Below are 43,363 nucleotides of genomic sequence, written 5' to 3'. Positions count from 1 at the left end.
GGATGGTGCGGATCGTCATTCAACAGGGTCAGGTTATGCGGATCAGGTACTGTTTTCCCAAGGAAATCATCTTCGTCTATAGCCGCAGGTAAATAGGTGTATAAAGAAGAAGCCCAGGTACCCCCGGAAACTGATGAAATAAAAAAGACGTCCTTGAGGACATCCAGGTACTTCAATCCACGTAATTGACCCATCGCGGCCGACAGGGCACGCGAGCCGCCGCCCGAAAAACATACGCCGACAAAATTTGCACTGGAGGATGCGCGAAAAGACCGTTCCTGCGATGCCAGATCCGTCATTGGCATCGGATAAAGTTCAGCAATAAAATTAGCTTTTACCCGGTCGGTCATACGCTGTTCTTACACTTAATTAAACCGGAGCGAATTGATATAATTCTTTATAAGTGGTGAATTATTATCTTCCAGTGCGTATTTATGCAATTTGCCCAATTGTTAGACACGCTGCTCCATTGTTAAGATAGGTTGGTCTAAAGTTAGTTATAGATGAGTCATAGTAAGTTATTAATGCGGCATAATACATTAGATGTGTGGTAAAGTCAGGAAGTTACCCAATTATTTGAAGTATCAAAATGTTTTTGGGGAGCAAAGAACCTGGAATTGTAGAAATGAATTATTTTTTGACAACTCCTGCTTATTGCGTGACAACATTAGCACATTGAATGACACAATTGGCTTATTATGTCACGTCTTTGCATCATTGGATGACACAATGAGCACCTGGCCAGGTCAAAATGGATCAGGCGATACCCAAATCGTATCCTGTCTTAACGAAAATGAGCCCGGTCCGGATCAAAATTAGTTATGTCTTATCGAAAATTGATTGGTCAGACCTCGAAAGTAATTTATGGAAGCTGTCATTTGATTTATGGAAGCCTTCATACAACTTATTGTAGCCTTCAACTAACTTATGGAGGCTAACAACTGATTTATTGAAGCTATCAACTGATTTATTGCATGAAATAATGAGCACCTTGCCTCTTGAATATGAAGTGTCCGCCGCTAAACTTGTTTATTGGGGCTGCCATCTGAATTATTGACACTTAAAAATAGAATATGGCGCCGGCCATATTGATTATTGAAGGTGGAAAATGAATTATGGAACCTTAAAACTGAAAAATGATCGCTTTCGCAAAATTGGAGAAGGTTCTTATCCGATAGATGGAGATTGCCAGTCTATCGGGTGAGGTCAATACATGCATCAGAGAACCATCATATTGATTTGACGCCCTACCTCTTTGCGGTGTAAAGCCAGCAAATTGAAATGGGAGACGTGCATTGTGCAACATCGCCCCATAAAAATGAATAGCAGCTTAATCAACTTGAATAGTGGACCTCTCCAAATTGAATGATGAAGTCACAAATTGATTGTAGACTCCAGGTTAGGGTCCAGGCATCTCAGGCAATCAAAAGCAGAGAAAATATCTTTTCGGCACCCCCTACTTTTCAAGCTGATCCAGTATACTGCCTGAAACATAATTTCATCTTAAAAGTGTCTGCTAAAAAATTATTTCTGACTCTCTAAACCTTTAAAGTCCGTAAAGCCAATTCCATTATAACTTTACTCAGCAACCGCCTTTGCGAGGGGCACGTTTATAAATTATTTTACTATCTCGTTCTACATAGTCGCCAGATATCATTGGACATGAACCCTTGGGAGCGTACAATACATTAAATACACTTCGGCTGCTTATCATTATTTTGTCGTTCACTTTCAGGTTATGCAATTGCTGAAATTCATTAGATTTTTCCGTCCCAAAACCAAGAATATAATCGTAACCATTAATCCTGACCTTTACTCCGAAACCTGATCGTGAGCCTGGCGGATAAAGAGAGGTTACAACAGCCTCCATTGTCATTTCACCAGCAGACAGTGCCATTTGGGTTGATTTTTTAGAAGTTTCATTTTTGATTTCGTGATTAGCAAATACTAGTCCGCTTACCACAACCAGCGGTAAGATGAGCGCATAAATAACTTTTTTCATATATTTTGTAGGTTTAATTAACATAGATATATCTCCTGATGATGCAGCAATCAAAATGTTTCCGTTTCTATCTTGCTTCATTTATCTTTTACTATCGGGCAGGTTTAACAATGATTCTCCATCTGTATGGCATAAATCACGTTGCCGGAAACAGATAATTTAAACATCTTCCCTTTTACAGAAGGAAGTACCAGCTTCCATGTTTTTCCCTTGTCTGATGTCCTGTAAATACCGTCAGAATGACCACAAAAGAAGTTTTCACCCACCTGGATAATTGAAGTTTTGTACTCTGGCGCCGGAAGGGCAGCTTCTTTAGGATGCCAAACTGAGTCAGCGCCTTGTGCCGGATTGCCGGCATTAATGGGCCGCCAGGGTGAGTCAATAATAATTTGCGCCTGAAGGCCGGCATCAATGGGCTGCCAGGTTTTTCCGCCGTCGTAGGATGTTCGTACTCTCCTGGTCCTGGCCGCTGTACTGTAATTAATGGCAGCGAATCCACCTTTGATGCATGCTACATCGATGCCCACGCCGCCCTCACTGACCACCAACTCCCAGTTTTCACCTTTATCGGTCGATCTAATTATCCCTCTATTGGAAGTGGCCACCATAACACCATCCGACTCTGCCAATTTCCCTAACAGGCCCCATGCATTGACCCGTTTCCATGTTTTTCCATTGTTTGTGGATCTAAAAAGGCCCTCGTCGGTGCCGATGAAAAGGATGCCTCCGGCAGTTTCTAAAACAGTGCGTACTTTCTTCTCCTGCAAATCTGTGAATATCGGCGACCATGCATTTGTTCCGTTTAGTTTTTGTAAAATGGGGCTATAGTAATTGTATGCAAATATCCCGGACTTACCAGGGGCAATGTTGCTATGTTTGTCAGGAAAAATATCTTTGGTCCAAAAAGGAGCCGTGGAATTTGTGTTGCTGTGATATATCCAGTTTCCATCGGTTAAATAGAGCCCATTATCATCTGCGTAAAAAACATTTCTGCCCATACCGTAGTCATCCTGCACAGGTTCGGGCAGCCCATTGCTTATGTCCTGCCATGTTTGTCCGCCATCAGCAGATCTAAACACGATATTTGCACTTCTGGTGGTATCTCTTTTTTGATTTTGCTGACTATCAACTTGTATCGGCTGATTACAAGCTAAGAGGTATTGAAAAAGAAGCAAAAAAGCAAGGTTATGCATATTCATGGCAATAAATGATTCGTTGAAACAATAAAGTAAAGATATCCGGCATCAATTACCGGGAAGGTTTTTAGCAGTAAAAAGTTGTAAAAGATGCGTAAAACGTTTGTAAAACCAACTAAAACCGGGGGCTAATGGTGTATTTTGCAGGCATGAAGCCATATATTCTATTCGGGTCTTCCATCATAATAATTTTTATTTTAATTTCTGCTGTAGCTTCTATCAATAAAAAAGATGAAATTCCTGAGAAGCATTTAGAAGTTGTATTACGTGAAGTAGGACATCAGCTTTTACTTACAGCTAAAGATTCTACATCCAGAGTGCTGCCGGTTAAGCAATTAAATGAAAATACATACCAGATCTCCTTTCAAAATGACTTTGGGTTTATTTCGGATACACTCATCAATTTAGTTCAACGAACATTTCAAAAAAACGGCCTGGCAAACAATTATATAGTGAGTTTAAAGAATTGTAAACCAAAGCAAACTGTCTTTGCATTCGAAATAAATCGCCAGGCAGGCAATTTAACACCTTGCGGGAGGCGTAAGCTGGAGGTTGGTTGTTATGCTATTGAAATTGAATTCTTGAAGAAAACTACATTTAATTACTTTTTGTTGTTGCTATTAATTATTCCTTTGAGTGTTGTTGGATTTTATGTAAAAAATAAATTCCGGAAAGAAGATGAGAAAGCATCAATCCCCGATAATAATGATTACCTGCAATTAGGAAGCTTTAGATTCTACGCAGATAATAATATGCTGAAAACTGAGGATAAAAGTATTACGCTTTCGGAAAAAGAAACAAAAGCACTAAAAATATTTGCAGAAAATATAAATCAGGTCGTAGAAAGGGAAAAACTGATGAAAGAGATTTGGGAAGATAAAGGCTTAGTAGTCATCAGTAGAAATGTGGATGTATTGGTATCTAAATTACGTAAGAAATTAATCGACGATAACTCCATTAAATTTATTAACGTACATGGCAGGGGTTACAAATTTATTATTGAGTAGATCCCAGTTAAAAATCAAGTAAAGTGTAAATTAATACACAATTGATCTGTTAACTTGGATAATTCCTGGAGAAAAACGCATCAACCACATGCTGGTCCTGCGGAAAATTGTGTACCTCCACGATGCGGTCGCCATCGAACCTCCACAGCAGGCACGACATATTGTGCAGGTTATCTTCGCCTGGCAGGTTGCTCCAGTTCGTATGGCAATCGATCACATAAGTATCATTCAGGCCCATTACGATGGGCGCTGCTTTGAAGGCGCACTTTTCCAATTGACGAAAATAAGCCAGCACTTCATCGATGCCTTTTTTGGTGCCGCTCAACGGATGTTTGCCGGGAATATGCCATTCTATATTTTCATCGAGGATCGAACGAAGCTTGTCCATATCATTATTGGCATAAGCTTCAAAAAAACGGTGGATCAGAATAAGATTTGGATGCGTTGCTTCCATAACGTAAGGTGGATGTTGGTTATATAATTTCAAACTGCATTTTATTAAGAACCACAGAACAGGCAGCAAGGTCCTGAACGCCCAGCCCCACCAGTTTTACCAGGGTAATGGTACCTGGCCCGGATAGCCGCTCATTGTTCCGGAAGGCCACGCCAAGTTCGGTTGTCTTCTGCTGAAGATATGGATTTTTTGCCAGTGCGCCTGCATACTCTCCACAGTTTGTATTCAACTCCAAAGAATCTACATAAATATGATCTGCCATAGTAAAGCAATCTTCGTCGATCTCTTTTTTAAATGCATCGTCGGCTCCAATGGCAGTAACATGCTGTCCTTTTCTTAACCATGATCCTTTTATAATAGGTTCTTTGGCCGATGTGGTGGTTATGATCATATCCGATGCCCGTACGGCAGATTCTGCCTGTTCGCCACAAAAGATCTGTATACCTGGCATATCCCTTTCCATCTTTTCTTTCAATTGCGCGGCATGACCGTTATTTCTACCATATATAATTATTTTCGACAACTTTCTCAGCTTACTTAGCGCCATGCATTGAAAATAAGCCTGCTTACCCGTACCTATTACCGTTAACGTATCGGCGGCCGGATGGCTAAAGAAATCTGTTGCAACAGCTCCTGCAGCGGCAGTACGCAAATCGGTCAATAGTCTTTTATCTCTAAGAATAGCCGTTGGTTCCCCCGTAAGCGCATTGAATAAAAAGATCGCTCCATTGGTAGCAGGTATACCGTTTTGCAGGTTTCCGGGGAACATGGTAGCAACTTTCACAGAAAAATAGTCATAACCGTTTATGGCTGCCATTTTTATATGCGCATCACCACCATTGGAAAAATGGAAAAGTTCTATAGGCGCCGCAATCAGCTTTTCGGAGGAATAATCAATGAATGACTGTTTAACAGGCTCAAATAGATCTTCTACCGAAATAACCTGATTGATTTCATCAAAACCCAGATTGATCATACAAATTAGTTATGTCTTTACAATAATAAAATTCCGTTTTAGTTTACCCGGCTCTTCTCATCTTCGGCTCCTGTCCCGCGGTTCCTTCTCTCTTTCACTTTTTGATTGCCAAAAGGCAGCGAATAGGTAAGCCTGATTGCCCGATATAGCAAATCGGCATTGATGGTATTATATAAATTCTTTTGCACGTCTTCAGCCACAAAATGAAATTGCATGGTATTGAAAATGTTCGACACCGATAATCCAACCGTACCTTTTGCACCCCATTGTTTTCGCACGCCTGCATCCATGCTGCCATATGGCTTCTGAACCAATATGCCGACGATGTCGCCCGTTCTAAGAAATCCCGACACCTCTACCGCCCAGTTGTTTCCCAAAACGGCACGCTGTACACCATTAAAGCTCCAGATGGATTTATTTCTTTTTACGGCACTGCCTTCATACACCAGGTCGGCCTGCTGCCTTATGAAACTGACAGTATAATTACCCGAGAGCCAGTTGAGGTAGTTTACAGGAATAGTCAGCAACGCATTGAATGTTTTAAGCCGGGGAATATTTTCAGATGAATAAAACAGTTTATTGGTAGCTGAATCGATACGCGGCTGGTACATCTGGATGGAATTTTTTTCGGTAGTGTAGGAAACCGACAGAAAATATTTCCTGAACTGCACGTCTGTTTTTACAGTACCGGAAAAAGTGGGTTGCAGGGCTGGGTTCCCCGTCAAAAATGTGTTGGGGTCCTGGTAATACGTAAAAGGCGCCAGATCATTAAAGGTCGGGCGGGTAATTCGCCTGTTATATGAGGCACTCCAAGTCATATCATTGCTGAGCTTATAAGAAACCAGTGCATTGGGAAACAGATTGCCATAATGCCTGCTTACAATATCTTTTTGCCAGGGGCTTGAAAGATTTGAGTTTGTATATTCATACCGCATTCCCAACCGCACGTTCATGCGATTGATGGGGTTTGCATTCAATGATACATAGAAGGCGGAATAATCTTCGCGCAGGGCATGGACTGTCGAAAGGGCGCTGTCTTTTTCCCTTAGATTCTGCCCCAGGCGGTAAAATCCTACATTATTATCGAAACGCAAAACGGTTGTTTTTGCTCCTACGCTCAATTCTGTAACGGAATCGAGATGTCTTGAAACATCCACCGCTGCCACTTTAAAATTTATAGGTGTTTCCTTGGTGGTTTCTATCCGTTCCTGGTACAGCAGGTTACCGGCGCTGTTGTAATACGCATTCGTGTAGTTAACCGGGTCGCTGTTTTTATAATAAACGTAATCTGCATTGAAAGTAATGATCGTCTTCGTATCAGGCATGTGCTGAATATTGAAATTTGCGCTGTAATTCTTCCAATGATTCAATTCTCCGTTATCGATAGATATCATGGTGTCTACATTTCCTTTTGAACTAAGGGAGGCAGTATTGACCGCCCGTAACCGGAATTTATTGTCGTAACCCGACATAAGTATGCCGGCGGTTGTTTTGCGGCCCAGATCAATATCGAACCCTATACGCCCATTGATAGTAGGTATCCTTGTCTTGCGGTCGGTGATGGAATAACTTTCCTTTATTATGCCTTCGTCGGATACTCTTCGATAAAATGTGGTGTAAGGTTTATTGCGTGTGTACGAGTAGGCAACATCGCCAAATAAGTTGATGTGGCTGGCACGGTAATTAAAATTACCCGAACCAGCACCCAGCAAGCCTTTTCCATACCCACCCGTCAGCGAAAAAGAACCGTTCAAACCATCAGCCGGATTTTTTTTAAGTACAATATTGATAAACCCGGCGTTACCTTCAGCATCAAAACCTGCCGGCGGACTGGTGATGAACTCTATCTTCTGAATATTACCCGAGCCGAGGCCCTGCAGCATTTTCACCACATCACCAGCTGGCATATAATTGGGCCTTCCGTTGATCATTATTACAACGCCTTTTTTCCCATTCATCGAAATAGTACCTTCCTGGTAATTTACTGTAACACCTGGGCTGGTGGCAATCATATCCAGTGCGGTACCACCTGTTGAAGCAATGCTATTGGCAACGTCGAGCAGCATACGATCGGGTTGCATGGTAATCTGGTTTCTTCGCCCCGAAACGGTTACAGATTGAAGATGGGTAGTCTGCTTATCGAGATAAATAGTATCGGTTACATTTTCCGTGGAACCGGCCTTTAATCCCAGGGCCGGGCTTGTGTAAGTCAGATATCCTTCAGAAGTGGTTTTCAATATGTACAGCCCGGGTTTAAGATTGCTGAAAATAAACAAACCATTGCTATCGGATGCAGTGCCTGCTGCCAGCGAAGAATCTCCCGATCGCAGCAAATGCAGCGTAGCGCCTTCTATGGGTCTGCTATTCCGGTCTGCTATAACTCCTTTCAATATGGCCTGCGCCATAAGATTATTGACCAGTAACAGGAAACAAATTACAGTAAGAAGTTTACGCATATTCTCATGTTTACTTTTGGATACCCCGTTTAAATTATTCAGCAAACCGGATCATGGCATCGATAATATTTTTCTCATTACCGGCATAGCGTTGAAATACAGATTGCATATGGTGCATTGATCCCATGATCTTTTTATTGCCATGCACCAGGTCGATCCTTTTCAATATATCGGCGGGCTGGTCGTTTTCTATATCTCCCAGTACGCCCAGGTGGTGATAGATCACCCTGTCGGCTATTCCTAACTGGTCGCTGTTTTTTGCTGTTACCCAGGGATAAATGACCATTGGAACGCCAAAGTGAATGGCTTCCTTTACAGATCCGGCGCCCCCTTGGGTAATGAACACCGCCGCCTTTTTTAACAGATGTAGCTGCGGGGCGTATGCGCAAATATGTATATTGGAAGGTAACCCGCTCAGGTCGATTTCGTTGATAACATTACCTACCGACATAACCAATGTCATACCGGGCCTTTGCGTAAACGCTGCAATCATGCGATCATAAAACGATCTGCTGTTCTTATACAAATTGGTCATGGAGCCCAGTGAACAATAAATGAGCGGGCTATCGGGCAAAACCGGGAACGAGCCATTGACTTCGGGCCGGGTTGTATCGATGAACGGACCTGCAAACCAGGTATTTTTATTTTTTCTTCTCGGGAAGTCGAATTCCAGCGGATACAAAATGATCTCGGGCACATGCAGGATCCTGAAATATCCTATCCGGTTCTGCCGGCTTATATATTTTCCCGAGGGATCGAGCCCCGCTTTTATCACCAGTTCATCATAATATGATTTCAGGTCGCCCGATTGCAACAGCTCCCTTGCGCGCCGGTTCTCTTTTCTCCAGGAAAATACATTGGTAATGTAGGTAAACAGGTTCCTTTTCTGCATGATACGATACCCTTCGGTAAGTAAAAATGGCGCCCTGTCGCAGCATGGCCAGGTTTGGATCATAATAAATCTTTGCCGGCATCCCTGCAGCAGAAGGCCCCAACTCCAGAAACTTACTTCTACCAGGAATAATGCCGCGTGGTATTTTGAAACCAGGAAGGAAACCAGATCCTCCACCTTCATCACTTTTGCGTTTTCATCGCGTACAGCCGAATTCTGAAATAAGAAACCATGTTGTACAATATGCTGTTCGCATTTTACGGTAGATACATACACTACTTTATATCCACGTTCCTGAAAGTATAAGCCGATTTTATAGGTAGGCAAAAGATGGCTCACAAAAGGAGCCATCACAAACAGAACTGTTTTGTTCCTTTGCATGTTGCAGTAATCGTTTAATGTTCATTTTTTAACGTTGTATGTACCGCACTTTCGGGATTGAATAGCTTTATTTCGATATCGCTATGGCGCGGTAAAGCAAGGGTAATGATATGATCATTGGCTATAAATCCTATAAACCGGTATTGAAGAAAGTGCGCGTATTCGCCGGTGTAAAAATTATCGTATTGTTCCCAGTTGGTGGTTTTGAAGAACCTCATATCTACGGTTATTCCGCACCCCAGTACTTTCGAAAGCGCTTCCCTGGCGCTCCAGGCATGCATAGCCGATAACCCCATCTTCTCAAGCGCCTGCAATTCGTCGGCTTCCATTGTGCGCAACAGGCTCGGAGGGTATTGCGTCTGTTCTATATCCAGGGCCAGCGGATGCTCTGCATCAAAAACGAGTGAACCCGCCAACTCCTTTTTATGGGCAATGGAAATACGTAAATTGTGACCGCAACCGGTATCGCACAATACAGGTTGACCAAATACGCTGTTTGCCACTTCAATCTCATGCCACCCCTTCTCTACATAAAACCTGCGCACCAGGTCTTTGGTGAGCAGCCTGGAAAGAAAAAATTCAGACTGCCTGGCGCCATTGTACATATCGTACTGCCACTGCTCGCGCGCGCTCAAAATATCGGCAGGATATATACAGGGCAGTGAATGGCCGCTAAGGCTCAGATAAGCGGTATAGCCCGACGTTTGCCGCCGGAATATCAATTTATAAATGACTGTATTCTCCATAATAATTAAAATGCCCCGGGTTACAAACTATAACTGTTATTTATTCATCGCATGAACTGCTTTCAATACAAGTTTCATACTGCGTGCATCCGATACGCTCCATTGACGGTATTCCGTCAGCGCAAGTAATCGCTCTTCTTCGGTTATATAGGAATCATCTACCATTTGCTTTCCTCTTGTCTCTGCTACTACTGCCCATATATCGATATGAGTAGCAAATCCTTCCTCTTCTTTTTGCAAATATTCCGATTGATCGTGCTGTTCTGTCAACTGCAACCCGTTTTCTTCCATCATGGCACCCACATGTTGCCCTATTTGATTGTCCATCCCTGCATCGGCACGCCATTGCAGAAAAGCCTGGTAAAAATGCTGCATGCTGGCAGGAGGTTCGGGCTCCCAGTTTATAGCGGTATGGTCATAGTCGAGTACACACAAAATACCATTTGGCTTGAGCAGGCTTTTCATGCTGGCTACCACAACCTGTGGATTTGCAATCCACTGGAGCGTGCGGGCTGTAGTAATTACGTCGAAATGAAGGTTGGTGCTGAAATCGAGTATGTCGGCACAATAAAATGACAGGTTCTCTATAGCAGCAAATTGTGTTTTAGCCTGGTTGATCAGGTTCTCACTGCGATCTACCCCGATAACCAAGCCTTCAGCGCCTACGTACCCGGTGATACCGTGGGTGATTGCTCCACTGCCACAACCTACATCCAATACCGTTTGTCCGGGCTTCAATACCTGTATCAGATTTGCATTCGATTTAGTGATCGTTCTTGTGTCTAATACGGAATTGGTGCCCGCTGGCATAGCTGCTCTTTTTTTTGAAATGGAATCGCTCATATATACGTTCATTTATTGTAAGAAACAGGAGCCTTTAATTGCTCCAGCAATTTTTTCCGATCGGTTTTGCCGTTTACATTTACAGGCAGGGGTTCAGCAGTGATCACAATTTTTGCCGGCACCATGTAAGCCGGCAATTTAGAACGGCAATAACTTCTTATCGATTCTTCTGCAATTGCCTGGCCAGGACCGGCATACAGAAAAAGGATAATCCTGGGATTGTCATCTCTATGCTGGTATACGGCCACCGAGTCGACCACTCCTGTGTATTCCTGCACCACCTGTTCTATCTCGTCAAGCTCTACCCTGTTTCCGTTGATCTTGATCTGTGAATCTTTTCTTCCATGAAAATAATAGTTTCCATCAGCAGCGCGAGACATAAGATCACCGGTTTTGTATACCCGGTTTGTGTTGGAACCAGTGAACATATCTTTGGTCAATTTCTCGCGGCTTAAGGCTTCATTATTCCAATAGCCATTGAACAAAGCGCCATTGCTGACCCAAAGTTCTCCTGGCACATCAACGGCCGTAATGAGTTCGTCATTATCATCGACGAGGTAGAAAATATTGCCCGGATAACCTTTTCCGATCGACACTTGTGTATCGGGACTTGTAATAACGGGTATATCGTAAAATGAAAAGGCGATACATTCAGTTGGTCCGAAGCAATTGATAATTCTAAGCCCCGGTAGCTTTTGCTGCAACACCATGATATTCTGAACCGGGAATTTATCGCCGGCATATAGAATGGCTTTCAGTTCGGTCAGTTGAGTAATTCTGTCTGCCGCAGAGCCAATGATCATGGTCCATACCGTAGGTACCGAATGAAACTGGGTGACGCGCAAACGAATCAGTTCATCGATCAGTTTCTTTGGCGTGTAAGCCAGCGCCTGGGATAATACTGAGAAACAAGCTTTCGATCCCCAGGCCAGGCCCAGGTCAAGAAGAGACAGATCGAATTGTAAAGGAGCGATGGTCCCTATATTGTCGCTGGTACTGACCCTGCAATGGCTGAGCATGCCGTTAAAGAAACAAAGCACCCCTTTATGTGTCATGGGTATGCCTTTGGGGTTGCCCGTAGTGCCAGATGTGGAAATGATGTAAAGAGTATCATTTTCGGTGACCTGGGAATGGTCGTGCATTTTTGCCTCCCGTAAAGGGGCCGTGCGCACTATCCCCTTCGTTACATTACAAAACGGAATGGCATCGTTCAGCAGATTGTTTGGATTATCATCTTCTGTTAATACGGCTACCGGCTCATATACCTCGATGATCTTTTGTATTCTGTTAGCAGGTTCATAGGGGCTAACGGGAATATAAATTACACCCAGGCGGGAACAGGCCAGTTGCATACAAATAGCAGACAAGCCGTTTTCCATCAATATCATCACCCGTTCGCTCTTTGTGATGATCGCATTGCGCAGGCCTTGTTCAAAAACAGTTACCTGTTCAATGATCTCTTTATAAGTGTATTCGTTTTGTTTAACTTTTAAGATCACCTTGTCATCGGTATAGTCCGACAATAAATATTCATGAAAAAGCATAGTCGTTCAATTATTAATTGCTGTGATTAAAGCGCTTCCCCACATAAAAGGTCCGGTGGAAAGCAGCAGGAGCTGCTGCGACTCTTGCAGGGCGCCGTTCATTTCCAGGAAATCGCAAAGATTGATGCACAGATCCGAGGCGCATACATGTCCATATCTTGCTGTGTTGTTGGTAAACGCTTTGCTTTCGGGAATTTGTATGAGCCTGCAGTAGCTCCTGCAAATATTATGACTGTAATTATGGGTAAAAACGCGCGTAATGGTTTTGCGGCTTTCTTCCCTTTCTGCAAACGTCTTTGCGGTTACTTCCCTTATGCCCTGCCCTACCGATTTGGTATAGTGGAGGAAATCCTTATCAGGATCAAGCATGCCGGCAGCGGCATGGGCAACCTGGTGTATCGATTGCAGTTCATATCCCGAATAGTTGTTTACAGATAGCAGGCAGGCACATGCCCCATCGCTGCCTACAGCAATATCGGGTGGGGCTAACCTGGTAGAAGATCCGGAAATGACATCGGAAGTAACTACCAGTACATGTTTGTAATCTCCCGACCTTATTCCCTGGTATCCCTTATGAATGGCAGTGAGAAAATTACCACAAAACGAAAAAGACGAAACAAGCGGAAAAGCATTGACCAGGCCATTGTCAAGTAAAAACCGGCACAACTGCAGATGCGAAATATTATCAACGGCTCCCAGGGAGCCGGTAGACAAAATGAATGCATCTATCTCCTTAGGATCGATGCTCACTTTTCGAAATAATTTTTCCATGCATTTTGCAGCCAGCTCAAATATGGAAAGGTCGCTGGTACGAAACCTGGAAAAACCAGCCTCTTTGAATTTTTGGATCTGCGCTTCGTTCCCCCTTAGGGAACGAAGCCTTTCAATGCCATATTCATGTTCTCCTACCTCATAGGAAAAACCTCCTATATATACATTATCTGTTTTGTCTGCGTTCATAAGGTTTTTATAACAGGTTATCCTTTATAGAGGGCAGTTAGGAATTTATTTCGGTTTGAAGCATTTTTTCCACTATAACGTTCTGCAAATTCTCCCAGCCTTTGTTTTTCGGGAATGCTTTCTATTTCTGTAGCCTGCTTTGTTCTGGCTGATTTTATTTCATTTTCTATTCTCGCTATTTCATCGATATAAGTCATCAGTATTGTACGAAGGTTGCTTCTTTCAAGCCACAACCTGAATGCTGAATCGACCCGGATAGCCTGATTCTGCTCCAGGAAATTGAAAAGGATCAAAGAGCTCCTGGTATCGTAATTCTCAACGGGATCTGAATGGGTGGCATATCGCAATAACCGTTCGAACAGGATCAATTCAGCATAGAAATACGCATCGTAATAACCATTACGGGCGCTTTCCATACATTCAAGCACAGCCAGCACATCTACCCGGGATTCTTCAATAGCCGAGTTATTTTTGGTGCTTTTTATTTTCAGGTTTTCAGCAAGTGGTAAATCGCCGGTTGAATGAAAATATTCATGCAGGTAATGCCAGGTAGCAAACGACTTCAGTAATTCGCCTTTCGATAACCTTTTCAGCCGCCAGAAGGCCTTGTCAGAAATGTATTGTTCCAGTACCGGCCTGCCATACTCTTCAAAACGCCGTACAAACACATTTAAGAAATAAAATACGCTAAACCGGTCGGTAAAAGGACGCAAAGCCCTGAAGTTTTCCGGGAACAACGCCACACAGGTCGGGTATTGATCGAAACCTTCTGTACAACTTTCGATGTTGATACTTGTGGCCATCGACAATTTGAATTTTTCCAGGAAATGTGCATCAGGCATTTCTATATTGTACACAAAGGCGTCAAGCGATAAATGTGTATTATAAGGCGCTTTGAAAAACGAAATAACAATAGGCTCTCTTTTTCCGAAAACAAAGTCTCTGGTATCGGAAAAATCCAACGGGGCATTCACCGATCTTTTGCAATCGTTCAGGAATATTTCAACCGTCCTGAATTGCAAAAAAGGATGCAATGCGTTTTCGAGTATGTTCAGGTCTTGTGTTGAAAGCGTATTATCAGCAGCACCGGTAATAGCCGATCGTACCGAGGCTACAGCAGCTACCAGCTCATAATAATCCGGGTCGAGTGTTTTAATCAGATTTTCCATTTAAATCAGGTTTTTAAAAATCAAGGGTAATTTTTCCTGCACCTTTTAAATAGTTCTCCATGTTCATTTGGTCAGAGATCCTTTCTCCCGATTGTATACGTTGGATGCAGCAGCCTTCTTTTTTGTTTTTGAATTCAGCCGCTTTTATGATCAATCGCAACGCCTCCTGCCTGATAAGTATCAGGCCGTTCTCATCTCCAATCAACCAATCCCCCTTTCTGAACCTGTTGTGGTCGATCAGCAGTTCTTCGGGGAAGGGTTTGATTGCTGATCCCAGCTTTGCCGGTTTGATAGAAATCCCTTTTGCCCAAACCGGTACGCCAAGCCGGCGAATCGCCTCCACATCCCGCACATGACCAAATACCACGATCCCTTTGAGTTTTTGCAGCCGGGCGCTTTCAGCAATGATATCTCCCAGCAACGCATCATAATGATAGGTGTCATCTGTTTCGCACAGGTCGTTGATCACCAGTACATGGTTTTCGGGAATCGCATGCAGTGCATGTATTACCGGTAATATGTGTCCTCTTGTTTCAACCAGGAAACAGGGGCCGGTAAGTTTAAGGGCCGGCGTGTAGTTTATCAGCTTGCTTTCGATGATCGTGGCATTGCCATAACTTCGATCCCACAACAGCGTTGTAGACAATGGTTCAAGATGGGAAAAATAATATTGGTCGTCAAAAATCAGATTTTGCATGTTCAACAGGAATTAATCTAAGGTTTGAAAATGTTTTGATCGAATGGCCGGACATTGGGTCGTCGATATGCGCATTCACTGTATACAGGTGCAGGTGGCGAAGAAATTGCTTCAGAAAAAGGATCAGTTCCGACTGTGCCAGTTGAATACCCAAACAGGCATGTTTACCTTTACCGAAACTAAAATTTCCCGCCGGCTTTTTCCCTTCATCCTTATTGGCGCTGGCCATTACAATGGTCACCGTATCGTTTTTTTTCAAAGGTTTATTTTTGTAAACGAAGGGAGATCGCACAAACCGTACTGTTGAATGCAAAGGCGGAAAATCACGAAGCGTTTGATCTACAAATTCCCGGATCCATTTTTCATTGTTACTGTTTTCCAATGCATGGCCACTGTTCGAATACAAATTAACCATCAAAGAATTGAAGCTGGCGATGGTGGTGGCCATACCTGCAGTAAGCACCATGGTTAATGTGCTCAGCAGATCGTCGCGGTTCTCAAATGCAGACAGGTCCAGGCGGGCAAGCATTCCTGAGGGATTTACCGAGATCCGTCCATCCATACATTGTTCCAGCAGGTCATAAATATCGAGCCTGCATTTGTTGGCAATCTCCAAAGAGTTCAGCGGGTTGTCGATATACCTGATCAATGTATACAACCTTTCAAAAGTAAACGTCTCCCACGATGCATCGATGCCATATATCGCCAGGATGGCCAAAACGGGGATCCTGTTAGAGATGCTTTTCTCTACATCTATCTCTTTCTGCCCGTCACCAAGAGCCTCGGACAATACCTGGCTTATGATGCGGTTTAAAAAATATTCTTCGTAATGCTTTACCGCTTTTACCGAGAAGTAGGAACCGATGATCTTTTTAGTTGCGGTAAATTTTTCATCGTCGCTGTCGAGCATAGTTTTTCCAAAAACCTGACGGGTTGACCGGAAAGGGTAATCGACAGTCATGTTTTCCGAGCGGAAGAAAAAATCTGCATCTTCCTTTGTGCTGGCAAAGTAACAACGCTGTTTTTGAGAATAGGTAAGATTATTCTCACTTCTTAGTTCTTCATACTCCTTCCATACTTTATCCATACAGTCAAATTTAATATGAGTATTTCCGTTTTATTTTTGAACCAGCGTACGGTACATGGCATCTACCGTATGGAAGTTGCTTATAAAATTGCTTTCCACGCTTATTTCTTTGCCCAGCAGATCTTCCAGGAATAAGATCAGTTCCATGATCCTGAAAGAATCAACCAGGCCTGCATCCCAAAGATTGGTGTTATAATCGATAGCGGTCAGTTGCGACTCTTCATTGGTAACATCATTCAGGAGAAACTTTTCTACGTGTTCTTTAAAAACTGATTTTTCCATTGCTTATATTTTTATTGGTTGAATTGTATTGACTATTTTGTTTTTTCGTATAAACCTGGTAGAGAGCGTAATTGCTGAAAGTCCCAGCCCGGTCAGCAACCCGATCCAAATGCCGGCGGCGCCTGCCCCCAGGCGGAATGCAAGCAGGTATCCCAATGGCAGCCCAATGACCCAATACGCAATGCTGATTATTTTTGTGGGCGCCTTAATATCGCGCACACCGCGTAAAATACTGGTTGATACAATTTGTACAGAGCTGATGACCTGAAAGATCGCTGCAAACACAAAAAGCATAGCAGCCAGGGAGATAACATGTGCGTCATTGTTAAAAAGCGCGGGTATCAGGGCACTGCCCAGGAAGAAGAACAAGGCACATAACAGTCCATATACCAGGGCCATTGCCAGGGCGCCTTTCCCGATCAGCCAGATCTCACCCGCATCGCTTTTTCCCCAGGCCGTGCTGATGCGTATGGAACTACCCTGGGCAAAACCAAAGGCCCCCATGAACGCAAAAGTGGCGCAGCCCATTACAATTTGATGGGCAGCCAATTGAACAGGCCCAAGCATGCCCATAAGGATACCCGACAATGCAAAGGCAAACACTTCTACACCTGCCTGAATGCTGGCAGGTATACCAATTTGTAGCAGGCGGCGTATAGCTGCGGCGCTCCATTGAAGCTGGTTTCTATGAGCAGAAAAGTAATGCCTGAATTCGCTGTGGAATAACAACACCAGGGCAAATACTAAAAAAAGAACCCAACGCGTAATGAGCGTACCATAAGCAGCGCCCACCAAACCCATCGCCCCAAAACCCCAGTGCCCGTATATCAGCAGCCAGTTAATAAAGATATTCATGGGCAAAGCCAAAACAGATAAGCACATGGCAGCCTTTGTTTTCTGTAAACCATCGGCAAATTGTTTCAACGTAAGAAACAGGAGCATTGGCAATAACGACCAACAAAGCACATGCAAATACCTGGCTGCCAGGATTGCCACCATTGCATCCTGATTCAAATGAAAAAGGATATTCCGGCCCAGGTCTAAACCTCCGGCAATCAGGAGCGCCGCCAGTAAGCAAAGCGTAAACCCATTAAAGAAGTAGTGTGAAACTTTGGCATGATCGGCCTGTCCATTGGCCGCTGAAACCATTTGAGCAACAGAAGATGTTATGCCAACACCCAAAACAAAAGGAATATTAATGACGCTATTGACAAGTGAGGCTGCAGCCAGTTCTCTATAACCGATTTGGCCTACCATCAATGTATCAATAAGGTGAAGCGAGAACTGAATAAGCTCGCCAATTATAATTGGCAGCGAAACAGATAAGGTTTTTTTAGCTTGCAAATCGAACATATAACGAATATGCGCATTACAAATATGAAATTAATTAATGCTGAAGGTTGTAACAGTGTAGACGTAAGTGTCAATCGGTTGTATACATATTACCTTTATTTGGTAAAATGCATACCAGTAGCCAGTTTCAAAGGGATGGTGTTAGCGGAAAACCTATACATAGTGTGCCTGTTAGGTTTATATAGTGAAGTAACGGTAATGTTTTTATATAAACAAATAAGGTTGTAATAAATTGGTAACTGTGACTTTTTTCGCCAAAAGCGTGCAGATTTAGGCGATAAGTGTGCAGGCATCAGCTAAAAAATACTTCCCGTGCCAACACTAAACTTTTGGCAGGCTTATATTCCTTTATAACCACCTTATAATTTGTAAAAACCGTAAAGCAATGGCGATACTATGGATTCCTGGGTGTTGTTGTAGTTGTTGTCCTGGTTCTGTTGTAATCATCCTTTTTTCGAAATCCAAGCAATCCAAGTAAGCCAAGCAAGCCTAAAAGTCCCCATTTGCCTGAATCATCCTTGTCAGTTCGATCAACGGTCCGGTAAGTTCCAGTGGTGTCATTTTGCGCCATCAGCGGGGAGGCAGCAGTCAGGCTACTGCATAAAATTACCGCAACAAAGGTTTTGCTAAGCTTTCTCATTTTATATTTTTTATGTGTGCAAACATTCCGCCCTGCAACATGCAGGACCGGATGCATTCACCGGGGCCGGCTTGACTAGATGTTTTCTATAAAAACTTTTGGGTATGTATGAGTGGTGACTTTTCAGACTATAGAGCAGGTACTTCAATTACTTAAATTAGCGTGCCACCCTGTAAGCTATATCCAGATAAAAGTATAGTTCTCTATTGAAATGATGTATCATGATTCAGCCTTTTAGCATTTACCCCTGCCGCCATGAGTACCAATATCCACATATAGACGCCACATTTTTTATGGCATGGAGACCATTTCTTTATCAATTTGAGAAGTCTGTTTCGTATCTCTTACAACTGCATATACTATAAGCGAGATGAAAATACATCCCGTAACATACCAGTAAAACAGCGACTCATGGCCGGTTTTCTTGAAGTATAACGCAAGGTATTCAGCCGTACCGCCAAAGACCGCAACGGTAAGTGCGTAAGGCAATCCTACCCCCAGCGCCCTTACTTCAGCAGGAAACAATTCTGCCTTAACAACGGCATTGATGGAAGTATATCCGCAGACGATGATCAGCGCCGCTAATATCAGGAAAAACGCACCCCACTCAGTAGTCGTTTTACTGATCGCCGTAAGAATAGGCACGGTGAATAAAGTGCCCAATATACCAAAGCCCAGCAGCAGCGGTTTACGGCCTACCCTATCACTCAGCATTCCGAACAACGGTTGCATACACGCGTAGATCAGCATTAGCCAGAAAGTTAGTTGTGTAGAACGTTCCTTGCTGAGATGTACCGTATTTACCAGGAATTTCTGCATATAGGTAGTATAGGTATAAAAAGCCAATGTTCCACCCATGGTAAGACCTACCACAGTAAGCAACGCACGCGGATGTTCCTTTAATAACGTGATAACAGATCCACGTTTTGCATCCTTTTTCTTCACCACAATGGTCTCCTGCATATGCTGACGGATGATAAGCGCAAACAATGAAAGTACCGCACCAATTACAAATGGGATCCGCCAGCCCCAGTCGTGTAATTGTTCTGAAGTCAGGAATACCTTTTGCAGCAACATTTGTACACCCAGTGCTATAAGCTGACCGCCTATAAGGGTAACGTACTGAAAGCTGGAATAGAAACCACGTTTTCCCGCCGTAGAGATCTCGCTTAGGTAAGTCGCGGAAGTACCATATTCTCCGCCCACGCTAAGACCTTGTATCAACCGGGCCGTCAGCAGGATAATGGGAGAAAGAACACCAGCAGTAGCAAAGGAAGGTGCCAGCGCGATCATAAGACTGCCTGCTGACATCAGCAGAACAGATAGCGTCATAGCTATTTTACGTCCGGCGCGGTCTGCAATACTGCCCAATAACCAGCCGCCGACGGGGCGCATCAGAAAGCCTACCGCAAAGATGGCTGCTGTATCCAGCAACTGAGCGGTGGAGTTACCTTTGGGAAAGAATACGGGTGCGAAGTATAAAGCAAAGGCGGCATAAGCGTACCAGTCGTACCATTCAACCAGGTTACCAACGGATCCTGTAAAGATCGCTTTCAGCCGTTTTGCCGTATCGTGTTTTTCAATATTTGTGGTGTTCATATTTTGTATTGGGTAGCCTTCTGTAATTGCTAAGAAACTACTTTGCATTTGAAAGATCAGCCAAAGTAATCAAATCCAATACAACCAGGATCCGATTTATTGAATTTTCCGGTATGTTATTCTTTTATTTTCATAAACAATGAAACCAGTCACTTTTCCTGCTGCGCCTGTTGCAAAACGAATATCCACCGGTTCATGCTTATCTATAAAAAACACAGTCTCAGAAGCAGGCAGCAAGGTGAATGTTTTGTTCTGATGCAAAGCAAGCAGCATATTTTCCTTTACCTGTAGCACAACGGTATCTTTATCCAAACCCACATAGGTTCCGGAATATTTCTTAAATATTTTGGAATTAATAGTGGTTGACTGAGCATATTCGAATTTCTTCTGCATTAACAGCCATTCATATAAACTTTCATTATTGTACGTGGAAGTCCAGCTATCATGTTCAGCTTCCGGGTATATTGTAAGTTTTGCAGAGGGGTTATAAGCCTGGAGTGCACTTATCATTTTTTGACTAAAAGCAAGGGGAACATTTTTATCCTTTGCTCCATGAAAACACCAAACAGGCGTATTTCGAAGTTTCCAGATATCAGTAGTATCTCCCCCGCCGCAAATGGGAACTATCGCTGCAAATTCTTCGGGGTGTTCAATGCCAAGGCTCCATGTGCCAAATCCACCCATGCTGAGCCCGGTTAAATATATCCTGTCAGGATCGACCCGGTATTTCTGCTTACAATTTTGCAAAAGGGCATACAAATCGGCAGTTGACCAACCCTTTTCCTGGGGAGTGGCTTGTGGAGAAACTACGATGAAAGGAAATTTCTTTCCCTGTGCAATGAGTTTGGGAGGGCCGTGTGTTTTAACCTTTTCCAGATCATCGCCCCTTTCCCCGCTTCCATGCAGAAAAAGCAGTAAGGGCCATTTTTTTAAAGTATCCTGTAAGTAACCGTCAGGAAGGTACAACAGGTAATTTACAGGCCTTATATATTGCTCATGCGTTTGCTGCGCCTCAGCATGCAGGCTTACCAGTGCCAAATAACAAATCACAAATTTCAGTAATTCTTTATTCATCATGTTTTTTTTACTTCTAATTTTTGCTTTGCTACTCCTGTTTGACGCTTTAGTGGTTCTACCGGTTACAATCATGATAAAGAAATACGCGTCCCCCGGTCGGATATGTGATTAGTGTTGAAATGTTGCTTTTTGTTACAGTCAGCGCCAGCCATTTATGATGTGATCAGTCATTCTTTTTAAAGTAAAAGGCCGCCAGATCTCTCCGTACGGCCTTTTCGTTTGTATATGTTGTTTATTATTTGAATTCCCTTTATTTATTCTCAATGCTGCCGGCTGTTCCGTGAGCGCCATTGCCATTGGCTGCATTTTTCCGGACCTGTTCCAGTAATTGCAATCCCAGCAGACCGCTGATCGGTCCGTTGGTGGCGTCCCCTCCTCCCCCGATCAGGATATCGGGCATGATCTTGATCTGTTGAGCGCCTATTGCCTCCATGACAAAGTTTTCACCCAAATGCCCCCCTTCAACGAAATCGTTTTCGTAAATAAAAAACAATTACTTAATATGTGGGCGCATTAAAAATGCGCAACTTCAGTGATCGGCAAAATAATGCACGACCAAACCATACACACAAAAACCTGCCTGTAAGATTTTTAAACCGGTTACATTGTTATAATTAACTGCATGAGGCCTAAAAAGATCTGGTTTTCGCTACAGATGCTGTATTTGCTTGCACTTTCCTGCAAACAGGAACCCAATACTTTATTTACCGAAGTAGCCACCTCCCACTCCCACATCGATTTCACCAACGCCATTAAGGAAGATAAAGACTACAATGTGCTTACCTATGAGTATATCTATAATGGGGCTGGTGTAGCGGTTGGCGACCTCAACAACGACGGATTGCCTGAGGTGATGCTTACCGGTAACATGACACCTAATAGACTCTATTTGAATAAAGGCAACCTGCAGTTTGAAGATATTACCGAAAAAGCCGGTATCCAGGGCCGGCCTAAATGGAAAACCGGCGTTGTTATGGCCGATGTAAATGGCGACGGCCTGCTCGACATATATGTTTGCTACTCAGGCCCCGGTACCGACGACCAAAGGGCCAATGAATTATACATCAATACCGGTGTACAAAACGGCATCCCTGTTTTTAAAGAACAGGCCAAACAATACGGTATAGATGCGCCCGGCACCTATACCACCACCGCTTCGTTTTTCGATATGGACAATGACGGCGACCTCGACCTGTTTATGGTAAACCATGCCGACATGTTCTTTAACCCGTTCTTTAACTCAACCAAACTGCGCAGCACCCGCCACCCTAAATTTGGCAACCGGCTGTACAGGAACGACAATGGCGTATTTTCCGATATCAGCGAACAGGCCGGCATCGATGGCAGCGGTTTGAATTTTGGCCTGAGTGTGGCAGTGAGCGATATCAATAACGACGGATGGCCCGACATATACGTAACCAATGATTACGATGAACGCGACTTCCTGTACCTGAACAACCACAACGGCACCTTTCGCGAAGTGCTTACCAAAGCAGCCGGCCACCTGTCGGAATTTGCCATGGGTTCAGACATAGCCGACTTTAACAACGATAACCGGCCCGATATTATGGTGCTTGATATGTTGCCCGAAGACAACCACCGCCAGAAATTATTAAAAGGCCCCGATGCCTACGACCGGTACGCCATGCGCGTACAAAATGGCTACCATTATCAGCAAATGCGCAATACGTTACAACTGAACAATGGTACCGACAGCAGCGGCATTCCCATCTTCAGCGAAATAGCGCAAATGTCGGGTGTATCGAATACCGACTGGAGCTGGGCGCCCCTGTTTGCCGATTTTGATAACGATGGGTGGAAAGATCTTTTTATCTCCAACGGTATCTTTAAAGACATCAACGATCTCGACTTTGTAAAATTCACCTCGGGTTATTCGCAAAACCCAAATGTTGGTAAAATAAACGATAAAGAGGCCATGTGGCAGCTGATACAGCAAATGCCCTCTACCAAACTCAATAACTACCTCTTTAAAAATAATCAGAACCTGGGTTTCACCAATGTTACAGCCAGCTGGGGACTTACCAAAAAAACAGTAAGCAACGGGGCGGCCTATGCCGACCTCGATAACGATGGCGATCTGGACCTCGTTATAAACTCGTTGAACGATAAAGTGTCAGTATATGAAAATCACAGCCGCCAAACAAACGCAGGTCATTATATAAAACTCCGGTTAAAAGCATCGGCCAAAAATACCTATGGTGTAGGCGCTAAAGTGTTTATTCAAACAGCCCATACCAACCAGTTCCAGGAGCAATACCTGACACGCGGCTTTCAATCATCGGTTGACCCGGTCATGCACATTGGCCTGGGCGCCGATAGTATGATCGGATCATTAACTATTAAATGGCCGCAAGGCAAAACAACCCTTCTTCAACACATAAAGGCCGACACCACACTTGTAATCAATGAAGAGGCAACGGTGAACGTCCCGGACCCCGAAATGGAAGTTCCCGGTCCTTTGTTTCAGGATGTTACCCAGGCCTCCCGGTTAAATTACGTTCACAAACCAATGGGCTTTGTTGATTTTAAAATATTCCCCCTGCTGCCCTACCAGTTATCCAAATCGGGCCCTTCCTTAGCCAAAGCCGATGTTAACGGCGATGGGTTGGAAGATGTGTTCATTGGGTCATCAGTGGGCTCCGGCAGTGTATTATACCTGCAAACAAAAGCGGGCGCCTTTACACCCGCTGCCAGCCAACCCTGGAACAGCAATACCAACATCACCAATACCGATGCGGTGTTCTTTGATGCCGACAACGATAAAGACATGGACCTGTATGTCGTAAGCGGGGGCACCGAATACAACCCAGGTAATAAAAACTACCAGGACCGTTTTTTTGAAAACGACGGCCATGGCAACTTTGTATTACGCGAAGATGCCTTACCAGCTGAAACAATTAGCGGTTCCTGTGTTCGCGTATCGGATATCGATCACGATGGACGGCCCGACCTGTTCATCGGAAGTAAAATTTCACCGGGCAGCTTTCCGCAGGCCCCCGAAAGTTTTATGCTGAAAAATAAAAGCGCCAACGGGCATATTCAATTTGCAAAAGACGTACAGAAAGATCCCACGCTGGCTCATGCCGGCATGGTTACCGATGCGGCATGGGTTGACCTTAATAAAGACGGCTGGGATGACCTGGTTGCCGTTGGTGAATTTATGCCCATTACCGTTTTTGAAAATCACCAGGGCCAGCTGGTAAACGAAACAACTGCCTATGGTCTTGCCAATACCGAAGGCTGGTGGTGCCGCCTGCTGACCGGCGATTTCGATAATGACGGAAATACCGATCTGGTTATTGGCAACCTGGGTACCAACACCCAATTCAAAGCCTCGGTAAAAGAACCGGTAAGCATCGTGTATAAAGACTTTTTCAGTAATGGCAGTATCGATCCGGTGCTATGCTATTATAATGGCGGTAAACAATGGCCCTATTACTCACGCGATGAAATGGCCGAACAAATTCCAAGCATCAATAAAAAATTCCTGCATTACAATGACTATGCCGACGCACAATTGACCGATCTGTTTTCGAAAGATCAGTTGCAGGATGCACACACGGTTAATATCAGAACGCTTACCTCGGTATATGTAAAAAACAGGGGTAACAAAAAATTGATATTGCAGCCGCTGCCGCAATATGCACAAATGAGCGCCATAACAGGCATGGTGGCTACCGACATCGACGGTGACGGCAATAAGGATCTTATAGTCGCCGGTAATTTTTATCCGTTCAGGGTGCAGCTGGGCCCGCTCGACGCCAGTATTGGCCTGGTATTGAAAAACAACGGTAAAGGTGAATTCACCCCATTATTATATGAACAAACCGGTTTATGTATACGAGGGGATGTACGAAACCTGATAACCGTTCAGGGCGGCAACAACCATTTTATTATGGCAGCCAGGAACAACGGACAGTTACAAATATTGAAACAGACGCACTTGTAACCTGGTACACATGATCAACGATGAAAGCCAGCAATGAAATATTGCCCAACTTATCGGTCAAAGCACTTTTTGAAGCTATTGCTCAAAACGATGAGCAGGCCTTTAGAATGCTTTTTGACCTGTACAAAAGCCGCACCTATGCCGTGGCCTTTAAGCTAACCAGGCACACCTATGCTGCGGAAGAGATCACGCAGGATGTGTTCATCAGCATTTGGGTAAGCCGGGCGCAACTGGCCCAGGTAAAAGATGCCGAAGCCTATATTTACACCGTCATATATAATAAAGTAAGCAGGTATTTAAAAAAGGAATCCAACCAGGAACGCATCCTGCAGTTATCAACCTGGAATACCAAACCCTATAGCAACGAAACAGAGGAAACGGTTTTTGTGCACGACCAGCAAAAACTGCTGGGAGAAGCAGTACAGCAGTTATCACCGCAAAAAAAGCTGATGTATGAATTGCACGAGGTGCAGGGAAAAAGCTACGATGAAATTGCCAGAACGCTGGATCTTTCACCACATACCGTAAAAAGCCATGTATTGCAGGCTTTAAAATTTATTCGCAATTGCCTCAAAGACCGCGTGTTGTTCATTTTGACCGGGATAGCTTTTTTATTGATCGGATAATTTTTTTCATTTCCACTCATCCGTTTTACGCTCAGCCTACTCTATACTGTAAAGAGTTTAGTTGAAACAAAGAATACAGCATTTATTACAGCTCTATGCCGCCAACCAGGCCAGCCGCGAGGAAGTGGAAGAATTATTTGTATGGCTGAAAGAGCAGGAAGGCGACGACGCATTAAAGAAATTCATCTTTGACACTGCAGATAAAGAAGTAAACAACACAACGCTTCACCAAAGCGATTGGGATAGAATATGGCAATCGGTTGAAACGGCTACAAGAGCCCATGCACCCGCTAAAATTGTTCGCCCTTTTTGGCCATCACACGGGTTACGCATAACAGCCGCCGCACTGGTGCTGGTAATGGCCGGCTGTGCATGGTTCTATTTTTCACGCCCAAACACCACTTCAGCGCCCGTAGTGTCGGCAGTTACCAGTAAAAAAGATATAGCCCCCGGCGGTAATAAAGCCCTTCTTACGTTGGGCGATGGCACCACCATTGTACTCGATACCGTTCAAACCGGTTTGCTGGCATTGCAGGGGCAAACCAGGATCATAAAACAAAATACAGCGCAGCTTATTTATAATTCAGGGTCCACATCAGAGCAAAAGGCCGGCGAAGTATTGTACAACACTGTTACTACTCCACATGGCGGTCAGTTTCAGTTGGTATTACCCGACGGTACCAAAGTATGGTTGAACGCAGGTTCGTCACTATGCTTTCCGGCCACTTTTGCAACCCGGGAAAGAAGGGTGCAATTAACAGGCGAGGCTTATTTTGAAGTAGCGCACAATGCACAAAAGCCATTCAAAGTAAATGTGAACAACAAAGAAGAAGTGACCGTATTAGGCACCCATTTCAATGTAAATGCTTACGAGAATGAGAAGGCCATTCTTACTACGTTGTTGCAGGGGAGCGTGAAGGTGGAAGGGCAAAGGGAAGAAAAAGAACAATCAGTTATACTAAAGCCTGGTCAACAGACAGCTTTATCCCAAACATCCCAGCTATCCCACCCCATCCCAGTTCAGACAGATGGGGTAATTGCCTGGAAGAACGGGTACTTCCGCTTTAAAGAAACAGGCATTCGTGAGTTGATGCGGCAGGTTGAAAGATGGTATAATGTGGAAGTTGAATATAAAACCGACCACACCGATCAGTATTATACCGGTGTGGTATCGCGCTCGCAAAATATTTCGGCCCTTTTACAAACATTGGAGTTAACAGGCACCGTGCATTTTCAAATAGATAACCAGGGGGCTGATGGAAAAAAGGGAAAGATTATAGTGTTACCGTGAATGGTGAATGGTCAATGGTGAATAGAACCCTATTCGCGAGGTTAATAACTAATACGAGACTCAGAAATTTCGTGAGTCATTGACCATTCACCATTGCCCATTCACCATTGTTAAACCAAAACTTTACAGTATGACATTCACAATTTACTGCGCAAAATGGCAATCGAACAGAATGCCATGCAGTAATGAACCTGGATCCGGCGTAACCCGTCCAACCAACCGGTGGCTGTCGGCCAAAATGCTGCTAATTATGAAACTAACTGCTTTTCTGCTATTTGTAATTTCCCTGCATGTAAGTGCCGGGGGCATAGCACAGAAGATCACCATCGTAAAAAAGAACGCTACGCTGGAGCAGATCTTTGAACTGATCCAACAACAGGGTGGATACGATTTTTTATTCAGTAGCCCGGTACTGGCCAAAGCGCACCGGGTAGATATTGAAGCGCGCAATGCTACTGTAAAGGAAGTACTTGACATCTGCTTTAAAGATCAGCCACTCATTTATATCCTGCACGATAGGACCATTATCGTAAAAGAAAAAGAAAAGAAGGTAGAAACAACCCCGGCACAGACAGTGACCACCGCAGCTGCACCGGAATTAAAAGTTACCGGTATAGAAAACGTACCAACGGCTTATGCAACCACTGCCCAACCTGTTTCGGGAACGGTAAAGGATGAAAAAGATCAGCCTGTTGAAGGTGCAGCGGTCTCTATCAAAAAACTAAACATCGGAACCGTTACCGACCGTAACGGTAAATTTCAATTCACTGTGCCCGATGGTACGTGGGAACTGGAAATATCTTCGGTAGGATTTCAACTGATTAAAACAACCATAACTGTTGGCGAATCGGCTGTACCCGCGTTGAATATTACTATGAAATTAGCCGCTACGGGGTTAACCGATGTAGTAGTAGTGGGCTATGGCACACAACGTAAAAGAGATGTAACAGGCACCATCAGCCGGGTAAAAGGCGAAGATTTTCAAAACCTGCCGGTTACCAATGCAGCACAGGCGTTACAGGGCCGGGCTTCGGGTGTTGATATTATCAGCGGCGACGGAGCGCCTTCGAGCTCTCCCGCCATCCGGATTCGCGGTACAGGCACCATCAACAGTTCTGACCCGCTGGTAGTGATCGATGGTGTGCCTGCAGGCGGGCTTTCTGATGTAAACCCCAACGATATTGCCTCTATTGAAATATTGAAAGATGCATCGTCCTCTGCTATCTACGGTACCAGAGCTGCAAACGGAGTGGTATTGATCACCACCAAAAAAGGAAGTTTTGAACAGCCGCTCAAGACCAATATAAACGTATATACCGGTCAGTCGAAAGTGTTGAAGAAGCTCGATCTGCGTACCGCCCCCGACCTCGTAACATTGAAGAAAGAAGAATTCACCAATGATGGTTCATCGGTACCTGCTATCTGGAACGACCCGACCTATGCTGTTCAGCGTACCGATTGGCAGAACGCTTTGTTTGGGACCGGCAAAGTAAATAATGTAGATGCATCGTTACGCGGAGGCAACAAAACATCGAGCTACAGCATCTCGGGCAACTATTATGATAATAAAGGTTTGATTGAAAATTCTTTCTTTAAACGCTACAGCGCCCGTTTTAATTCAGAACATAAAATTGGCAGCCGCATTAAAGTAGGTGAAAACTTTTTGTATGCAAGTACCGACAATGTAGCGCCCAACACGCGTTCTTCACAGGATGGACTTATATGGAGCGCGTTGCGTTTTAACCCCGCCATCCCGGTTAAAAACAATGATGGTACCTGGGGCAGTTCAAAAGCCGATAATGAACTGGGTGATATCAACAACCCGGTATTTACAGCTGCGAATATGAACCAGTACAACAAATCGAACCGTATACTGGCCAATGCCTGGGCCGAGCTGGAAATTATCAAAGACCTTAGATTCAGGGCCAGCTACGCCTATAACGAATCCACTGTAAACAGCTATGATTTTTCTATAGCCACGCCCGATCAAACAAGGGTGAATTCACTGGCAACCCTCACCCAATCCACTAACAAATACTCTTCTATGCTTGAAGAGTATTATTTTACCTACGATAAAAAATTCGGGAAAGATCATGCGCTGAACCTTACCGCCGGGTACTCGGCCCAGAATTTCAAAGGCAATTACTTTTTTGCGCAGCGCAAAGGATACGACGATCCCAACAGCGATCAAAGAGTATTGAGCAGCGGCAGCAGCGCCAATCAATTTTCGGGCGGCTACACGGCTCCTGACTCAGGACTGGTCTCTTATTTTGCAAGAGCCAATTACAGTTTTCAGGGAAAATATTTATTTACCGCTACCATGCGGGCAGATGGTTCAAGTAAATTCCCTAAAAACAACCGCTGGGGTTACTTCCCTGCCTTCTCGGCCGGCTGGCGCATTTCGGATGAGAACTTCTTCAAAAATAACATTTCACTCATCAACACTTTAAAGGTTACCGGCGGCTGGGGCCAGCTGGGTAACCAAAGCGTTCCCGCTTATCAATACCTCGGTATTATAACACGTGGAGGTGCATCAACCATTTACGCCTTTGGTACCGGTACCAATGTAGTGGATGGTGCTTTCCTTACCAGCCTTGGCAACCTTGATATTACCTGGGAAAGAGCTGAAATGACGAATATCAGTCTTGAATTTGGCGCTGTAAACAATAAGTTGACCGGTACCGTTACCTGGTTCAACAAAAACACCAAAGACATGCTGATCCCCTACCCGCTGGTTGAAACCTATGGCGCTGGAAGCGGCTACATACCCGGCGGTGTAGTGGTAGTTCCCAACCAAAACAGGGGCACTTTAAATAACAAGGGTGTTGAAGTAGAATTGGGCTACCAGGATAAAGCAGGTGAAGTGGGTTATAATATTAGTGTAAATGCAGCCTTTATTAAAAATAAAGTGACCAAACTGTATGGTAATAATAAAGACTATATAGGCGCTGCCTTTTACGGACGTGAGTCGCTCGAAACTTCACGTACCTACGAAGGGCAACCGCTTGCCTCGTTCTACGGATTTAAAACCGGCGGTTTGTATCAGAACCAGAGCGACATTGATAAAGACCCCAATATTACCAACGATCTTAACAAACCAAATATTAAACCCGGTGATGTAAGGTTCCTTGATCAAAACGGCGATGGGATTATCGACGATAAAGACCGCGTAAATCTGGGCAATCCCAATCCACGCGCCACGTATGGTATCAACGGCAGCGCCTGGTATAAAGGTTTTGATCTGAGCTTTAGTTTCTCAGGCGTTATGGGTGTTAAGCTGTACAATGCCGATCGCATGGCCGGTTTGGATGCTACACAGGTATTTAACATGTACCACGAAGCATTAGGCCGCTGGCATGGCGAAGGCACCAGCAACAGCCTGCCACGCTTAAGCCGCACCAATGACAACTTAAACTACCGCTCGAGCGATCTATGGATCGAAAAAGGAAATTATCTGGCCCTTAAAAACATTTCAGTAGGATATACTTTTCGTAAACTAAAAATAGCCGACGCCTCATTACCCGACACCAGAGTGTATGTAAGCTGCTACAATGCATTTATACTTACGCCGTACAGCGGTTATACACCTGAGCTGGGTTATACCGATGGCAACAGACAAAGAGGGGTTGATGTAGCGCAATACCCGCCTTCAAGAACCCTGATGATAGGCGCTTCTTTTAATTTTTAGTTTTAAAACAACAGAATCATGAAACTTAATCTGGTATATATATTTTTTACAGGCTGCATACTGTTTATTCTGGTAGCCGGATGTATAAAACATCCGTTAGACAGCGAGCCCACCGGATCTTATACAACAACCAACTACTGGCGCAATCAAAACGATGTAATTGCCGGCGTTAATGGGATCTACAATGTGCTTACCCAGGAAGAAGGGGTAGGACATAACAATTACGCATTCGACGATGCAAGCGACGATATTTCAGTTGACGGCGACCACCCTGATTTTTGGGAAATAGAACGGTTCACCGCAACGCCCACCACTTATCAGCTGCGCCCTACCTGGGCATGGTCGTACGAAGAAATAGCCCGTGCCAACAATGCCATTACGTATATTCCCAAAGTGCCCACCATGGATGATGCCATCCGCAACCGGTCGCTGGGCGAAGCTTACTTCTTACGCGCTTACGGATATTATATCCTGAACCAGATCTTTGGCAGTGTGCCGTTGATCCTGGAAGACAATGTGGTTACCGGTAACTACAACGTGCCGAAAGACAGCATTTCTAAAGTGCGTGCACAAATTGAATCAGATCTGTTAAAAGCGGCCAGCCTGTTGCCCGAAACATACGGCGATGAAGATAAAGGACGCGTGCATAAAGGCGCCGCATGGGCGATGCTTTGCAAACTGTACATGATGCAGGACAACCTGGATAAGGCTATCGAATACGGATCAAAAGTGATCAACGATGCCAACTATGCACTGGCCACCAGTTACCGCGACAATTTTACGTTGGGCAGCCAGGAAAGCAATTCAGAAATTCTTTTTGCCGTTTGGAATAAAAACAATTTCAATAACGCTCCTATAAATGTTTATTTCACCCCACGTGCCTGGAACGGATGGGGGTTTCATCATCCCACCCAAAACTTTGCCGATGAGTTTGAAACAGCCGATTCGATCCGTAAAAAAACAACCCTGCTCCAGGTGGGTGATTCAATCCCCTGGCAAACCACAATGATCGAAATAACCGACAAAGATGCCTACCAGATGTTCACCGGTAAAACGGGTCAGACAACAGGAAGAATGTTGCCCAGCAATTCGCTTGAAACCGGATATTGCTTAAGAAAATACACGGCTTATAATCCCGATGGTTCGGGTAGTTTGGATGGCGATCTGAAACAGCCCCTGTTACGTACTGCCGATATTTATTTGCTGGTAGCCGAAGCAAAGATCAGAAAAAATGGCGCAGGCGCCGGTGATGCCGAAATTAATGTAGTCAGAAAAAGAGCAGGACTGGCTACCATAAGCGGTGCAGGTATAAATCAGCTGATCCATGAAAGGCGTGTTGAACTGGGTGGAGAAAATGTACGTTTTCAGGACCTGTTGCGCTGGGATAAAGCAAAGCTGATTAACCTGGATACCATTTTCAACAAACCCAAAAAGGCATCTCCGTTGCAGCCCTATAATGGCGCAGTAGTGGTACCTGGGCGGGTGTTTCAGCGCCCAAAGAATTATTATGTGCCCATTCCGCAGGTGGTGATCGATGAAAGCAAGGGCGTTATAACACAGAACCCGAATTATTAAAACAATAAGCAATTGGCAATGGATAATAGGCAATGTACAAAAAGCAATAGGCAATTAACAATGGGTAATAAGTATCTGGTTTTCTTTTGTCAATTGTCTATTGTCTATTGCCTGTTGGCTCCCCAAACCGCCTTTTCGCAGGTAAACAGATCAGCCCTTACCGCTTTTGTTCAGCGTATAGTTAAAGACAGAGCTGATTCTTTTATTATCGAAGCTATACCACAGCAGAATGGCAAAGATGTATTTGAACTCGAAAGCCGCAAAGGAAAAATTGTATTACGAGGTAATAATGGGTTGTCTGTTGCCTCTGCCCTGAACTATTACCTGCAACAATATTGTAATTGCCAGCTAAGCTGGAATGGCATTAATATGCATTTGCCAGTTCCCTTGCCCCGGGTTACAAAAAAAGTGCATAAAGCCACTCCATATAAATACAGGTATTATCTCAATTACTGCACCTTTCAATATTCCATGGCCTGGTGGGACTGGGACCGGTGGCAACAGGAAATTGACTGGATGGCGCTCAACGGGATCAACATGCCGTTGGCGCTTACCGGTGAAGAAGCTGTCTGGCAACAGGTATATAAAAAAATGGGCTTAACCGATAATGAGCTGGCAGGCTTTTTTACTGGTCCAGCCTATTTTTCGTGGTTGTGGATGGGTAATATCGATGGATGGGATGGTCCATTACCACAGCACTGGATGAACAGGCAAATGGAATTGCAAAAGCAAATACTGGAAAGAGAACGCAGTTTTGGAATGAAACCGGTATTGCCTGCTTTTACCGGTCATGTGCCTCCATCGTTCAATCAGAAATTCCCCCATGCGAAAATAAAAAAGACCAACTGGGGAGCAGGTTTTCCGGATGTATATATTTTAGATCCCGCTGATGGCCTGTTTGAAAGTGTTGGTAAAGAATTTATCGAAGCGCAAACAGCAGCGTATGGTACCGATCATTTTTATAGTGCCGATACGTTTAATGAAAATGTTCCCCCAACAAGGGACTCCGCCTTTTTGGATGACATGAGTAAAAAAGTATTTCAATCCATGGCCAGCGCCGATCCGGCTGCAATATGGGTGATGCAGGGATGGATGTTTCATTATAATTCCGATTACTGGCAACCCACACAAATAAAGGCCTTGCTCAATGCCGTGCCGGATGATCACCTGATCATGCTGGACCTCTACAGCGAAAGCCATCCGGTGTGGAACCGAACGGAAGCGTACTATGGCAAACCCTGGATCTGGAATATGCTGCACAATTTTGGAGGTAACATCAGTTTATGGGGTAGAATGGCCAATGCCGCAAAGGACCCTTCAGCCGCCTTGCACAATAATTCATCCCGTAAAATGGAAGGTATCGGGTTAACCATGGAAGGCATAGAACAAAATCCGGCGCTTTATCACCTCATGCTGGAAAATGTATGGAATGAAGCGGGTGTAGACCTTGAAAAATGGTTAACGCAATATGCCACACAGCGATACGGCGTACCAAACGATCTCATTGATTCAGCATGGCGGATACTCGGCAAAACGGTGTACAATGGCGGGTTGGGTGAAGGAGGGCCGGAATCGATTATAGTAGCCAGACCTACTATCAATCTGTTTGGTGACAGAGTAAGAACAAAACTGGATTACGATCCCAACCAACTGGTTTCAGCCTGGACGCTTTTTATCCAAACCATTCCTGCCCTGCAGCAAAGCGACGGCTTTCAATACGACCTGGTTGATATCACCCGCCAGGTCTTGGCCAATTATGCTACACCGTTACAACAAAAATGGGTGCTCGCTTATTTGCAAAACAATACGGCTGCTTTTTCAAAATACACCCGGGAATTTCTGGAGCTCATGGATGATATGGATGAATTGCTGGCTACCCGCAAAGACTTTTTATTGGGTAAATGGATCGCCGATGCCCGTAGTTGTGGCGCCGATGAAAATGAAAAAAAATTATATGAGTTAAATGCAAGGAATGTCATCACCTTATGGGGCAATAAAGAAAGCGAATTACATGAATATTCCTGCCGGCAATGGGCTGGTTTAATAAAAGGATTTTACAAACCGCGCTGGCAACAGTTCTTCACCTGTCTGCAACAGAAAATGGCTACCGGCGCCAGAATGGAGATGAACGATTTTGAAGCTGCTGTAAAAACATGGGAATGGAATTGGGTTAATAGCAACGATGCGTATTCCCCCTCGCCTGCTGGTAATGCCATAGAAGTGGCAAAGCGATTGTATACAAAATATGTAAACAGGGTGAACCAGGAACTGTAACATGCCTTTCATCAAACAATATCTCTTACTCTGTATCATAGTAGCCGTTACCAGTAACGCATGGGCGCAAACCGATCCCTTACAATATGTAAATTCATTTATTGGTACCACCGGATCAAATGTACGTACCAAATGGGGCAGTGAAGGCGGCACCTATCCCGGGGCGGTAGCGCCATGGGGTGCTGTACAGGTAACGCCCGAAACGCGTGCAACCGGCGGTAAAGGCTATAATTATCACGATACCAGTATTTATTTTTTCAGCTGTACACAGCATTTGAGCGGTTTTCCGAATGGCTCAGCTGGTCGTGTGGCCGTTATGCCGGTAAAGGCTGCTGATAAATTCCTTCTAAATAAATATTTCAGAAATTTTTCTCATCAGGCAGAAAAAGCTGCTCCCGGCTATTACGCCGTATCGTTCAGCGATGATCACACGCTTGTAGAAGCAACTGCTGGGGAACGAACAGGTCACTTTCGTTTTACTTTTCCTCAAAAGGTAATCCCGAAAATATTTATCGGCGATGCCGGTAAATTAAGGATCAGGTCAAAACATGAAATAACCGGTACGGTATTGAATACCTTATTCCGGTTTAACAAAGACTACCTCGTCCGCGAGGAGGTGCCCGGTGGCTATCTGCTTACGTTTGCGCCCCAATCATCGGGGCCTGTTGTAATAGAATTACAAGTAAGCGTTTCTACCGTAAACGTTGAAGGCGCTGTGATAAATATGGTGGCGGAAAACAGGCGTTTCAATGAACGCCTGGAAGATACCCGTAATAAATGGCGCCAGGCACTGTCGGTAATTACCATCGAGGATAGCAGTGAAAGCAATAAGACCATTTTTTATACTGCCTTATACCATGCGTTACTGGTTCCCCGGATCGTTTCGGATGCAAACGGAAAATACCGCGGCGCCGATGGACAGGTGCATCAAACTACAGGCGCCTGTCAATACAGTACCTTTTCTCCCTGGGATACTTTTCGAACGTTGCATCCTTTGCTGTGTTTGTTGTTTCCCGACAGGCAAAAAGACATGGTGGAGTCGATGCTCGATATTTACCGGCAAACCGGCTACCTGCCAACAGAGTCTATGACCGGTAATCATGCCATTGTGGTTATTACCGATTCATGGTTAAAAGGAATAAAAGTTTCAGATAGTTTGCTGGCATTAAAGGCCATGAAAAAAAGCATGGCTGCGGGGCCCTTTATTCAACCCGATATGGAAGTTTACCGCAAAACGGGTTACATTCCATTCTCCTATCCCGAATCGGTTACCCGAACCGTTGAATATGCTTACGATGACTGGGCATTGGCGCAGTTTGCCCGGGCCATGCACGATTCCGCCACCTATGCTCATTTTATTCAGGCAGCTTTTAATTATCGCAACCTCTTTAATGCGCAGGAATTATTTTTATTACCACGCAATGGAAATGAATTCAAATTACAGCCCGGTACTTTTGGCTATAAAGAAGGCGATGCCTGGGTATATTCTTATTTTGTACCGCACAACGCAAAAGACCTGGTGAATATAATGGGCGGTGATCAGGCATTTGTTTCCAGGCTCGATTCAGCGCTTGGCACTGAACAGCTGGTATTTGATAATGAAACCCTGTTTCATGTGCCTTACCTTTTTAATTACACGGATTCTTTCTATAAAACCCAGCAATGGGTGCAAAAAATAATGCATACCCGCTTTAGTGCAACACCTGGTGGCTTACCGGGTAATGATGATCTCGGCGCTACCAGTAGCTGGTTTATCTTTAGTGCTATGGGCATTTATCCGGTATGTCCCGGCCGTGCGGTATATGCTATCAGTTCACCACTCTTCAAATCGGTTACTATTCATCTTAATAATGGAAAGCAATATGTGATCAGGGGAGCCAATGCGTCTGCACAAAACAGCTATGTAAAAAAGGTATCGCTGAATGGCATTCCTTGCCACCGCTTATGGTTGTCACATGCCCTGCTTGTACAGGGTGGTGAAATGGATTTCGTGACAGATTCTGTGCCGCATCCCGAATGGGTGTCTGATACAGCTGTAATCGGCATTTCAGAAACTGTAAGTAATCCCGGCTTTCACCTGGTTAATTACTGGCTTTCAAAAAATAATGTAGCGCCGCATGAACCCATATGGGTATATTTTGAATGGCAAAACACAGGAAGCACCGGTACAAAAAATGTAACGCTGTTTGTAAATGGAAAAGTAGTTGCACAAAAGAATTGCCTGGTGCCTGGTAATGCAACCCTTACTGACTCTATGTTATGTCGGTTGTATACCTTTGGAAAAGCCAGTATACAAATTGACGGATCAATAGCCAAAGAAGTTGACGTACAACGGGCAACAACCGGCTTCACCCCTCCCCCTGCCATCAGCGCACTGGTAATAAAACCGGTTATCCGTTCCGGTGAATCGCAGTCGATCACTTTCAATGTACAGAATACAGACGGGGAACCACATACATTTTATCTTCCTGTTAGCATAAACGATTCATTGATCTGTACAGACACTCTCTCTTTGCAGCCAGGAGCTATTCAGCCTGTTGCACAGATGGTGCCGGTAAAAAAGGCGGGCATGCAAACACTTCGGGTTAATAATGTAGAAAAATTATTTAAAGTGTGTAACAGCAATACAGAGACCGCTTTATTGGATCTATCGGTAGTTGCTGCAGATGGCAGTGTGGTGATCGATGGCTCGGGTTTTGGGAATAATGGCAGCATTATGCGGGAGGCGCCGAATGCGAATTCAACCACCCGTCTCTGCAAAGCTCCGGCGGGCAAGGCACTCAGGACGCTGCGTTTTAACAAAGATTGTTATATCCAGGTGCCCAACTCGCTACCTGTTGATAGCATGGGCGAAACCATAACCATGCTCTTATGGGTGTTTCCCATTGGAAAGAACGACGGATTGGTGGATCTTTTCACAAAAGGTGATTATCATGTATTGCAGGTGGCGGGTAATAAGCAGCTAACATTTTTTGCAGGTGGCTGGGGCCGGGGCGAATGCGGGGCGCCGTTACCAGCCAACTGGTTCAACAACTGGCATCACCTGGCAGGCGTTTGTGATGGGAACTCTTTAAAAGTATATATCGACGGGGCATTGAAAGGAACCACCCGTTTGCCCGATCGCATTAATTTATCCGTTCCCAACAAATGGACGATAGGCCGCAATGAAGAATTTCCCGGGCAACGGATCTTTGATGGTTACATGGATCATATAAAAATATTTGCCGCTCCTTTATCAGCCAATGAAATAATGGCTATCATGAAAAAGGAGAAGATCCCGAATAGCGCTTCGCACCTGGGACATTGATCTTAACTTCCACGCAATACACACATTTCATAACCTGGCCGCTGAAGTTGTCATGGTACACACGAGTCACTATAGGATTATGTGACCGGTAACCCAGGCATTCGGCGGCAGAGATGAATTACTGACCAACATCATGATCTATTGGGCAACGCAAACCATCGGGTCATCTGTAAGAATGTATAAAGCAGAGGCGATGGCGCAGTGGGGCGGCTCACAACCACTGCAGAAAAGCAATGTACCGGCAGGTGTAACGCTGTTTCCGAGAGAAGCGCAATTTCCAAAAGAGTGGGCAGAGCGCTTTGTGAATGTAGTCAGTTTTAAAAAAGTGACAGAAGGCGGACATTTCGCGGCCCTTGAGGTGCCGGATATTTTTGCAGAAGAACTCCGGAGCTTCTTTTATGGCATTAAATGATCGTGCAAAGCACACCTTGAAAAAAGGGCGGCCTGTCGCCGCCCTTTGATCCCATTTATTCAAAAGAAATTTTTCTTGTACTGCCTGTATTGTTTGTAATATCTACTCCTGTAATGGTTGGCGTAATGGAGATCAACCGGGCCGACTGGGATAAGAAGGAAGATCCATAATAAAATTCTTCTTTGCAAACCTTCCCGTTCTTATAATGCAGAATGGCCATCCGGTCATCGGGATTGATCTTTACAAGCCGCGGGGTTGTTTTTAGTTCAAAGATCCTCATAGCATCTCTGTACTGGCTTGCAGCAACCAGGTAATTCCCCTTGCTTCCGGCCAATTTTACCAATGCTTTTCCATTGCCCGGGATGTAGATGCCGCTTTGCTGAATGGTAAGCGGAATAAAACGCCCATTGCCATCCCCTTTCAGCAACAGACCATTTAAGGCATCATAGCGCCCAATGGAAATATCCGTACCGAAATCGTTCCCATTTACCAATACATCCAGGTTACCATCCCCATCGAAGTCATCGGCAATCATTCCGTTTATAACAGACACCTGCGCTTCCAACGGCAGGGGAACCAGGGTGAATTTACCATTCCCATCATTTTGGAGAAAGCAACTCTGCAGCATATTGGCCTGTAACTGCAACGAATTCGATCTTTTGTCTGCAGGTATAATATCATCCATAGTAGCTACTGCAAACCGCTTATATTGTTCATACTTCTTTTTTATGGCAGGCCATCTTTCTGCAATATCATCCCGGCCATGGGCAGGGAATTCTTTCAATGCACCATTCTTATCGGGAAGAAATAACCAGGGTATGGCCAGATAGCCGCCATTATCGGCAAGATCTCCGGCGGTTACCCCAACGGGATATTGATCACTGGCCCGGAATAAGGTATTCAGTCCAACATTCCCCACGATATAATCGGTGCGGCCGGTATGACGAAAGTCTCCGGCAACGATCGAGCTCCACCATCCCGTTTTATTACCTATGCCAGTACCGGGTGTCACGTTTTTAAATTGTCCATGCTGGTTCTTAAAAAAAGTAACCGGCATCCATTCCCCGGTTAATACCAGGTCGGTTTCATTGTCGTTATCAAAATCGGTGAACAGGGCATCACAAACCAGCCCTATGTTTGTCAATTCAGGGGCCACGGTTGCGGTTACATCAGTAAATTTTGCGTGCCCTTTTTCTGAATCGTTCCTGAAAATAAAACTGCTTACCGGTTTGGGATAATGGCCGGGATCAACCCGGCCGCTTACAAACAGATCGGGTTTTCCGTCTTTGTTATAATCAAATGCCCTTACACAAAGTTTACTGGTAAAATTTCGGGGTAAAGCGGTACTGTCTGGCAAAAAATTTCCCCTGCCATCGTTGATGTATAATCTATCCTCGTAGCAGGCATTTCCGGCTGCATTATGAAAACCACCGCTGGCAATATAGATATCGGGTTTCCCATCCACATTGGCATCAAATACCAGGATGCCCTGGTCTTTATAATCAGCGTTTGCCCGGTGATCGGCCGCATACAATTCTTTTTGTACAAATGAGCCGTTTGCCTGTTGCAAAAACAACTGCGCGGGGTTAAGGGCATTTCCTCCCATTACCAGGTCATCCAACCCGTTTCCGTCTATATCAGCAGCAGCCAGCGCGGGCGCATATTCCGAGAACTTGTGTGGAAGAATGGATTGAAGATTAAAATCAACAAAATCATAATCCCGGTGCGCATAGTTAATACCTGACGACGGGGCTACATGACGGAACAAAGCCGTAGCAGGTACAACCGGTTGTATAGCCTCATTAACATCATGGGCATTGGCTATACTTACCGAAATATGCTGATCTGCCTGTATGTTCTTTACTACTTCTTTTTTATCGTTATTCCACAGGATGACTGCGGAGTCAACAACTTTTGTTTTTCCCAGGCCGAAATGGGCTACCCCCTGCACAGAGGAAAGGTACCCGCGGTAAGGATTGTTTTCAAATGCCTGTACCTTGCCCCTATCATAGTAAATGATTACCAGGGCGCCAAGGCCGTTCCTGTTTTCCGCACCGCCTTTACAGCTGATCTGCAGGTAATGATTGGCGGCGGTATCTTTTTCGCGGGCCGTATTCCTGTACAAAAAAGCTTCGTCGTTAATGTTGTTAATCACCATGTCCATATCGCCGTCATTGTCAAGATCGGCATAGGCAGCGCCATTACTAAAAGCAGGCAGTTTCAATCCCCAGTTCTCAGTGACATCACTGAAGGTGAGGTTGCCATTATTATGAAACGCATAGTTATGCAGCTTTACCTCCGGGATCTGTTTTATCAACTGCGACTGGGGCAGCTGGTTGGTGGCATTTGCACGATAACTTACAAAATCGTGGTCGCTTACATCTTTGGGAAACCCGTTGGTAATAACAAGATCCCGGTAACTGTCATTATCAAAATCGGTTACCAGCGGTGTCCAGCTCCAGTCGGTTTGCGAAATACCGCTCATGAAACCAATATCACTGAAAGCCGGCGCGCCCAATGAGTCATTATCTTCCAGCCGCGGGCCCCTGTTCAATGCCAGGGTATTGCGAACATACTGGTATTGATACCCGTAATTATCGAAGTTCTGGTAAGTGACATAATTGGTGGTGGCTGTCATTAATTTCTTCCGGTAATTATCCGGCGGGTTCATGTCGAGCTCAATTACATCGGCCAGCGCATCGTTGTTGATGTCAATCACATCCTGACCCATGGTATTGAATGACGTGTGTTTGAAATATTCTTTTACCCGGTTTGTAAACGTACCATCGTGGTTGTTGATGTACAAAATATTGTTCGACAGGAAATCATCCGACACATAAATGTCTTTCCACCCATCGTTGTTTATATCGCAAACAGTGGCGGCATGTCCATAACCATGCTCTTTGATCCCGGCTTCATCAGACACATCATGAAAAACGGCGTGTTTTAAAATGGGGTCTGGATCATTGCGAAACAACCGGCCGCGGTTGGGCCCGGTGTTGCTTTTATTACGCTCTAAAAAAACGGAGGAGTTATAGCCGTTCGACGCTTCATTAACGGTAAGGTACATGTCGAGATCGCCGTCGTTATCATAGTCGAAAAAAGCAGCCATGGTGGATTGCACATGACAATCGAGGCCATATTCGGCTGCCAGATCTTTAAAATGCGGGATCCCCGCTTTATCTTTTCCCTGGTTTACATATAAAATATTTCTTCTTCTCAGCGAATCTTTATAGATCGTATTGCACACATAGAGATCCATAAGGCCATCGTTATTGATGTCTACGACGGCCACTCCCCTTGCCCACCGGCCCATTCCTTCAACCCCTGCTTTTGCCGTTATATCTTCAAACTCAAAATTGCCTTTGTTGAGATATAATTTGCTGCTCACCATATTGCCGGTAAAAAAGATATCCTGTAACCCATCATTATTAAAATCACCAATGCCCACGCCACCGCCATTGTAGATGTTCACCACGTTCAACGGGTTGATAGTGTCGTTCTCAACAATACGATTATTGAACGTAATGCCTGAGTGCTCCGCCGCAATTTTCTCGAATAACGGATGTTTTGACCGGCACGCGGCAATGCAAAATAATAATATGCCAATATGTAGTAATCGAAATGTATTCATAAAAGCTGCAGGCAGACGACAGAAGGCAGACGGCAGAAAACCGCGGATCGTGTTTGCCGTCTGCCGTTTGCCATCTACGGGTTCGGGGTTAAATTCGGGTTCAGCGAAATGGCTACCTGCGGTATCGGCAACAGGGTTTTCTCTGGTGTTAACGAAGTATTGTATAAGCCATGCTTTTTACCGTCGTGTGTGGGGCCGGGGGCCGGGTTGGGCACCGGTTCATAACTGCCATCTACCGTACCATTGGCCTTCTTTATAAAAGCGATGGCTTCATTGGTACCTGCCCTGCACAGGAGAAAGAACAGGGAATATTCGCCGGCCAGCTCATGCCTGTATTCGCTCAACACCATTTGCAATGGGTCGGTGATGGGTTGTCCCGGGGTGCCATCATAATTGGCGCTGTCTTTCATCACCGCAGGGGCGGTTCCACCCCAGGCGCGGTCTCTTACCAGTTTCAGATCGGCCATAGCGCCGGCGATATCATTGGTGCGCACTTTACATTCGGCCCTGCTTAAGATCACTTCCGCATACCGCATGAGGATCTGGTTCTGATCGCCGAATATTTTTTGCGGACCATAACCGCCGGTAAGATTGTAATCACGCCATTTTTTAGCGCAATAATAACCTGTACGGGCATTGTCGCTTCCATACCAGGGTCTTGTTTTAGTGCCCACCGTGTTCAGGATCGTACTATCATCCGCTTTATATTTTGGATTGCCGTTTGCAAAACCGTCTTTCACCGGAATGTACCCCTTTATGCCGCCCCAGGCTTTTATAATGCCCGGGCTCGCCAAGGTATCGCCAGGCCCCACTATAGTAAGCAGTTTACGTTTATCGCCTTCCTGGAAGGAATTCCATAACGCAGGGTTACCATAATCATAACCCTGCTGGGTTATTTCCTCAGGCCAGCTGAAACTGTCTATCCAGGCAATTTCACCACCGGGCGGATTCCAGCTTCCACCCCAGTCCTGCGGGTCGCCCTGTTTTACTTCAAACTGAATTTCAAACAACGATTCATCGTTGTTCTGGTTATCGTATTCATGCACATCGGCAAAGTTCTTCAATAAACTATAGTTGGCAGAAAACTCAGGATTATTAAAAGCAACCAACGCGGCAGCATAATCTTTCAGCCACATGCGGGCCGACCCTTCATAGGCATAGGCAGCGCCTTTGGTGGCCCTTCCCAGGTCGGCCTTGGGAAGGTCTTTTTTCGACCATAACAACG

31 protein-coding genes are annotated in these 43,363 nt (G+C 44.7%); 9 read left to right on the top strand and 22 right to left on the bottom strand.

Annotation, left to right across the window (positions count from 1 at the left end; translation table 11 throughout):
• The 3 genes from ACJ751_RS28445 to ACJ751_RS28435 all read right to left on the bottom strand — a co-directional run.
• Nucleotides 1-350 (bottom strand): hypothetical protein (locus tag ACJ751_RS28445; protein ID WP_407748931.1); only part of this gene is annotated, 350 nt, incomplete at its 3' end.
• Nucleotides 351-1,582: 1,232 nt separating this feature from the next.
• Nucleotides 1,583-2,083, bottom strand: a complete 501-nt coding sequence (locus ACJ751_RS28440) for a hypothetical protein (RefSeq protein ID WP_407748930.1) — start codon at nucleotides 2,081-2,083, stop codon at nucleotides 1,583-1,585.
• Nucleotides 2,084-2,106: 23 nt separating this feature from the next.
• A complete protein-coding gene (locus ACJ751_RS28435) occupies nucleotides 2,107-3,201 on the bottom strand; it encodes a hypothetical protein (protein WP_407748929.1) in 1,095 nt (364 codons plus the stop codon).
• A gap of 128 nt (nucleotides 3,202-3,329) precedes the next feature.
• Here ACJ751_RS28435 and ACJ751_RS28430 point away from each other — a divergent pair, with 128 nt between their 5' ends.
• Nucleotides 3,330-4,205 carry a helix-turn-helix domain-containing protein gene (locus ACJ751_RS28430; protein WP_407748928.1) on the top strand — a complete coding sequence of 292 codons (876 nt, stop codon included), beginning with the start codon at nucleotides 3,330-3,332 and terminating at the stop codon, nucleotides 4,203-4,205.
• A gap of 49 nt (nucleotides 4,206-4,254) precedes the next feature.
• Here ACJ751_RS28430 and ACJ751_RS28425 read toward each other — a convergent pair whose 3' ends face one another.
• The 17 genes from ACJ751_RS28425 to ACJ751_RS28345 all read right to left on the bottom strand — a co-directional run bounded on the left by ACJ751_RS28425 (nucleotide 4,255) and on the right by ACJ751_RS28345 (nucleotide 21,794).
• Nucleotides 4,255-4,659: a nuclear transport factor 2 family protein gene (locus ACJ751_RS28425; RefSeq protein ID WP_407748927.1), complete on the bottom strand. Its 405-nt coding sequence runs from the start codon at nucleotides 4,657-4,659 to the stop codon at nucleotides 4,255-4,257.
• A gap of 19 nt (nucleotides 4,660-4,678) precedes the next feature.
• On the bottom strand, nucleotides 4,679-5,635 hold the full coding sequence (locus tag ACJ751_RS28420) for an ornithine cyclodeaminase family protein (protein WP_407748926.1): 957 nt from the start codon (nucleotides 5,633-5,635) through the stop codon (nucleotides 4,679-4,681).
• 38 nt (nucleotides 5,636-5,673) lie between these two features.
• On the bottom strand, nucleotides 5,674-8,091 hold the full coding sequence (locus ACJ751_RS28415) for a TonB-dependent receptor domain-containing protein (RefSeq protein WP_407748925.1): 2,418 nt from the start codon (nucleotides 8,089-8,091) through the stop codon (nucleotides 5,674-5,676).
• A gap of 34 nt (nucleotides 8,092-8,125) precedes the next feature.
• Nucleotides 8,126-9,364, bottom strand: coding sequence for a glycosyltransferase (locus ACJ751_RS28410; RefSeq protein WP_407748924.1), 1,239 nt, complete (start codon nucleotides 9,362-9,364; stop codon nucleotides 8,126-8,128).
• Between the two features lie 14 nt (nucleotides 9,365-9,378).
• On the bottom strand, nucleotides 9,379-10,110 hold the full coding sequence (locus tag ACJ751_RS28405; protein WP_407748923.1) for a 4'-phosphopantetheinyl transferase family protein: 732 nt from the start codon (nucleotides 10,108-10,110) through the stop codon (nucleotides 9,379-9,381).
• Between the two features lie 36 nt (nucleotides 10,111-10,146).
• Nucleotides 10,147-10,953 (bottom strand): methyltransferase domain-containing protein, encoded by an 807-nt coding sequence (locus tag ACJ751_RS28400; protein ID WP_407748922.1) that lies wholly within the window; start codon nucleotides 10,951-10,953, stop codon nucleotides 10,147-10,149.
• Nucleotides 10,954-10,961: 8 nt separating this feature from the next.
• Nucleotides 10,962-12,497 carry an AMP-binding protein gene (locus tag ACJ751_RS28395; protein ID WP_407748921.1) on the bottom strand — a complete coding sequence of 512 codons (1,536 nt, stop codon included), beginning with the start codon at nucleotides 12,495-12,497 and terminating at the stop codon, nucleotides 10,962-10,964.
• A 6-nt stretch (nucleotides 12,498-12,503) separates the two neighbouring features.
• The gene (locus ACJ751_RS28390; protein ID WP_407748920.1) at nucleotides 12,504-13,457 is read right to left on the bottom strand and encodes a 3-oxoacyl-[acyl-carrier-protein] synthase III C-terminal domain-containing protein; all 954 of its coding nucleotides are present in this window, start codon (nucleotides 13,455-13,457) and stop codon (nucleotides 12,504-12,506) included.
• A gap of 17 nt (nucleotides 13,458-13,474) precedes the next feature.
• Nucleotides 13,475-14,626 (bottom strand): DUF6421 family protein, encoded by a 1,152-nt coding sequence (locus ACJ751_RS28385; protein WP_407748919.1) that lies wholly within the window; start codon nucleotides 14,624-14,626, stop codon nucleotides 13,475-13,477.
• 13 nt (nucleotides 14,627-14,639) lie between these two features.
• Entirely contained in the window at nucleotides 14,640-15,323 is a 684-nt protein-coding gene (locus ACJ751_RS28380) for an RraA family protein (protein ID WP_407748918.1), read from the bottom strand.
• Nucleotides 15,304-16,410: a cytochrome P450 gene (locus tag ACJ751_RS28375; protein ID WP_407748917.1), complete on the bottom strand. Its 1,107-nt coding sequence runs from the start codon at nucleotides 16,408-16,410 to the stop codon at nucleotides 15,304-15,306. Before ACJ751_RS28375 ends, ACJ751_RS28380 begins: the two co-directional genes overlap by 20 nt.
• A 30-nt stretch (nucleotides 16,411-16,440) precedes the next feature.
• On the bottom strand, nucleotides 16,441-16,692 hold the full coding sequence (locus ACJ751_RS28370) for a hypothetical protein (protein WP_407748916.1): 252 nt from the start codon (nucleotides 16,690-16,692) through the stop codon (nucleotides 16,441-16,443).
• Between the two features lie 3 nt (nucleotides 16,693-16,695).
• Complete coding sequence (locus tag ACJ751_RS28365) at nucleotides 16,696-18,045, bottom strand: MATE family efflux transporter (RefSeq protein ID WP_407748915.1); 1,350 nt, start codon at nucleotides 18,043-18,045, stop codon at nucleotides 16,696-16,698.
• Between the two features lie 394 nt (nucleotides 18,046-18,439).
• On the bottom strand, nucleotides 18,440-18,685 hold the full coding sequence (locus tag ACJ751_RS28360) for a WGxxGxxG family protein (protein WP_407748914.1): 246 nt from the start codon (nucleotides 18,683-18,685) through the stop codon (nucleotides 18,440-18,442).
• 291 nt (nucleotides 18,686-18,976) lie between these two features.
• Entirely contained in the window at nucleotides 18,977-20,284 is a 1,308-nt protein-coding gene (locus ACJ751_RS28355) for an MFS transporter (RefSeq protein ID WP_407748913.1), read from the bottom strand.
• Between the two features lie 96 nt (nucleotides 20,285-20,380).
• A complete protein-coding gene (locus ACJ751_RS28350) occupies nucleotides 20,381-21,358 on the bottom strand; it encodes a prolyl oligopeptidase family serine peptidase (protein WP_407748912.1) in 978 nt (325 codons plus the stop codon).
• 253 nt (nucleotides 21,359-21,611) lie between these two features.
• Nucleotides 21,612-21,794 (bottom strand): hypothetical protein, encoded by a 183-nt coding sequence (locus tag ACJ751_RS28345; RefSeq protein ID WP_407748911.1) that lies wholly within the window; start codon nucleotides 21,792-21,794, stop codon nucleotides 21,612-21,614.
• 189 nt (nucleotides 21,795-21,983) lie between these two features.
• On the opposite strand from ACJ751_RS28345, the gene ACJ751_RS28340 reads away from it, so the two are divergent.
• The 8 genes from ACJ751_RS28340 to ACJ751_RS28305 all read left to right on the top strand — a co-directional run bounded on the left by ACJ751_RS28340 (nucleotide 21,984) and on the right by ACJ751_RS28305 (nucleotide 38,504).
• Complete coding sequence (locus ACJ751_RS28340) at nucleotides 21,984-25,331, top strand: VCBS repeat-containing protein (protein WP_407748910.1); 3,348 nt, start codon at nucleotides 21,984-21,986, stop codon at nucleotides 25,329-25,331.
• A gap of 20 nt (nucleotides 25,332-25,351) precedes the next feature.
• Complete coding sequence (locus ACJ751_RS28335; RefSeq protein WP_407748909.1) at nucleotides 25,352-25,957, top strand: RNA polymerase sigma factor; 606 nt, start codon at nucleotides 25,352-25,354, stop codon at nucleotides 25,955-25,957.
• A 61-nt stretch (nucleotides 25,958-26,018) separates the two neighbouring features.
• Nucleotides 26,019-27,248: a FecR family protein gene (locus tag ACJ751_RS28330; protein ID WP_407748908.1), complete on the top strand. Its 1,230-nt coding sequence runs from the start codon at nucleotides 26,019-26,021 to the stop codon at nucleotides 27,246-27,248.
• 130 nt (nucleotides 27,249-27,378) lie between these two features.
• Complete coding sequence (locus tag ACJ751_RS28325) at nucleotides 27,379-30,936, top strand: TonB-dependent receptor (RefSeq protein ID WP_407748907.1); 3,558 nt, start codon at nucleotides 27,379-27,381, stop codon at nucleotides 30,934-30,936.
• Nucleotides 30,937-30,954: 18 nt separating this feature from the next.
• Nucleotides 30,955-32,511: a RagB/SusD family nutrient uptake outer membrane protein gene (locus ACJ751_RS28320; protein ID WP_407748906.1), complete on the top strand. Its 1,557-nt coding sequence runs from the start codon at nucleotides 30,955-30,957 to the stop codon at nucleotides 32,509-32,511.
• A 60-nt stretch (nucleotides 32,512-32,571) separates the two neighbouring features.
• Nucleotides 32,572-34,785 (top strand): alpha-N-acetylglucosaminidase, encoded by a 2,214-nt coding sequence (locus ACJ751_RS28315; protein WP_407748905.1) that lies wholly within the window; start codon nucleotides 32,572-32,574, stop codon nucleotides 34,783-34,785.
• Nucleotide 34,786: 1 nt separating this feature from the next.
• Nucleotides 34,787-38,092, top strand: a complete 3,306-nt coding sequence (locus ACJ751_RS28310) for a GH92 family glycosyl hydrolase (RefSeq protein WP_407748904.1) — start codon at nucleotides 34,787-34,789, stop codon at nucleotides 38,090-38,092.
• A gap of 133 nt (nucleotides 38,093-38,225) precedes the next feature.
• Nucleotides 38,226-38,504 (top strand): alpha/beta fold hydrolase, encoded by a 279-nt coding sequence (locus tag ACJ751_RS28305; protein ID WP_407748903.1) that lies wholly within the window; start codon nucleotides 38,226-38,228, stop codon nucleotides 38,502-38,504.
• 55 nt (nucleotides 38,505-38,559) lie between these two features.
• On the opposite strand, the gene ACJ751_RS28300 is transcribed toward ACJ751_RS28305, so the two are convergent.
• On the bottom strand, nucleotides 38,560-42,138 hold the full coding sequence (locus tag ACJ751_RS28300) for a VCBS repeat-containing protein (RefSeq protein WP_407748902.1): 3,579 nt from the start codon (nucleotides 42,136-42,138) through the stop codon (nucleotides 38,560-38,562).
• Nucleotides 42,139-42,212: 74 nt separating this feature from the next.
• Nucleotides 42,213-43,363 (bottom strand): RagB/SusD family nutrient uptake outer membrane protein (locus tag ACJ751_RS28295; RefSeq protein ID WP_407748901.1); only part of this gene is annotated, 1,151 nt, incomplete at its 5' end.

The sequence above is a fragment of the Niastella sp. genome (assembly GCF_045805085.1).
GTDB lineage: Bacteria > Bacteroidota > Bacteroidia > Chitinophagales > Chitinophagaceae > Niastella.
This window is presented reverse-complemented; position numbering and strand designations above follow the sequence as displayed.

Bases quoted from the DNA above. Each gene is read 5' to 3' on its own strand.
- ACJ751_RS28405 (WP_407748923.1), bottom strand. From the start codon at position 10,110: ATGGAGAATACAGTCATTTATAAATTGATATTCCGGCGGCAAACGTCG.
- ACJ751_RS28385 (WP_407748919.1), bottom strand. From the start codon at position 14,626: ATGGAAAATCTGATTAAAACACTCGACCCGGATTATTATGAGCTGGTA.
- ACJ751_RS28350 (WP_407748912.1), bottom strand. From the start codon at position 21,358: ATGAATAAAGAATTACTGAAATTTGTGATTTGTTATTTGGCACTGGTA.
- ACJ751_RS28325 (WP_407748907.1), top strand. From the start codon at position 27,379: ATGACATTCACAATTTACTGCGCAAAATGGCAATCGAACAGAATGCCA.
- ACJ751_RS28355 (WP_407748913.1), bottom strand. From the start codon at position 20,284: ATGAACACCACAAATATTGAAAAACACGATACGGCAAAACGGCTGAAA.
- ACJ751_RS28375 (WP_407748917.1), bottom strand. From the start codon at position 16,410: ATGGATAAAGTATGGAAGGAGTATGAAGAACTAAGAAGTGAGAATAAT.
- ACJ751_RS28415 (WP_407748925.1), bottom strand. From the start codon at position 8,091: ATGCGTAAACTTCTTACTGTAATTTGTTTCCTGTTACTGGTCAATAAT.
- ACJ751_RS28305 (WP_407748903.1), top strand. From the start codon at position 38,226: ATGATCTATTGGGCAACGCAAACCATCGGGTCATCTGTAAGAATGTAT.
- ACJ751_RS28360 (WP_407748914.1), bottom strand. From the start codon at position 18,685: ATGAGAAAGCTTAGCAAAACCTTTGTTGCGGTAATTTTATGCAGTAGC.
- ACJ751_RS28440 (WP_407748930.1), bottom strand. From the start codon at position 2,083: ATGAAGCAAGATAGAAACGGAAACATTTTGATTGCTGCATCATCAGGA.
- ACJ751_RS28370 (WP_407748916.1), bottom strand. From the start codon at position 16,692: ATGGAAAAATCAGTTTTTAAAGAACACGTAGAAAAGTTTCTCCTGAAT.
- ACJ751_RS28335 (WP_407748909.1), top strand. From the start codon at position 25,352: ATGAAAGCCAGCAATGAAATATTGCCCAACTTATCGGTCAAAGCACTT.
- ACJ751_RS28420 (WP_407748926.1), bottom strand. From the start codon at position 5,635: ATGATCAATCTGGGTTTTGATGAAATCAATCAGGTTATTTCGGTAGAA.
- ACJ751_RS28395 (WP_407748921.1), bottom strand. From the start codon at position 12,497: ATGCTTTTTCATGAATATTTATTGTCGGACTATACCGATGACAAGGTG.
- ACJ751_RS28430 (WP_407748928.1), top strand. From the start codon at position 3,330: ATGGTGTATTTTGCAGGCATGAAGCCATATATTCTATTCGGGTCTTCC.
- ACJ751_RS28340 (WP_407748910.1), top strand. From the start codon at position 21,984: ATGAGGCCTAAAAAGATCTGGTTTTCGCTACAGATGCTGTATTTGCTT.
- ACJ751_RS28315 (WP_407748905.1), top strand. From the start codon at position 32,572: ATGGGTAATAAGTATCTGGTTTTCTTTTGTCAATTGTCTATTGTCTAT.
- ACJ751_RS28300 (WP_407748902.1), bottom strand. From the start codon at position 42,138: ATGAATACATTTCGATTACTACATATTGGCATATTATTATTTTGCATT.
- ACJ751_RS28365 (WP_407748915.1), bottom strand. From the start codon at position 18,045: ATGTTCGATTTGCAAGCTAAAAAAACCTTATCTGTTTCGCTGCCAATT.
- ACJ751_RS28410 (WP_407748924.1), bottom strand. From the start codon at position 9,364: ATGCAAAGGAACAAAACAGTTCTGTTTGTGATGGCTCCTTTTGTGAGC.
- ACJ751_RS28320 (WP_407748906.1), top strand. From the start codon at position 30,955: ATGAAACTTAATCTGGTATATATATTTTTTACAGGCTGCATACTGTTT.
- ACJ751_RS28400 (WP_407748922.1), bottom strand. From the start codon at position 10,953: ATGAGCGATTCCATTTCAAAAAAAAGAGCAGCTATGCCAGCGGGCACC.
- ACJ751_RS28390 (WP_407748920.1), bottom strand. From the start codon at position 13,457: ATGAACGCAGACAAAACAGATAATGTATATATAGGAGGTTTTTCCTAT.
- ACJ751_RS28310 (WP_407748904.1), top strand. From the start codon at position 34,787: ATGCCTTTCATCAAACAATATCTCTTACTCTGTATCATAGTAGCCGTT.
- ACJ751_RS28435 (WP_407748929.1), bottom strand. From the start codon at position 3,201: ATGAATATGCATAACCTTGCTTTTTTGCTTCTTTTTCAATACCTCTTA.
- ACJ751_RS28380 (WP_407748918.1), bottom strand. From the start codon at position 15,323: ATGCAAAATCTGATTTTTGACGACCAATATTATTTTTCCCATCTTGAA.
- ACJ751_RS28425 (WP_407748927.1), bottom strand. From the start codon at position 4,659: ATGGAAGCAACGCATCCAAATCTTATTCTGATCCACCGTTTTTTTGAA.
- ACJ751_RS28345 (WP_407748911.1), bottom strand. From the start codon at position 21,794: ATGGAGGCAATAGGCGCTCAACAGATCAAGATCATGCCCGATATCCTG.